We start from the raw sequence: 51614 nt of genomic DNA on the forward strand, positions 1-51614 counted from the left end.
AAGAACATAGAGGCACCCCCCCGCAGCTCAGCAGCCACCCACATACGGCGTCTTCCAAACTGGTGACGGTCCGGCGCTAAGAGGTCGTCTCAGTTGGTGCAGCAGCGATAGATCAAGGAGTCCAGACCCATTAGTCCAGCTGGTACCGCTGCAGTGCGGCAATCGCCCTGATGTATGGCCAAAGGCACTGAGTGTAGCTCTCCTGCAGGGAGGAGCGATCTGGAGCCGTCCAGATGTCACCCCAGTGTGGCGCGGGTTAGTGCCTGACCAACCTCGTCGGTTAATGCCGCATCTTCCTGACGAGCGGCGTCCGTCAGGGTCCGGTAGACCTCGGCGAGTTCGGCGATGCCATGTTCGTCACCCAGGTCGAGGAGCAGCTGACCGACATGGAAGCGGACCTCGAGCAGCAGGCGGTCGTCAGGTGACCGGGACCGCAGCTCGTCCGCGAGAGCCGAGAGGGCCTTGAGGGCCTCCTCCAGGTAACCGAGGTGCCTCTGGCACCGTGCGAGACCGAAGCGGCACCGTACCACGTCCTCAGAGTGCTCCGGACCGAGATCTGCCAGGTCTTGTGCGAGGCGGGCGTACGTCGGCATGGCTTGTGCAATGAGCCCCTGCTGGAAGAGCGCTTGCGCGCGTGTGATCCGCACGGCAGTGGAGAGCGACTCGAGCGTCGGACTGTCTGGGGCGGAGAGTGGAGGGAGCGAGCGGGAGAAGGCGGGCGGGCACGTGGCGAGGGGCTCGTGCGGCGACTCGAGTCGTCTCCGGAATTCGCCGGCGGTGGCCGGACGGTCGCTCGCCCGCTTCGCCAGTCCGGCCATGATGACGGCCTCCAGCGCCGGTGAGACACCGGGACGCAGCAGACTGACCGGTTCCGGCATCTTGTACCGATGATGATGCATGACCCGGGCGACATCCACGTCGGGGAAGGGCGGTATGCCAGTGAGCAGTTCGTAGAGCACGCAGGCAAGGGAGTACAGGTCGCTGCGCGGATGAACCTCGCGTCCCTCACACTGCTCGGGCGACATGTAGGCGACGGTGCCCAGGACCCTGTTGTTCTGGGTCAGCCGCGTCTGATCCGTCCTGAACACCTTGGCCACGCCGAAATCCAGCACCACGACTCGGTGACGGTCAGTCAGCATAATGTTGGCGGGCTTGAGGTCCCGGTGGATGACGGGGATCGCATGGGTGTGTTCGAGGACGTCGCAGATCTGGACGGCGAGGGACACGACCTCGTCCTCGGACAAGCGGTGTCCTTCCGCGACGACCTGGGTAAGGTCCCTCCCGAGGACATGCTCCATCACCAGGTAGGCGTCGCTTGCGACGGAATCCACGCGTGCGTCGAGGAAAGCCGGGATGCCCGGGTGCTCCCAGCCCGCCAGCAGATTGGCCTCGAGCGTGAAGCGCCGGATCAGTTCCTCGGGGTGATGGGGGTCGAGGAGTTCCCGATGGATGCCTTTGACGGCCACTGCTCGCCGTGATCGGCGGTCGTACGCCCGCCAGACCTCCCCCATGGCGCCACGGCCGAGTCGTCGGCGCAGCTCGTAGCGCTCGTCGAGGACCTGCCCTTCACTCCACACCAGGACCGTCGCCCGCCGCTTCCATGTCCGCCAGCAGCTCCCCGGCGAGATCGGCCAGTGTGCCTTCGCCAGGCAGGTACCACCGTCTCGTACCTTGCACTGCCGCGGGCTGTTCGGCCCACTCGGCCCTCTCCCAGATCCGCAGAACCAGCCCGGACGGCGAGTAGCATTGGCCGTCCAGCGCCCAGATCAGGGGTTTGCGCGCGTCGTTGACCCAGGTAGCCAGGTACCGCTCAGGGCCCCCGCTGAGCCACTCGCTCACGGCGTCCCGCTCCGTGACGGTGCCCGGACGGTAGATCAGCTGGGCACCGTCGTCGATGAGCCGGTGCTGGACGAGGAGGGGCACTGCGTTGGGACGTCGCCCACGGTTCGGACGCGGCGGGGCGACGAGTCTTCTTCCAGCTCCGTGTTGCAGGGTCTGCAAGACGTCCGAGACGAGGTGTCGGCAACTCTGCTCGTCGCGCAAGATCCGGGTGAGGAAGGCGTGCTGGCCATAGCGAGCGTCCAGGTTGTCGGTCAGAGCGACAAGGACCTCGACGGTGCGCTTCACGGCGCCCTGGCCCCGCGCTTCCCAGTCATCCCCCGGCTCATCGATTCCGTCGCCGCCGATCAGCTGGAAGACTGCGTGGGCGACCAGCAGCTCGGCTCGGTCGGCGACCACGCGCTCGCGTCCTTCCAGGCCGTCGGCCAGGACCGCCAGCTCGTCACGGACCTGGCGCAACATGTTGACGGACCGCCAGATCTGCAACGCGCCTGGCCGATTGTCGAACAGCCGGGAGTAGAAGCCGCCCGAGCCGCGGCGCCACAGGACATCGCCGTCCGCCTGGTACCGGGCGAGCAGAGCGGCATCGGGGTAGGCACAGGTGAGGGCGAGCGCCGCCTCCGCCATGGTGCACCCTGCGGCCGGTGACGGCTCCGGGCCGCCGCGTTTGAGGACGTACGACTTGCCCAGCGACAGGGCGAGGTCCTGACGGATGAGCTCCTGCTGGGGATCCAGCGCGGCGAAGTCCCGCGCTTCCACGTGGTTCTGCGTGTTGGTCGCTCGTGTGATCCGCTGTGCTAGGTCGTTCGGGGCCCCGTCCAGGCAGATGAGGCGGACCGCGACGAGCGCGTCGGCGACCGCCTGCGGTTCCTGCTCGTATGCCTGACGAGCAGCAGCTACCGTCTGCGCCCCGTTCACGACCCTTGCATTGCCCAATTCCAGTCGAACCGGTTGGCCTTGAGCGCGTCGGGCGACATACGTGGTCCGGACAGAGTCGCACAACACCGTGATGCCGTTGTTGAGATACCAGAACTCCTGCGGGGCGTTTAGCAGGCTGTCGACCATGGTCGCGTTGACGTCAGTCGCACCCAGCGGGAAGCGCACGTTCTGATCAAAGAGCCGCATGCCGAACTGTTCGTACCACCCTGCCAGTTCCTCGGCGCTCACCGTGCCAAGATACGTCTGGTAGGGGGTCGAGTTCATGTGCCAGCCGTCCGACAACGTGGCGGTGATCGTCGCAGGCTCGGGCAGAGACTCCCTCCGTACGATGGCGTGGAAGTCGGGCACGCCCAAGATCCGGAAGTCCAGCAGCTCCCCGAACCGGTTGAACTCCCTCACGCCTTCGTGCAACAAGTCGTCTGCCTCAAGCGAGATGCCTTCGTCGCCCAGGGCGGCGAAAACCAGGTGGACCCGAAGGGCTGCCTCGCTGAGCAACGCATCCATCTTGGGGACCAGTTGTTGGAACCTCGCGTTGAACTGGTCGTACCGGAAGTCGAGGAGTTGCTGGACACCGTGGAGCAACTGCTGGACGGCGACGCTGTCCAGCCGGGCGGTGCCCTGCTCGCTCCACTTCGCCTGGACCAGCCAGATCTCCGTGGTCGCGGGTGAGACGAACACGGCGTCGACACCCTGGTCGTCCGCTCCGTCGACGACCGCTGCAGCCGCCTCCGCCGCCGTACAGTCCGCGACCAGCTGCACCGCCTTCGCGGCCAGGGTCCGGGAAAGAAAGGCCCTCTCGCGCTGTGCCGGGGATCCGGTCGTGACGTCGGTCATGTCGAGCAGGCCGACGAACTCCCGTAGCAAGGCGGCACGGATCTGCCGGACCTCCAGGGGAGTACCGTGAAGGGCCTCAGTCCCGTGTTCCATGGCGTGCTCCTTCTGGAACGCTTCGGCTCCGCGCGGCGCGCTCCTCGGCTCCGCGCAGCCGGCACACTAGCTGACGTACTCCACGATCAAGGGGCTCGCAACCAGACAGCTTCCCTCGGTGGCCGTCGCGGGCAGCAGGGCACTCACCCGGGCATAGCCGATCATGAGTGCGGAGGTGCTGACCTCGGCGCTCTCGGCGTCGAGGGCTGTCAGGAGCTCGCGGATGCCGGCCCGGGACAGGGATGTGGCCGGTCCGAGCGGAGTGTCGCCGTCCCGTGCGTCGGGGCCGAGCGGACCCTGGGCTTGGGCCAGTGCGGCGAGGACGTGCCCGGCCTGCGTGACGAAGAGCGTACCGGCACTGTGGCCTCCGCCTTCTAGGTCCGTCAGCGCGGGTCCGTCGATCTGGACGGGGGGACGGCCGCTCAGGTGACGGGCCGACCCGTGAAGCAGCAGGCGACGGGTGACGCCAGCTTCGGGAGGGCTGGGGGCCGGGTCCACGAACAGCACGAGGTCCTGGTACCTGCCGCGGAGCGTGATCCAGCTCAGCGGGGCCTCGAACTGCACCCAGCGGCCGGGAGAAAGCTCGGGCTCCAGGTGTGAGGGCGCGTGCCGCTCCAGGTCCTTCTCCACCCGTTTGAGGTGGCGCAACAGGTCCCGGTCGAGGTCCGTCGCGGGGCTCTCCACGTTGATCCCGGCCATCGATACGCCAGCGTGCAGTTTGATGGTGGGAAGGGCCCGCCGGGGCTCCGGCAGGAACCCGCTCAGCTTGCCCTCGGACAAATAGACGACCTCACGCACTGGCGCTGCCCCCGGCTGTTCCGCTTCTCGGTCTATCAGTCACGCAACTACGCGCTCATCTTGCCATCTCGCACCGACAGCGGCCTCATCGATCGCCCGTGTCCCCGGGACGTCATCAAGCCAGTTGAGACGACCTCTAAAACGGTGGTCGCCAGCGCGGCGCCAGGACAATCCAGACGGCCGCCCGTGCCAGACGCGTGCCAGATCGTGCGGGGAACAACGGGGAATGGCGGAGACCAGGCCGCCGGTCAGTCAGGCCCCGCGCCCGCTCTGCCGCAGGTCAGCCCGACAACCAGCCACAGAGGACCCGAGCTTCCCAAGCTGAGAGCTCGGGACGTCGTCACGGGCTGGCCGTTGCCGCTTGCTCTGGTCGACGACAAACTCCGATAGCGCGGCTGAGGACGGTTGGCGTGTCGCGAGGCATACGCGTGCGTGGTCGGTTGGCGCACCCGCCGTCGGCTGAGGTTCGTGCCACTGCCGTGCCAGATGCAGGGGTCAGCCATGGTCAACGGGGGCGCCCCGTGGCCGAGTTGCCAGCAAGCCTGGTTAGGTATTGAAGCCCCAGCTCAGCGGCACGATCCGCCCGCCTCTCCGGACCAGATCCTGCCCCTGCTGTTTTGCCAGGACAAACTCAGCCAGGTGTGAACTCGTACTGAAGCTCGTACAGATGGCCCGCCTTGACCATGACGGTGGCTTCCACGGGGCATTCGTCGTCGCTGTAGACGACGCGCAGGGTGCGAAGCACAGGGAGATCGCTGGGCAGGTTCAGGGCCTGATACTGCTCCTGGGTGGGGACCCTGGCCGAGACCCGGTCCACGCTCAGGCGTGGCGGGAACCCGAGTTGGCTGAGGAGCGCCGGGGTGCCGCCCTTGATCTTCCGCTTGACGGCGAGGGCGGTCTCCCGGGCGATGGACAGAGGGTAGTAGGACTTGACCAGTTCGACCGGTTCCCCGTCGATCGACAGGATCTGATGACGTAGGACCGCGGTCTCGACGTCGTCGAGGCCCAGCGCGGACGCGACGTCGGCCGGCGGCCGGGTCTCGACCACGTCGAGCAGCGTGCTGTGTGCCGGGGCGCCGAGCTTCGCGGCCTCGGCCAGCCAGCGGTACGGCTTTCCCGGCTCCGCGGGAGCCATGTACGCGGCCGGGCGCATCGTTCGCTGCCGGTGTTCGCGAACGGTGACGGCGGACCCGGCGCGACCCACCACGAGCTGCTCGTCCTTGAGAAGCTGTAGGGCTTTCTGGATGGTCGCGTTCGAGGCGTCGAATCTCTCCTTGAGCTGCGCCGTGGAGGGCAGGTTGGCGCCCGGTGCCAGGTCGCCGCTCATGATTTCGTCGCGTAGGTCGGCGGCGATCCGCTCATGGAGCGACCGTCGGTCCGGCGAGTCGGTGTGGGTGGTGGGCACGGTCATCCGATCCGGATCTCGTAACGCAGGCGTTGCCGGTGTGCCGGCATGACCATCATGTCGACCTGGAAGGGCCGGTCGTCGCTGTCGAGCGTGACCCGGCTCAGTCGGAGGACCGGTTCGTCCGGGCTCAGACGCAGGACTTCACGCTCCTCCGCGTCAGGCATCCGCGCGGTCACGTCCTCGCGTACACGGGCGCCGATGTGCCCGCGCTCGGCGAGGAAGGTCACGGCGCCGCCCGGGATTTTCCTCGCCTCGGCGAGGCGGGTGCCCCGGGCGATGTGCGCGGGATAGTAGGTGTCCGTCAGCTCGCACGGCTCTCCATCGAGTTCGATCACCCGACGGCGCACGATCACCGTCGCTTCCGTGGGCAGCCCGAGAAGCGCGGCGACTTCCTCCGAGGCCGACGTCTCACCGGCGTACGTGATGCGCTGCGTGCCCTTGCCCCCACGGGACTCGGCTTCGGCCGCCCAGGCGTCCGGCCGCCCCTTCTCCCGTGCGGTCAGGTACGGCAGCGAGGTACTGACCCAGGTGCTGTCGCTCACTGTGTCCTCCATGGAGGGGCGGATGTTCGAGCTTGCCGCTTTACACATTAAGCGAGTCGCTCGAGATCACCACCCCCACTCCTCACCTATCTGCTTTTCGCGAATAGTGGTACGGTGTGCCGGACCGTACACCACTGGATCAAGGCGGTGGCTCACCGTGTCTCTGTCACGGCAACGTCGATTTCCGCGGGCGCGTCGCTCCGTGCCCGCCGCGCGCGCGTTCGCTCTCGAAACACTCATGGAGTGGGGCTACCGGGACCGGCAGGACGATGTGCGTCTCTGCGTGTCGGAGCTGGCGACGAACGCTCTGCTGCACGGCGTCCCACCGGGGCGTGAGTTTTCCCTGGCGCTGACCGGAGACGGTCCCCTCGTCCGCGTCGAGGTGCGTGACAGCGGCGGTGGGAACCCCCGGGTGAGAGATGTGGAGGCGGACGGCTGCGGAGGCAGAGGACTTCACCTCGTCATGGCCCTCGCCGACGACTTCGGCGTGACACCGCACCATCCTGGCAAAACCGTCTGGGCGGTGCTCAAGATGGACTCTGCGAAAGTAGAAACAGCTGAGTACACGTGACTCAACGCCCACTTCGGGCGTATCTCCTCCCAACTGGAATGCCGGGTTCAGCCGCATGCTCTCGGCTCTCACCCGCGAAGCCGCCCGTGCGAGGATCGCGACGTGAACGATCCGCGCCTCCGCCTCGCCGAGGAGGCCGACCTCACCGCTCTCGTCCGGCTGCGTGACGACGCCGCCCGCTGGATGCTCGCCCAGGGCGTCACCGGCCAGTGGCGGCCCGGTCAGCTCGGCGAGGACCACTTCCGTGGGGCCATGGCGAGTGGTGAGGTCTGGCTCGCCGAGGCTGACGGCCGTGTGGCCGGGGCGTGGGAGCTGTGGTGGGAGGACGAGGACGCCTGGGGGCCTCAGCCGCCGGTGGCCGGCTATGTGCACCGGCTGATGGTGGACCGCGGCAACGCCCGGCCGGGAACGGGGCGGTTCCTGCTGCGTGCCGCGGAGCGCCGCATCGCCGCGGCGGGACGGGCGTTCGTACGGCTGTACTGCCTGGCCGGCAACGCGCGCCTGAACGCCTACTACCTGGACGCCGGGTACCGGGTCGTCGGCCACAAGGCGGGCAAGCCGCAGCCGGGCGGGGCACCCAAGTCGTTCACCCTCCTGGAGAAGGCCTGCGGACCGGCCGTAGCGGCCGAGTGACTGTGGCCGAGGGGGCGACGCCCCGCTGAGGACCACGACGGCGGGAGAGCCGCTGACGGGATCGAGGACGAGGCCCTGCGCGGTGGCGCGGGGCCTGCTTCGGCTCGGTGGAGGTCGGCCGGGTGGCCCGAGGTGTCCCCGCGTGTGAACGGCCGCTAACCTGCGGAGCATGACCGTACATCTCGAAGTCGCCGAAGGCGTCGGCACGCTGCGGCTGGAGCGGCCGCCCATGAACGCGCTGGACGTCGCCACGCAGGACCGGTTGAAGGAGCTCGCCGAGGAGGCCGCGCGGCGCGAGGACGTGCGCGCCGTGGTGATCTACGGCGGGGAGAAGGTGTTCGCGGCGGGCGCGGACATCAAGGAGATGCAGGCCATGGACCATGCGGCCATGGTGCTGCGGGCCCGCGCCCTCCAGGACTCCTTCACGGCCGTGGCCCGTATCCCCAAGCCGGTCGTGGCCGCCGTCACCGGCTACGCGCTCGGCGGCGGGTGCGAGCTGGCGCTCTGCGCCGACTACCGGATCGCCGGGGAGAACGCCAAGCTGGGCCAGCCCGAGATCCTGCTCGGCCTGATCCCGGGCGCGGGCGGCACCCAGCGGCTGTCCCGGCTGATCGGCCCCTCCAAGGCCAAGGACCTCATCTTCACGGGACGCCAGGTGCGGGCCGACGAGGCGCTGGCGCTCGGCCTGGTGGACCGGGTGGTTCCCGCCGACGAGGTCTACGCGCAGGCGCACGCGTGGGCCGCGAAGCTGGCCCAGGGGCCGGCGATCGCGCTGCGCGCGGCCAAGGAGTCGGTCGACACCGGTCTCGAGACGGACATCGACACCGGCCTCGCCGTCGAACGCAACTGGTTCGCGGGCCTGTTCGCCACCGAGGACCGCGAGCGGGGGATGCGCAGCTTCGTGGAGGAGGGGCCGGGCAAGGCCAAATTCCTGTGAAATCTCGTACGTGACCTTGCAATTGACGCGATGTCTGATTCCGGGTCCCTCGATGGGGCGGTTTATGGGAGCCTTAGGACACCCTTAAGCCGTTCGTGTCGAGGGAGTCCGTCGATTGCCTGAGCGCGAGCCGTTTCCCCAGGTCGGACGGCATTTCGAAGGCTCCGAAATGCCTTCGGCATATGTCGATGGCTCCATGTCGGACAGGGGCGTACGGGGGGCGTATTCCCCCGGAACGGCCCCCGAGGGTCCCTCGGACGGCCATGATGGGGGCATGGCGGGGCTGGATGGCAGGGAACAGCCGCGGGGAGACGGACGTGCGACCGCGTCGCGCTGGTCGCCGACGGTCGAGGACGAACGCGCGCTGAAGGCGCTGGAGTTGTACGGCAACCCGACGGAGGCGGAAGTTCCGCTGCCGTCCCGTCCCGAGTCCGCCGCCATCGCCCGCCGGCTCGCCCAGGTGGTCATCCTGCGGGAGTGGGGCCTCACCGCCAAGACCGCCGAGGACGCCGTCCTGCTCGTCTCCGAACTGGTCGGCAACGCCGTACGGCACACCGGCGCCCGCGTCTTCGGCCTCCGCATGCGCCACCGGCGCGGCTGGATCCGGATCGAGGTCCGCGACCCGTCCCGCGGACTGCCCTGTCTCATGCCGGTCCAGGAGATGGACGTCAGCGGCCGGGGCCTCTTCCTCGTCGACAAGCTCGCCGACCGCTGGGGCGTGGACCTGCTGCCCCGCGGCAAGACCACCTGGTTCGAGATCCGCGTGATGGACCGCTGAGGGTCCCCGAGGATTCCCGAGGGGCGTCCTCACCCGCGTGGCTTGAGTCTCCAGCCACTGGAAGGCCCAGACTCCCGGACATGACCGACGACGGCACCGGACTTCTCACCATCGGCGAGCTCGCCCGCGCGACCGGGCTGTCCGTGCGCACCATCCGCTACTGGTCCGACGAGGGCGCCCTGCCCCCGGTGGCCCGTTCGGCGGGCGGGTACCGGCTCTACGACGCCGGCTCCGTCGCCCGCCTGGAACTGGTCCGCACCCTGCGCGAGCTGGGCCTCGGCCTCACCGACGTACGCCGGGTGCTGACCGGTGAGACGACGGTCGCGCAGGTCGCGGCGGCGCACGTGGCCGCGCTGGACGCGCAGATCCGGTCGCTGAAGGTGACCCGCGCGGTGCTGTCGACCGTGGCGCGACGCGGCTCGACCGCAGAGGAGACGACGCTCATGAACAAGCTGGCACGGCTGTCCACCGCCGAGCGAAGGCGGATCATCGAGGACTTCATGGCGGAGGTCTTCGACGGCATCGACACCGCGGACCCCGACATCCGCACCCGCCTGCGCTTCGCCGCGGCCGACCTGCCCGACGACCCCACCCCCGAGCAGGTGGACGCCTGGGTGGAGCTGGCCGAGCTGATCCAGGACCCGGAGTTCCGGACCACCATGCGCAGGATGATCGAGTTCAACGCGGCGGACCGGGGACCGGACGTCCCCTCCGGCAGCTCCCTGTGGTTCATGAGCCGGCTGGTGCGGCTCGCGGGCGGGGCGATCGGGGACGGCATCGCGCCGGACTCGCCGCGGGCCGCCGGCGTCCTGCGCGAGCTGATCGGGGACGCCGATTCGGCCGCCGTACTCGAACGCCTCGCGGCGGCGACGGACGTACGCCTCGCCCGCTACCGCGAGCTGTCCGCGATCGTGAACGGTCTGGAACCGCCCTCCGCCTACGAGGAGCAGTTCGGGTGGGTGGTCGCCGCACTGGAGTCTCAGGTGGCCCGATAATCTGACCCGCGTCAGCAAGACGGCAAAGTACGAGATGAGGGGCGGACCGGTGGCGGACATCGAGGAAGCGCGCAAGCAGTTCGAGCGGATCGACACGGACGGGGACGGGGCCATCACCGCTGCCGAGTTCAAGGCCGCCCTGGCGCAGGGCGGTGACTGGAACGTCACCGAGGCGGTCGCCGAGGCCGTGATCAAGTCCCAGGACCTGAACGGTGACAAGGTCCTGTCGTTCGACGAGTTCTGGGCGCACCTGAACAAGTAGGTCCGGTGAAGAAGTAGGTCCGGAATAGCCCGTCCGTTCCGGGGGTTGATGCCGATCATGGTGGTTCCCGGAGGGAACCGGAGCGGACATCGATCCCCGGAAGGGCGAGGCGAGCGGACATGAAGATCGGCATCATCGGGGCGGGCAACATCGGGGGCAACCTCACGCGGCGGCTCACCGCCCTCGGTCACGACGTCTCCGTCGCCAATTCCCGCGGCCCCCAGACGCTCACGGAGCTGGCCGAGGAGACCGGCGCGACGCCCGTACGGGCCGAGGACGCGGCACGCGGCGCCGAGATCGTCGTCGTCACCGTCCCGCTGAAGGCCGTACCGGACCTGCCGTCCGGCCTGTTCGACGGGGCCGCCGACGGCGTGGCCGTCATCGACACCGGCAACTACTACCCGCGGCAGCGCGACGGCAGGATCGCAGGCATCGAGGACGAGGGCGTCACCGAGAGCCGCTGGACGGAACGGCAGATCGGCCACCCCGTGATCAAGGCCTTCAACGGCACGTACGCCCAGGACATCCTGGACCGCCACCGCCCCGCCGGCGACCCCGGCCGGATGGCGCTGCCCGTCGCCGGCGACGACGAGGCGGCCAAGCGGAAGGTGCGGGCCCTGATCGACGAGCTCGGCTTCGACACCGTGGACGCGGGCGGCATCGACGACTCCTGGCGCCAGCAGCCCGACACCCCGGTCTACGGCCTGCGCGCGGGCGCCGACGACGTCACCAAGGCGCTGGCGGAGGCCTCCCCGGAGCGCAAGCCGGAGTTCCGCGGCTAGGCGTCCTCGGCCCACTTCTTCAACGCCGACCTGCTGGAGAAGTCCGCCACGTTCTTGTCCAGCGGGTCGTCGGTGTACTGGTGGAAGCGCCACTTCGCCTGGACGCGAGGTTTCCCGGCGGTGACGTAGTCGGCGATCCAGAGGCCGTCGCCCGCGTAGGAGGTGGTGTCGACGTCGAGCCAGAAGTGCCTATTGGCGTAGAGGATCACCCTGTGATGCGGCCTCAGCTTCTTCACCTTCCGGATGAAGCGGTCCTTCTCCGCGTTGCTCGCCCGTGTTCCCTCGCCCGTCGTCTCCCAGTCGACCGCGAGGATGTCGCCCCGCTTCTCCGGGGTCTCGCGCACGAAGTACTCCGCCTGGGCCGTGAGGTTGCCCGGCCAGAGGAAGTGGTAGAAGCCGACGACCAGGCCGGCGTCGCGGGCCCGCTTCGTCTGGGCCGAGAGCTTGGGGTTGGTGTACGAACGGCCCTCCGTCGCCTTGACGAAGACGAAGGACAGGCCGTCGGTGTCGTACGAGGACGGCTGGTACGCACTCACGTCGATGCCGCGCAGCATGGGGCTCCCTGATGAGGTGCTGGTGGGGGGAGGGGAGTCGAATGATTTCTTCCCTGCCCCGGCACGGGCGACCCGTCCGGCAGGCGGAAAGTTCGGTCCCGGCGGTCACTGACGCCCCTGGTGTCACTCCTGCGTCGTTTCCCCGTCATGTGCTGCTCACTTCGCACAGATGAACTAGCCGGAGAAGTGACGTGAGTTGACGACCGATGAGAGCGCGGAGAGACGACATGGCCGAACCGGCCGAGGTGGTGGCGTTACCCGCGCCGATCGACACGCTCCTCGCCGCCGCCGTCGCCCGGCGCTTCTACCTGGAGCACCGGTCGAAGGTGGAGATCGCCAAGGAGTTCGGCATCAGCCGGTTCAAGGTGGCCCGCCTCCTCGACGCGGCCGTGGCCCACGACATCGTGCGGATCGACATCACCGTCCCGGCCGAGATCGACGTCCCGCTCGGACGGGCGCTGACCGAGCGGTTCGGACTCCGGCACGGCATCGTTGTCAACCTGGGGCGCGGCGAGGGCGGTACGGCGGTGCCGGCGGACCAGCGGCAGAGCGGGCGCTGGCTCGGCACGGCGGCGGCCCGGCTGATCTCGGAGATCGCCGAGGAGGGTGACGTCCTCGGGCTGGACGGCAGCCACGCGGTGGACGCGCTCAGCGAGGCGGTCACCCGGCTGCCGCCGTGCGACGTGGTCCAGCTGACCGGGGTGCGCGGGCGGGACCTCGCCCATGACGCCGCGATCACCGCGGTCCGCCGTACGGCCGCGGCGGGCGGGGGCAGGGCGTTCCCGCTCCACACCCCGTTCCTGCTGCCCGACGCGGTGACGGCCGCCGTCCTGCGCAGCCAGCCCGCCACCGCCGAGACGCTGGACCGGTTCGGCCTGGTCACCAAGGCCGTCGTCGGCATCGCGGCGTGGGACGCCCCGCACTCCACGGTGTACGACGCCCTGTCCGAGCGGGAGCGGGAGACGCTCCGGGAGGCGGGAGCGTGCGCCGAGGTGGCCGGCCATGTCCTGGACGCCGCGGGGCGGATGATCCCCACCGAGCTGACCGCCCGCACGATCGCCGTCAGCGCCGCCGAACTCCGTGGCGTCACGGAGCTGATCGGCGTCACGGCCGGTGGACGCGGCACCGGGGCGGTCCGTGCCGTACTGAGCTCCGGACTGCTCACCGGGGTCGTCACGGACGCCACGACCGCGCGCCGCATCCTCTGGCACGACGACCCGGACGACCCGGACGGCCTGGACGAATGGGCACGGACCGCACCCGCACCGGCGTCCCGATCCACCGAATGAGGACAGCGATGAGCCAGCAGGACGAGGCGCTTCCGCCCGTTCCGGACGACATCCGCGAGGCGGGCCGCCTCGCCCCTGACCACTGGCTGGGGGTGGTCGACCCGATGTGGTCCGGGGAGGGGAAGCCCCCGGAGTGGGCGATGACCGGCCGGTGGCGGTCCGGCCTCGACGGCGAGATCGTCGAGTGGGAGGACAACCCCGAGTACCGGCCGTCCCCGCGTGCGCTCGGCTGGCCCGAACCGGAGGACGAGGTGGACCGCGCCGTCCAGCTCGCGTCGACCGGATACGGGCCCGGCGAGGCGGTTCCGGCCGCGCTGGCGGGACGCGAGGTGGCCGTGCTGACCGCGCCGGACGGCGGTCCGCTGAGCGCGGCGGCGCCGGACGGGACGCCGGTCGTGCCGGTGTTCACCTCGTCGGTGTTCCTGCACACGGCGGGGCGGTTCGCCTTCGAACTCGTCGGCGTCGACGACCTCGTGACACGCGTCCCCGAGGGGCACGCGCTGTATCTGAACCCCTCGGCCGCGGTGGGCATGCTGCTGGACCTCGGCGCCGTACGCGACGCCGTCCAAGGCGGTGCGGGGGAGCGGCCCCCCGCTGCCGCCGCGCCCGTGGGCCGTACCGCGCGGGTGCTGACCGAGGCCGTGCACCCGGTACGGGGGACGGACGCGTGAGCCGCTGGTCGTCCGTGGTGCGGGGCCGGGGGCGCAGGTCCGGATCCGATTCCGGTTCCGGCTCCGGTACGGGCCGCCGTGGTGCGGCGAGTCCGGCCGGCGGTACGAACGGCACCGGGAACCGGGGCGTCGGTGGGCCCCCGGTCGAGGACGTCGACGGCGTGCTGCTGGTGCGCTCGGTCGAGGACGACTCGTTCCCGCTGGACGTCGTGGCCGAGGTGGCGGGCGCCGTCGGGCGGGAGGAGGACGTCGTCACGGTGATCGTGGGCTCCGCCGCCGGGGGCGGGGCGCCCGACGCCGACCACTGGGCACGGCTGGGCGCGCTCCTCGACTCCCTCCGCGCGCGGGGCACCGACCGGGTCCGGCTCGTGATGTCCGGCGCCGGTGACGACCGGCCGGACCGGCCCAGCGTCGCCCGCAGGATCGCGGACGCCTGGGAACTGGAGGTGACGGCTCCGGACGGGGCCGTCCTGATCACGCCCGGGGGCGCGCTCTTCGTCCACGGCGACGGCCGAGCCTGGTGGCGGTTCGCGCCCGGTGCGGAGCCCCGGAAGGTGGGCCGGCGCGCACCGGCGCCCGCCTGGGAGGAGGCGCTGGACGGGGTGCCCGCGCGCACGTCCGGCGGCTGTGTCGTGGACCGTGTCCCGGCGGGCGTGGTGATCCGCCCGGCCGAGGCACCCGGGCCGGCCCCCGACGACCTGTGCTTCTCCGTGCCCGTCGACTTCGAGCGGCTGACGGTGCTGGTCGGTGCCCCGCGGGCGGAGGACGTCGGCGCCGACGAGGTCGCCGCCGTGCTCGCGGGGCTGCCGGAGGCGGAGCGGGCCCGCACCCGGCTCGCGCCCGGCGGCCGGCGTGACCTGCTGCGGCTCGGGCAGTCGGTCGCCGACCTGCTGGGCACCGAGGTGGAGGTGCTCACCGGCCTGCCGCTGCTCGACGACCACGCACCGCCCGGAACTCCTCCCCGGCCCACGCTGGTCGGGCTGGACGGGAGGCCGAGCTGGCGGCCGTTCGTGTCGTCCGTGGTCTGCGGGCCGGTCGACTCCGAGGGGCGGGCCCCCGTGCCCAGGCCGGTGGAGCTCCACCCGCCCGACTGGATCCTCGGTGGCGGCGAACGGGGGACGGTACGGCTGACGGACCACTGGCAGGCGACGGTGACCCGGGCCGGCCTCGCCCTGTGGGCACCGGACGGACCCCGTCCGGGGCCGCTCGGACCGGCCGTCGACCCGGAGGTGTGCGCCATCGAACTGGGCATGCCGGGGCAGCCGTTGGACGGCTCCCTGCTGCCCGCGCTGTCCCGCCTCGCGCGCGGCCTCGGCACCGACGTCCGCGCCCGCACCACCCTGCTGGTCCGCGGCAGACTCCTGGCGGGCGACGGCGCCCTGCGCCGCCTGGCCGCCGAACACGGCATACCCAACATCCGCTACCTCACCTCCGGCCGGCCTTCGCGCCCCGGCCCGGCGGCCGGTCGGCCGGCCACGGCGACCAGCCGACCGGGCACGGTCGCGGAGCCCGGCCGTGTCCCACCGCAGGGGCGGGCGGCCCATGGGCCCGGCCCGACCGCCGCGTCGCCGGCTGCCGAGCCCGGTACGGGCGCCGACGACCCGTCGGCTACCAAGCCCGGTCAGGCCGTGCCGGCCATGGCCCACGGGCCCGGTACAGCCACTGCCTCGCCTGTTGCCCGGCCTGCCGTCGGGGTGGGCCGTGGGCCCGGCGAGCCTGGTGAGGCTTCGGCGTTCGGTGAGGCGGCCCGTGGGTCCGTTACGACCCCTGCCCCGCCTGTTGCCGGGGCCGGCCGTGGGCCTGGCGGGGCTGTTGCCGGTCCGCGGGCCGGTGGGCCCGGTCGTGCTGTGCCGCCCGGTGCGTCGGGCCGGGGGTCTGACAGGGCTGTTGCCGGTCCGCGGGCCGGTGGGCCTGGTGAGGCTTCGGTGTCCGGTGGGGTGGTGGTCCGTGGGTCCGGTACGACCCCTGCCCTCCCGGCCGGCGGGCCCGGCGCCGGGGTGGCCCGTCGGTCCGGTACGGCTGTGAGTGGTCCGTCGGCCGCCGGGCCCGGAGGTGGGGCGGTCCGCCCCGACGGTGTGGCTGCCGCCGGTCCGCGGGCTGCCGGGCCCGGGGCACCGGTGCCCCCGTCTGCCGCGTTCCCGGACGCTCTCCGGGGCGGCGGGGACGCCGAAGCGATCGGTCCTTCGGTCGCCGGGCCTGCCACCTCCCCGGACGTCCAAGTGGACGCGGATGCTCCCGGCCGGCCGGCCGCCGGTGCCGGGGGAGCGGTGGGTGTGCCGCCGGGCTCTCCGTCGGAGAGCGCCGAACCCGAGGAGGCGGAGCGCGGGGCGTCCGTGCCCGCCGCGTCCTCGGAGTCCCGTCCGGAGGGGCGGCCCGCCGAGGGGTCCGCGACTGCCGCGTCGCCGGAGGCAGGGGCCGGCGCCGGGAGCGAGCCGGGGGCTTCCGGGCCCGGTGCGGCGCCGGACGGCGGGGCGGGTTCGGGGACCGCAGGGCCCCGGTCCGCCTCCTCGGCCGGGACGCGCCCCGGAGCCGACGGTGTCGTCGGCGGGGCGGGGCACACCTCCGGTGAGCGGGGCGGTCCGGGGCCGGCCGGCGGTCGGGCCGTACGTGCCGAGGTGCGGACGGGACCGCAGGGGCGGGCCGGGGGAGCGTCCGCGTCGAGCCCTGCCGCCCTTCCGTTCGTGCCCGGGCATGTCAGCGGGGCCGCCGAGCGTGCCGCGTTCCGGGATGCCGCGGCCGGTGCCTGGGAGGTGCACGCCGCCGCCGTGTCGCGGGTGCTCACCCGGATGCCCGCCCTGCGCGGCCACGAACTGGAGGCCGCCCGGACCGACCTCATCGCCGCGCACGCCTACCTCACCGCCGAGGAAGGGTCCCTGCACCACCGCGAGTTGATCCGGGACCTGCGCACCGGCGAGGGACGCCTGCTGCCCTACGCCGGGTGCCTCGCCTCCGCTCTGCGCCGGCTGCCCTCCTACCGGGGCGTGGCCCTGCGCGGCGGGGACGCCGACGGCCCCGGACCGGCGGTCGGCACGCTGCTGCACGACCCCGCCCCGGTCAGCGCCCTGGCCGGAGCCTCGGCGCTCCCCGCCGGGGCTCCCGTGCGCTACGCGATCTGGTCCGTCACCGGACGCAAGGTACGGCAACTGATCGACCGGCCGGGCGGACCCCCGGAGGCGTACGAGGAGATCGTCTTCGTGCCGGGGACCGGCTTCCGGGTGCTGGGGGTACGGACCGTGCCCGCGGGCCCCTCCGTCGTACTGCTGCGTGAGCTCCCCGGGAACGCGACCGCCTACATGGACGGGTCGGAGGAACTGAGCGGGCTGGACCTCAAGGCCCTCACGCACCTCGAGGAGGCGCTGGCCAAGGGCTTCCGCCTCGGCGACGACCCGCAGTGGCCGGAACGCTGCTCCGGGCCCGTGGGCCAGGACGGATAGCGAGCGGGGCCGCGCCGCACGACCACCCACCACCCCACAGTCCACACCGATCAGATCGAGGAGAACGATGGCACGTCAGAACAGGCCGCCCGCTCCCGACGGGCCCGACGGCACGGGCGGCTCGTCCGTCCGCAGGGCCGTCTCCCTCGGGTCGGCGGCGGCCGACCCCGGCCCGATGCTGGCACCGGCCGCACGGCGTACGTCCGTACCGGAACCCGGCGAGGGCGACACCGGGGGAACCGAGGAAGCGGCGGAGACGGCCCGACCGGCCCCGGAAACCCCCGACACCTCCGAGCAGCCCGACACCGCGGCCGCCACGACCGAGGAACCGGCCGCAACGGCCACCGCGTCCGCCTCGCAGGAGCGGCCGGAAGCGGAGAGCGAGAGCGCCGCCGAGCCGGCCGCCGCAGCCACCACAGCCGGCGAGGCCGCCGGGGTGGGCGGAACCGCCACCGCCGCTGCCGGTGCGGACGGGCCGCCGTCCGGGAACCCGAAGAAGCCCCTGCTCGCCGCCGCCGGCATCGCGGGCGTCGTCCTCCTGGCCGTGCCGCTGCTGATCTGGGCCACGGACGACTCGCGGCAGAAGAAGGAGAACGTGGCGGTGGCCGCCGGGTCCCACACGCTGCTGGAGGAGGACCCCCTGGAGGTGCCGAAGGGCGACTACGCCCCGGCGGAGCCCACACCGGAGCCCTCGACCGAGAAGCCGTCCGCCAAGCCGAGCCCCGTCGTCAAGAAGCCCGCCCCGGTGACGAGTTCGGCGTCCGCCCCGGTCAGCGAGTCGCCCAAGGCGACGAAGAAGGCGGAGGCCCGGACCGAGGAGCGCGAGGCCCCGAAGCTCCCGCCGAACACCGCCGCCTACGCCGTTCAGCGGCTGGCCGCCTCGGATCCCGGCCGGCACATCTGCTACCGGGTCCACAGGAAGGGCGCCGGCTGGACTACCCCGAGGTGCGACGGGGCCATGTCGGGCCAGGGGCTGCCGATCACGGCCATCAACATCGCGGTGGTCGGCGTCAAGAGGGTGTCCGCCAACGAGTTCGTCCAGAAGGACGGTTGGACGACCGCGTGGTCGGGTGCGGCCGACGGGACGGACCTGACGCTGGGCAGCGCGGCCTCGAACGCGCCGAACCTCAGCGGCTACGCCATCGGCGTCGAGGACGGCAACGTCTGCCACCACCACAAGCTCGGCGGGCACGACTGGGGCGCCTACATGTGCGAGTCGTCCGAGGGCTGGAGATTCGGCGGGTCGCTGGAGCCGGACCTGTGGCTGGAGTCCGTCAAGTTCAACGTCTGAGGGGCGCGACAGCGCGGTGGACGCCCGCCGGCACCGGCCGGCGGGCGTCCGTCTTCAGCACGTCACAGGGCGGCCTCCCGCCGCCGGGCCGGCGGCAGATCCTCCGGCAGCAGCGTCGTGAGGTCGGCGAGGCTGGGCGAAGCCAGCCCGCCCAGCCGGCGGGCCTGGCTCGTCATCATCGTCTCCAGCAGTTGCCGGGCGAGCCGCGCGTTGCCGAAGGACCGGTCGCGCGGGATGGCGTCCACATGGGCGCGCAGCGCCTCGACGGTGGCGTCGGCGCACTCGTACCCGGAGGCGGCGGCATGCCGGGACACGATGGTGACCAGCTCGTCCGTGCTGTAGTCCTCGAACGTCACGAACTTGGAGAACCGGGACGTCAGACCGGGGTTGGAGGCGAGGAAGCGCCCCATCTCCTCGGTGTACCCGGCGACGACGACCACGATCTCGTCGCGGTGGTCCTCCATCAGCTTCAGCAGGGTGTCGACGGCCTCGCGGCCGAAGTCGTTGGACGATCCCTCGGGGGTCAGGGTGTAGGCCTCGTCGATGAAGAGCACCCCGCCCAGCGCGCTGGTGAAGACGTCCTTGGTGCGCTGGGCGGTGTGGCCGACGTACTGGCCCACCAGGTCCGCCCGCGCCACCTCCACCAGGGAGTCGCGGGGGAGCACCCCCAGCGAGTGCAGGAGCCTCGCGTACAGCCGGGCCACGGTGGTCTTGCCGGTGCCGGGCGGCCCGCTGAAGACGAGGTGGTTGCTGATCCGGGGGGCGGGCAGCCCGGCGGCGATCCGCTGCCGGGCGTTGGTGAGGAGACTGACCAGGTCGGCGACCTCCCGCTTCACGGCGGCGAGCCCCACCATGGCGGTGAGTTCGGCCATCGGGTCGGAGGCGCCGGACGCGTCGCCCGCGTCCTGTGCCGTGCCGGCGCCGACGGCCGCCGCCTCCGCGTCGCCGACGTCCTGCGGCAGCAGCAGCGTCAGGTCGTTCTCCGCCGGGTCGGTCATGGCCGCGAGCCGGAACGCCTGCCGGTCCACCATGTCCTCGAACACCCCGCGCGCCGCACGGCCGTTGCCGAAGGTCGCGTCGCGCGTCATCTGCTCGAAGCGTACGGCGAGGGCCTCCCGGGTCAGCGGCCCGAGCTCGAACTGGTGCCGCCGGCAGAGGCTCTCGGTGATCGTCACCAGCTCCTCCACCGCGTAGTTGCCGAACTCGATGGTGCGGGTGAACCGGGAGGCGAGACCGGGGTTGGCGGTCAGGAACGACTCCATCTGCTCGGAGTAGCCGGCCGCCACCACGACCACGTCGTCGCGGTGGTCCTCCATCAGCTTCAGCAGGGTGTCGACGGCCTCGCGACCGAAGTCGTTGGACGTTCCCTCGACGGTGAGCGTGTAGGCCTCGTCGATGAACAGCACGCCGCCCAGCGCGCTGTTGAACGCCTCGGTGGTCTTGATGGCCGTACCGCCGATGACCTGCGCGACGAGATCGGCGCGGGCGACCTCGACCAGGTGTCCGCTCCTGAGCACGCCCAGGTCCGCGAGGATGCTGCCGTAGAGGCGGGCGACGGTGGTCTTGCCGGTGCCGGGCGGCCCCGCGAAGATCAGGTGCCGGCTCATCGACGGGACCGGCATGCCGAGCCGGCGCCGGCGCTCCGCGAGCTGGTTCAGGTTGACCAGCGTGTTCACCTGGTGCTTGACGTTCTCCAGGCCGGTGAGCGCCTCCAGTTCGGCCAGCGGGCCCTCGGGCTCCGGCTCCTTGCCGGGACCGCCCGGAGCGCCGTCCTCGCCGCCCGTGTCGGCCGACTCGCCCCAGCTGTCCGGCAGTCCGTTGTCCGTGCTGGTCAGCAGCTCGACCGTGAGCCGCTCGCTCGCGCGGCTCTGGCGCAGTCCCGCGCCCCGGTTGTCGCGTACGACGCACCGGGTGACGTCGACCGGTTCGGCGCTGTCGATCCGTACGCCGTCGCCCGTACTGCCGGTGATCTCGCAGGAGTCGAGGACGGCCCGGCCGCCGCGCGACACCTGGACGCCGTGGGCCTTCGAGCCGTGCACCCGGACCCGCTCCAGGGTGATCTCCGCGCCGTCCCGCACCCCGACCCCGGCGTCGGCGCTGTCACCGATCTCGCAGTCCCGCAGGGTGCCCCGGCCGCGTTCGCCGACGAGCAGGCCCGAGCGGGCGGCGGAGGTGAGGACGGTGTCGCTGATCTCGGGGTCGGAGTCGTCGTCGATGCTCAGCGCGCAGCCGCCGGCGGACTCGATCTCGCAGTGCTCGAGCCGGCCGCGGCCGTCGTCGGTGAACTCGATGCCGTGGCCGCCGGAGCCGGTGACCCGGGCGCGGCGCAGCAGGGGGTTGGCGGCTGAGCGCACCGAGATGCCGACGCCGGCCGCGTCCAGGACCTCCAGGTGCTCGAACTCGGCCGTGGAGTCGTCCCAGAGCTGCACCGCCCCGGCGGTGTCGGCGCAGTCGCTCACCACGGTCTCCCGCAGCAGCGGGGCACCGCCCTCGACGACCCGTACGGCGGCCTCGGTGGAGCCGTGGAACGAGCAGCCCTCCAGGGTTCCGCGCGAGCGGTCCAGGACGAGCAGCCCGCTGGTCTTGGTGCGCCGGGTGACACACCCGCGCAGCACCGGGTCGGCCCCGCCGGAGATGACGATGCCGCTCTGCGCGATCGACTCGAAGGAGGTCTCCTCGATCTCCGGGCGGGACATGCTGGTCACCAGCAGGCCCACCGAGGTGTGGTGCACGGCGCACCGCAGCACGCGCGTCGAGCTGTGGCCCTCCAGGGCGATGGCCGGCTTGTCGGTGCCGGAGATGTCGCAGCCCTCCACGGTGCCGCGGGCCTCGCCGCTCGCCAGGACGCCGTTGGCCCGCGCGCCCCGGATGCGGCAGTCGCGGACGAGGGGTCCGGCACTCTCGCCGATCACCACCGCGGAGGTGCCGAAGTTCTCGAACACACAGTCCTCGACGATGCTCTCGGACTCCGAGGAGTCGACGAGGCCGGCGCCGCCGGGGTTGCCGATCCGGCAGCCGCGGGCGGCCAGCGAGCCCTTGCCGCGGACCAGCAGCGCCGTCCACCCGGAACCGGTCACGGTGCAGTCGTCGAGGGCCGCCTGACCGGCCGGTACGTCCACGACCGCGGCCTCCTTGTCGCGGCCCCGGAGGGTCAGGGCGCTGAGCATCACGGCGTCGGCCATGAGGGTGACGGCGGTGCCGTCCCGCGGGCAGAGCTCGACGGTGCCCGGCTCGCCCTCGCCGACGATCGTCACCCGGTGCCGGATGACGAGGTTCTCGGCGTAGCGGCCGGGACGGACCCGGATCACCGCCCCGGTGCGGGCCTGGGCCAGTGCCTCACCGATCGTCTGGAAGCCGTCCGACCGTTCCGGGCCGACCGTGAGTATTTGCCGTGCCACGCCTCGAACCTCCTTGTGCTGTTGCCTGGTTGGCGTTGTGCGCCGTACATTTCGTGTGCATATCATGCGGCTCATGCGGAATGTCATGAAACATCGGGGTGCGGGTCTCGTGCTGGCGGTCGCCGTGGTCCTGCCGGTCACGGGCGGGCCGGCCCTCGCCGCCCCCACCGCGCCGTCGGCGAGCCCCGGTGCCGACGATCCGGGGGCCACGCTGCTGCCCCCGCTGCCCGTCCGGCTCGGCGAGGGCAACCCGTGCACCGGGGCCTCGGAGCAGACGGCCACCGGAGCGGCGTGGTCGCAGACGGCGCTCGGACTGTCCCGGGCCCAGCGGATCTCCCGCGGCGGCGGGGTGACCGTCGCGGTGGTCGACACCGGGGTCGCCACCGGCGTCCCCAGCCTGTCCGGCAGGGTGGAGGCCGTCGACGGGGCGGCCGAGGACTGCGTGGGCCACGGCACGTTCGCCGCCGGCCTGATCGCCGCCGCACCGGAGAAGGGCAGCGGCATCACCGGGGTCGCCCCGCAGGCGGAGATCCTCGCCCTGTCCGGCACCGACGACCGGGGGGTGCCCTCCGTGGAACGCGTGGCCGCCGGCATACGGACGGCGGCGGACCGCGGCGCACAGGTCATCTACGTCGGCCAGGTCCTGCGCACCGGCAAGGCCGAACTCACCGCCGCCGTCGCCCACGCCACCCGGCGCGACGCGCTGGTCGTCGCCCCGGCCGCGCCCGACGCCGTGGCCCGCGAGGAGCAGGGGCCCGACGGTGAGATGCCCGAGGGTCCGTACTGGCCGGCCGCCGCACCCGGCGCGCTCGCCGTCGTGGACTTCGGCCCCGGCGGCGTACGGCAGAAGAACGCGCCGCCCGCCCACGAGCCCGACCTGTCCGCGCCCGGCAGCGAGATGGTCAGCGTCGGCCCGGGAGGTTCCGGCCACTACATCGGTTCCGGTGCCTCGCTGGCCGCGGCGGGCGTCGCCGGCGCCGCCGCCCTCGTCCGCGCCTACCACCCCGACCTCAAGGCGGCCGAGGTCACCCGCCGCCTCCTCGGCACCGCCTACCCCTCGGACACCCCCCGCCTCGACCCGTACGCGGCCCTGTCCCTGATCCAGGACCACACGGAGCCCTCCGAGCAGCCCCCCGCCCCCGCCCAGATGCCACCCCCCACCGACCCCACCCCCCACAACCGCTCCCTGACGATCGCAGCGGCAGCCCTGGCCACGGTCCTCCTCCTGGCAGCCCTGGCAGCGGTGATCCCCCGAGGCCGTACCCGCGACTGGCGCCCTCCGAGCACCTCCTGAGGAAGTCGTCACCGCACCCGTCCGTGCCGGCCCCCACTCGCCCGGCCCGGGGTGTGCGGGGTGTGCCGCGTCGGGGCGGGCCGGGGGGTGGTTGCGCAGCCCGGCGCCCTCGGGATGCCGTCGCGCCCGCCCTCCCCCACTCTCGGCTCCGCTCGAGCGGGGGGACCCCCATCGCCCTGGGGGCACCTCCCAGGCCCTTGAGGCACTGGGGGAGGCACGACTGCCCGCGGATCGTGGCGGCGGTGCGGGAACCCTCTCCGGACCCGGACGCCTCACGACGCGCCCCCCACAAGCCCCGTCTGCACCTGCAAGGTCTTCCGCCGAGCGATCCGGACCGCCCGCCCCGGAATCAGCTCCCGCCCCTTCACACTCCCGAACAGGTACCCCTCACTCGGCGGACACGACATCAACAACCCCGGCGTATTGACCTCCTGCAACCGCCGCAGCAACGACTCGTTCAGCCCCCGCCCGGCCCCCGCCGAAGACCGCGCCACCACCAGGTGCAACCCCACCTCGTGCCCCAGCGCCAGATGGTCGAGGAGCGGAGCGAACGGCTGCGTCATCGGCCCGCCGCCCACCATGTCGTAGTCGTCGACCAGGATGAACAGCCGAGGCCCCTGCCACCAGTCGCACAACCGCATCCGCGACGGCGCGATGTCCTCCCCCGGAACCCGCTGCTTGACCGCCCGCGCCGCCCCGTCCACCAGGTCCCGCAGCATGTCCAGGGAGACGGCGTGCCCGAGCCGGTACGCCTCGGGAACGCTCTCCACCAGCTCCCGCCGGTAGTCCACCGTCATGATCCGCGCCTCGGCCGGCGTATACCGCTCGGTGATGCCGCGCGCGACCAGCTTCAGCAGGTTCGTCTTGCCGCTCTCCGCGTCGCCCACCACGATCAGATGCGGGTTCTCGGTGAAGTCGTGCCACACCGGCGCCAGTTCGTTCTCGTCCAGGCCGATGGCGATCCGCAGTCCGTTCTCGCCCTCCGGCTCCGGCAGCTCCTCCACCGGCAGCGTCGAAGGCAGCATCCGCACCCGTGGTGCGGCGGGCCCCGTCCAGTTCTCGCCGATCGCGGCGACCAGTCCCGCGACCCCGTCCGCGAGGTCGTCGGCGTCCTCGACCCCGTCGACGCGCGGCAGCGCCGACAGGTAGTGCAGCTTGTCGGAGGTCAGCCCCCGTCCCGCGCTGCGCGGGATCGTCGCCGCCTTCCGGGAGTCGATCTGGGAGTCCATCGGATCACCCATCCGCAGCTCCAGCCGGGTCCCGGTCTGGTCGCGCACCGACGACGACAGCTCCACCCAGCGGGCGGTGGTGACGATCAGATGGACCCCGTAGTTGAGCCCGCGGGCGGCCAGCGCGTTGAACGTGGGGATGTGCCGGTCGAAGTCCTGGCGCACGGTGGCCCAGCCGTCGATGACCAGGAAGACGTCCCCGTGCGGCTCGTCGGGGAACTCGCCCGCCGCACGCCGCTTGCGGTACGTCGCCATGGAGTCGATGCCGTGCTCCAGGAAGAACCGCTCCCGCCGGGCGAGCAGCGTGGTGACCTCCGCGATCGTACGACCCACCCGCTCGGTGTCGACGCGCGCCGCGACCCCGCTCATATGGGGCAGCTCGTCCAGCGCGGCCAGTGTGCCGCCGCCGAAGTCGAGGCAGTAGAACTGCACTTCGCGCGGGGTGTGGGTGAGGGCCAGCGCGGTGATGAGGGTCCGCAGCAGCGTGCTCTTGCCGCTCTGCGGCCCTCCGGCGATGGCCACATGGCCCCCGGCCGCCGACAGGTCCACGGTCAGCAGATCGCGCAACTGGTCGAAGGGCCGGTCGACCACGCCCACCGGCACGGTGAGCCGCCCCCGCAGCGGCCAGTCGGCCGTGGTCAGGCCGTACCGCGGGTCGGGTGACAGCGGGGGCAGGATCTGGTCCAGGGTGGCCGGCCGGCCCAGCGGCGGCAGCCACACCTGGTGGGCGGGCGGCCCCGCCCCGCGCAGCCGGTCGAGCGCCACCGACAGCAGCGTCTCCCCGCCGCCGTCCCCCTCACCCTCCGGCTCCGGCCCGGTCTCGTCGGGCCCGCCCGCCGTGTCCGGGTCCGCGGGGGCGCGCGGCACCACCCACTCCGCCGTCCACGGCACCACCTGCCGCGCCACCTGCGCCTGTACGACGGCCCGCCGCCGCTGGTACGGCCCCGAGACGTACGCGGCCCGGAACCGGGTCAGCGCGTCGACACCGCTCTTGAGGAACCCGGCACCCGGCTGCGCCGGCAGCTCGTAGGCGTCCGGCACACCCAGCACGCCCCGGCTCTCCATCGCGGAGAACGTCCGCAGACCGATCCGGTACGACAGATGGCTCTCCAGCTGGTGCATACGGCCCTCGTCGAGGCGCTGCGAGGCCAGCAGCAGATGGACCCCGAGACTGCGCCCGAGCCGGCCGATCATCACGAACAGCTCCATGAAGTCGCGGTGCGATGCGAGCAGTTCGCTGAACTCGTCGACCACCACGAACAGACTGGGCAGCGGCTGCAACGGCGTCCCGGACTGCCGCGCCTTCTCGTACTCCAGCGCGGAGGTGTAGTTACCGGCGGCACGCAGCAGCTCCTGCCGCCGGATCAGCTCCCCGTGCAGGGCGTCCTGCATCCGGGAGACCAGCGCCACCTCGTCGGCGAGGTTGGTGATGACCGCCGAGGTGTGCGGCAGTTCGTCGAGGCCGAGGAAGGTGGCGCCGCCCTTGAAGTCGACGAGGACGAAGTTCAGCGTCTCGGAGGAGTTGGTCAGCGCCAGCCCCAGCACCAGCGTGCGCAGCAGCTCGCTCTTGCCGGAACCGGTCGCGCCGATCAGCATGCCGTGCGGTCCCGTACCGCCCTGCGCCGACTCCTTGATGTCCAGCTCCACGGGCCTGCCCTCACCGCTCACCGCGATCGGCACCCGCAGCCGGGCACTGCCGGTCGCCTTCTCCCACAGCGTGGCCGGGTCGTGCCGGTGCAGATCGGGGATGTTCAGCAGCGAGGTCAGCTCGACATCGTTGGCGAGCGGCTTGGAGTCGTCGCCGCCCACACTCATCCGGTACGGCGCCAGCAGCCGGGCCAGCGCCAGCGCGCCCACCGTGCCCAGCCGGTCGGGCCGGCCGAGCACCGTCGACTGCTCCTTGCGGTCGCGGTCGGTGCGCACCAGCGCGACACCGCTGTCGTCCACCTCCAGGCGCAGCGTGGTCCGCCCCGGCTTCCACGCGAGCGCACCGGTGAGGTCGAGCACCACCGCGTTGCGGAACCCGTGCCCGTCGAAGCGGTGCCCCGCCGGCACCGTGCAGCCGTCGATCACGACGACCGTGTACGGCTCCTCACGCCCCGGTACCGCGTCGGGGTCGGCGCCCGGCCGCTCCAGGAACTCCGCGCCGAGCAGGTTCTCCAGCTCGGTGAAGGCCGAGGCGATCAGGCGGGCCGGTCCGGCGCCGTCCTCGTCGTGGCGGTGCAGGCTGTGCGGCAGCCACTTCGCCCACTCCCACTCCGCGCGCCGCTCGTCCGAGACGCACAGCGCGATCCACAGGTCGTCGGGGGAGTGGAACACCGCCAACTGTGCGAGCAGGGACCGCGCCTGGGCCCGTATCCGCTCCTCGTCCCCGCGGAACAGCACCTTCGACCAGGCCCGCAGATAGATCGCGATGGGCTGGTCGCGGACGGTGGAGTAGGCGCGGGTGAAGCTGCGCAGCGCGTGCGCGCTCAGCGGCTCCAGGTCCTCGACGGGCTTGGTCGACAGCGGTGTCAGCTTCATCGCCAGCCGCTGGTCGCCCACGCCCATCCGCACCTCGGCGAAGTCCTCGTCCGACGTCCGCCGTTCCCACAACCGGGTGCTGCGCACCAGCGACGACAGCGCGTCGGGCTCGGGATGGCGCCAGGCGAGGGCGCGCTGCTGCTCGACGATGGACGCCCGCACCATGCGCCGGGTCTGCCGCAGATACCGCAGGTAGTCGCGGCGTTCGCCCTTCATCCGCTGCTTGCGCTCGCCGTTGCGCCGCATGACCTGACCGAGCATCATGCCCGCCGACGCGATCACCATCACACCGAGCGCGATGTAGATGAATCCGCCGCTGCTCTGGCTCATCCCCGGCCGCATGAACATCAGCATCATGGAGACCGACATCAGCGCCATCGGCAGATACGTCCACACCGCGGAACTGTCCGGCACGACTTCCGGAAGCGTGGGCGGCTCCTGGAGACTCAGTTCCCCCGACGGCATTTCCGGCCCTTTGCGGCGGGCCGGGCGGCGGAACAGGATCACGCTCAACGAACGTCCTCCTCAATGATTTCGGAAGGAATTCCGGGGGGAACTCCGCGAGAACGTCGCGGGTTTTACCGTAAAGAGTCAGAGTCCCGCGCGACGGCGTCGGGAAAATGGCCGTAAGGTGCCGTGACGCTGAACTCCCGGAGTGGTGTTGCGAAAAGCCCGGCGTACGGTCAAACTCGTCGGCGCATGCCCCGTCCGACTTTTCCGTCGCGTTCGGCGACCGACCGGTGTGCCGCTGCCACCTTCCAGCCACCGCGTATCCCGTGGTCCGCCAGAAAGTGTGAACCCCGAAGCCATGACCGACATTCAGACGGCAAGCCTGTGCCGCGTCACCGTACGTGCTCCGGCCAGGACCGTCGACCTGGCCGTGCCCTCCGACGTCCCCGTCGCCGATCTGCTGCCCACAGTGATCGGCTACGGAGGGGACGACCTGGAGGAAACCGGTCTGGAGCACGGAGGTTGGGTGCTCCAACGGCTCGGCGGTCCACCGCTCGACCCCGAGAGTACCTTGGACTCCCTCGGTCTGCGGGACGGAGAGGAGCTTTATCTGCGGCCGCGCACCGAGGCGCTGCCCGAGGTGCACATCGACGACCTGGTCGACGGCATCGCCGACGGCATGGGCCGCAGACCGCACGGCTGGAGTCCGGAGGCCGGCCGGCGCCTGCTGCGCGGACTGGCCGCGGCCACCCTCGCGCTGGGCATCGTGCTGCTGGCCATGCCCGGCACGGCGGGCTGGATACGGGCGGTCGCCGCCTCGGCCGCCGGACTGCTGTTGATCGCCGGGGCGGGCTCCGCCTCCCGCGCCGTCGGGGACGCCGGAGCCGGCTCGGTGCTCGGCCTGATGGCGGCCCCCTACTTCGCCCTGGCGGGCTGGCTGCTGCCCGGCGGAGACCTCGGCGGCGCCGACGGCGAGGCCGTCCTCGGCGCACGGCTGCTGGCGGCGTCCGCGGCCGGCGGCGCGGGCACGGTACTCGCCCTGGCGGCGGTCGGCGTCTACCCGGCGCTGTTCATCGGCGCGGCCTGTGTCGCGGCGGCGGGCGCGCTCGGCGCCGCCCTGATCACCCTGGACCTGGCGCCGCAGCAGGCGGCCGGTGTGGTGGCCGTCGTGGTGGTGCTCTTCGGCGGGTTCGTCCCGTCGCTGTCGTTCCGGCTGGCCGGCATGCGGATGCCGCCCCTGCCGACCAACGTCCAGCAGCTCCAGCAGGGCATCGACCCGTACTCCTCCTCGGACGTCGACGCGCGCTCCGCGCTGGCGGACGGCTGGATGACCGCCCTCTACGGCGCCATCGGCCTGGTGTGCCTGCCCTGCCTGGCGGCGCTCATGGCCGCGCCGGGCCTCGCCGAGATCCTCACCGTCGTGGCCTTCTCCCTGCTCCTGCTGCTGCACAGCCGGGGGCTGGGCAACGTCTGGCAGCGGCTGGCGCTGACCTGCGCCGGGGCCTGGGGCGTGGTCCTGCTGCTGTTCGTGTCCGCGCGCTCCCTCGCCCCGGCGGACCGGCTGACCCTGACGGCCGGGCTGATGGGGCTGGCCGCCGCGATCACCATCGCCTCGTGGACGGTGCCCGGACGGCGGCTCGTCCCGTACTGGGGGCGCGCGGCCGAGCTGCTGCACTCACTCGCCGCCCTCAGCATCCTGCCGCTGACGCTCTGGTCGATGGGCGTCTACGGCTGGCTCCGCGGCATCAACGGCTGACCCGGGAGACACGGCGACATGCACAGCAAGCGAGACCAGGTACAGGCGCATCTCTTCATCATGGGGCGGCTGGCCTCGGCCATGCTGCGCGCCGAGCCGGACTCCCCGGAGAGCCCGCTGGGCCGGACCAACCGCGGCGCCGCGATCGGCGTGATCATCGCCGTGCTGGTGTGCGCCGGCGCCTTCGTCTTCGGACTCATCCGGCCCGGCGGCAACGACTCGTGGCGCTCGGGGGAGAACCTGATCGTCGACAAGGACACCGGCGCCCGCTACCTGTACCTGGACGGGCGGCTGCGCCCGGTGCGCAACTACGCGTCGGCCCGGCTGGTCACCGGCGGCGAGGTCGGCGTCACGACGGTGGGCACGTCCTCGCTGGCCGGCACCCCGCACGGAACGCCCATCGGCATCCCCGACGGGCCCGAGGCACTGCCGGGCACGGGCGACCTGGACCGCACCCCGTGGCTGGTGTGTTCCGGCATCCTGCCGCGGACGACGGGCGTCGTCACGACGACCACGACACTCGCCCTCGGCACCGACGCCCCGCAGGACGTGCCCGGCGGCCGGCGGCTGGGCGAGAACGAGGGCCTGCTGGTCACCGGCCCGGACGACGCCGCGTACCTGCTGTGGCAGGGCAGCCGGCTGCGCCTGGACGAGCGGGCGAAGGCGGCCGAGGCCCTCGGGTACGGCGACGTCACCCCGCGTCCCGTCTCCGCGGCGTTCCTCGACGCCTTCCCGCTGGGACCCGACCTGGCCCCCGCCGACGTACCCGGCCGGGGTGAGAAGGGCCCCGAACTGGGCGGGCGGAGCACCAGGATCGGGCAGCTCTTCAAGGTCGACGTCCCAGGCTCCGCCGCCCGCTACCACCTGCTCACGCGGGAGGGCCTCGTCCCCCTCACCGACACCGGCGCCACCCTCCTGCTGGGCGACCCGCGAACACGTGAGAAGGCGTACGACGGTGAGGCCGCGGCCGTGGTGACGCTCGGCGCGGACACCCTGGCCGGGCATCTCGCCCCGGACGCGCGGAGCTCGGGGACGGAGAGGCTGCCCGCGAAGCCGCCGAAGGCGGTCACCGTCGCCACCGGTTCCGTGTCCTGCGCGGAGGTCGACTCCGCGGACTCCGGTGTGCGGGTGGGCACTTCGGTGCTGCCCCGGAACGCCCTGCCCCCGGCGGTGCAGGCACCGGCGCCCGAGGTCGAACCGGGCTGCCTGAAGGTCGACTCCATCGCCGTACGGGCGGGGAAGGGCGCGCTGGTCAGGGCGTTGAGCGCGAGCGGCAGCGCACTGGGCGACACCACGTACCTGGTGACGGACGAGGGCGTGAAGTACCGGCTGCTGTCCCAGGAGGCGGTGAAGGCGCTGGGCTACGAGGGCGTCGAGGCGCGGACGATGCCGTCCCCGATGCTGGCCATGCTGCCCAGCGGCCCGGACCTGACCCCCGAGGCGGCGGCCGAGGGAGAGGCGAGGGTGACGCTGCGGTGCCCCCGGACATAGGGGGTGACGGCCCTCGAGGGGAAGCAGCCGACAGGGAAATTCTTGGCGTCCCGCGGTCACCTCACGTTCAGCCGGGCGCTCGTCGGCACCCCGGTGAGCGGCGCGGATGCCCGATCTGTCCGGCCGGATCCACCGCGCCGCTCACTTGAGCGGCGTGAATTCCGGGTCATTGCTCAATTGAGCCTCAGAATAGGGGACTTCGCGGTTCCGCGGGCAATTGCCAAACAAGTTGCGGCCTGCATAGCATCTGGCCACCCCATGGCCCCGGCGAGTCATTCGTGATCGTAGGGGCGCCCTGTCTGCCCGCAGGGTGAAGTGGGGGCCGCAGCCCGGTGAGTTTCACCGAAAAGGGAGTTCTCTCATGGCCATGCAGCAGTCCGAGGAACGCGCGACCCGCAATGGGATCATGGCGCTGGAACAGGCTTTCACCGGTGTTCAGCGCTGCCAGCAGGACGTGCAGTCCACGTCGCACACACTCGCCTCGAATTACGGGGGCGCGGACGGTGGAAAGTACAAGAAGCTGCTGGAGCAGTGGGACGAGCACGTCGACACGATCCTGATCAACCTGGACCGGATGGTCGACGAGCTCAACGGCACCCTCACGGAGCACGGGCTGGTGCAGGGATCCACCAGCGACGCGATCGACGCGGAGTACTCGCGCTCCACGCAGGTCTTCGACGAGCTCAACGGCACCAACACGTCGTCGAACTGACCTTCGGCGCATCCGCCAGGCGCCGTCCCTTCCCGCTCGTCATTCTCCCGGTGAATCGAGGACTTCGATGGACTTCTCCGACGGCTACATCTACGTCGACTACAACCACGCCGAAGGCGCGGCGGACGACATGGTCGGCCAGTCCCAGGCGATCATGAGCATTCTGGCCAACCTGGAGATGGAACTGGCCGAACTCCGCAACAGCTGGATCGGTGACGACCGGGACGTCTACAGCGAGGTCCAGGCGAAATGGGACAACGCCGTCCAGAACATCAAGAACCTGCTCGCCAACCACTCCGGGCTGCTCACCGAGATCTCCTCCAACTACCGGTACACCGAGCAGAACCTTTCGCAGCGGTGGGGCGACATCAGGATCGGCAGCCGCTGACGCCGGCCGGTGACGGAAGGGTGATCACATGGCCGTCACGGTCCTCGACAGCACGTTCCTGAAGAATTTCATCAACAACCAGATCGACGGCTTCCGGACGACCCTGGAGAACATCCTCAAGGACAGCCCGACCGCCGGCCCGGCGATCTCGTTCATCGCGGACAGTATCTCGACCACGACGATCCTGTCCTCGAAGCCGCTCGTCATCGGCCCCATGGCCGAGGAGAACAGCGTGGTCGGCGGGGGAGCCCTGAACAAGGTCATCCAGCAGGGCGCGGGCGAGGTCGAGCGCATCCTGGAGGATCAGACGGTTCTCTTCGAGGACCTCGAACAGGCGTTGTGGGACACGATCAACGAGCTGGCCAAGGCTCAGGGCAAGAATCTCGAGAACATCACCGCGGACGAGTTCATGGACATCTTCGAGGATGTCGACAGTGATCTCGACAATCCGGGTGGCAACGAAGAGGAAGAGTAGCGGAGTTCGGCGATGGCCAACCCCGAGGACAACAACGACGACTACTGGAAGAAAGCAGTCGACCTGCTCACCGGCTACGTTCTGCCGGAGCGGAAGACGTTGTTCGACACCCTCAAGGGCAACGACGGCATCCCGATGATCCATGTCCGGGTGGAGGACGAGGGCGGTCCGGGCTATTCGTCGGGTTTCCTGTCCTCGGGCGGTTGGGGCACCCACAACACCAACTACACCATTCCGTACTACCAGCCGGCCGGAAACGGCACGGACGTCTCCGAAGGCAGCTACCTCTACCAGTACCGCGTGTACATCACCTTCCTCGCCACGCCCTCGACCGCGCCGCCGAGCGGCGAGGACGTGATCGCGAAATTCGAGAAGACCAGCAAGGTCCTGATGGACAAGGGCGGCTCGAACAGCGAGGGCGAGAAGCTCGACTGGGACACCAGCGCCCTGGTCCAGTACATCTACGGTTCCAAGGCCGCCCTCGACCAGTTGACGATGTGGCCCTACTCCACCCACGGATTCGAGAACCGCGGCATCAAGGTGGGCGACGGCGCCTACGTCGATCTGCTCACCTTCACGAAGACGGCCCAGGCGTTCGACCGGGTCGTCAAGTTCTTCGAGGACAGCGCGGTCACCATCGGCAAGTGGGACACCGAGAACATCGGAGAGGGCAGCGACTCCTGGGACGGCACGTCGGCCGCCATCTTCAAGGAGCTCATCCACAAGCTGGCCCGGAACTACGAGGGGTACGCCGACCAGCTCGACGGCAAGGGCAGCGAGGGCCTCGGGACCACCATCGACATGGTGATGGTGAGGTCCGAGCCGGCCCGGGCACTGGCCGCGGCCCAGGGCGTCGTCCGCGCCCAGGCGCAGAAACTGCGGGACGCCTGGGTGGCGTGGAGGGCCGAGAGCAATCCGCAGCGCTGGCTCTACGACATGCTGCAGGACGCCCGGCTGAAGCTCTTCGACACCCAGTTCGACAAGACGGACATCGACACGGTGTCCAGTGGCTCCGGGCCGTACACGACCTGGCACAACTACGTGGTGTCGACCGCCGGCTTCCGGAACGAGATCGTCATCGGGGAGAAGTCGTACGGCAAGCCGAGCGACATGACCACGTGGAAGGCGATCGCCGACGAGGCGGTGCGCCGGTGGGAGCAGTCCGTGCAGGACTGGCTCAGCACGAAGGGCGCCGAGGCCATCGTGGCCATCAACAAGGCGTTCAAGGAAGCCGAGAAGGCGTTCGACACCAGCATCACCGACAGGGACGACCGTCCTCTCTCCGAGATCTCCGCCAAGGAGGAGGCCGACGCCGAGAAGAAGAAGGCGGAGGCCGAAGCGGCGGCCGCCAAGGCCGAAGCGGAGCGGGAGAAGGCCGAGGCGAAGGCGGAGGCCGAGAAGGAGAAGGCGGAGGCGAAGGCCGAGCGGGACCGCGAGAAGGCCGAGGCCGAGCGGGAGAAGGCCGAGGCGAAGGCGGAGGCCGAGAAGGAGAAGGCGGAGGCGAAGGCCGAGCGGGACCGCGAGAAGGCGGAGGCCAAGGCCGAGCAGGAGGCCGCCAAGGCGGAGGCCGAGAAGGAGAAGGCCGAGGCGAAGGCCGAGCGGGACCGCGAGAAGGCGGAGGCCAAGGCCGAGCAGGAGGCCGCCAAGGCGGAGGCCGAGAAGGAGAAGGCCGAGGCCAAGGCCGAGCAGGAGCGCGAGAAGGCGGAGGCCAAGGCCGAGCAGGAGGCCGCCAAGGCGGAGGCCGAGAAGGAGAAGGCCGAGGCCAAGGCCGAGCAGGAGCGCGAGAAGGCGGAGGCCAAGGCCGAACAGGAGGCCGCCAAGGCGGAGGCCCAGCAACAGCAGGCGTTCGTCCTCGCGCAGAACCAGAAGGCTCAGGACGAGGCGAAGAAGGAACGGGAGCGGGCCGCGGCCCAGGCCGAAGCCGACCGCGCCGAGGCCAAGGCCGAGCAGGAGGCCGCCAAGGAAGAGGCGGCGAAGGAGAAGGCGGAGGCCAAGGCGGAGCAGGAGGCCGCCAAGGAAGAGGCCAAGCGCGAGCAGGAGGCGGCCAAGGCGGAGGCCGAGAAGGAGAAGGCGGAGGCGAAGGCCGAGCAGGAGGCCGCCAAGGAAGAGGCCAAGCGCGAGCAGGAGGCGGCCAAGGCGGAGGCCGAGAAGGAGAAGGCGGAGGCCAAGGCCGAGCAGGAGGCCGCGCAGGCCGAGGCGAAGCAGGAACAGGCGGCCGCCAGGGCCGAGGCGGAGCGCGAGCAGGAAGCCGCCAGGGCCGAGGCGGACGCCGAGCGGGAAGCCGTCAAGCAGGACCAGGCCGACGCGCAGGCCAGGGCGGAGGCCCAGCAGGAGGAGGCCCGCCGCGAGGCCCTCCAGGAGAGGCAGCAGGCCAGGCTGGACGCCGAGAACGCCAAGGCCGACGCGCAGGCCGACTACGAACAGGAGAAGGCCGAGGCCCGCGCCGAGCGCGACGCCGCCCTCCAGGACGCCGACCGCCAGGAGGCGGCGGCGCGACAGGAGTACGAGCAGGAGAAGGCCGAGGCCCAGGAACAGCGGGACCAGGCACGGGCGGACGCCGAGCAGGAACGCGCGGAGGCACGCCAGGAGTACGAGCGTGAGATCGCCGCCGGCACCGACGAGAACGAGGCCCGCGAGGAGTACGACCGGCGGATCGCGGAGATCGACGCCGCCGAACGGGAGGCCCTCGAACGGGCGGACGCCGCCGAGGCCGACGCCAGGAACGAGTACGACCAGGCGAAGGCCGACGCCCAGGCGGAACGCGAAGAGGCGCGCACCGAGGCCGAACAGGCGCGCAAGGACGCCAAGGCCGAGTACGACCAGCGCATGGCCGACATCCAGGCCGAGTACGACCGGATCACCGCCGACGAGAAGGACATCGACGAGCTGATCCGGCAGCGCATCGCCGACCTCCCGGAGCCCCCCGACCTCTCCGCCTACAACGCGGGCGGCTCCACGGGCTCGGCCGGCTCCGCGTACTCCTCCGTGTTCAACGACAACCTCTACAACCAGGACGACCTCGCCTCGGCGCTCGGACGGCCGCAGAGCAGCGACGCCCTGGCGGGCGCCTCCGCCGACGGCACCGGCACGGGAGCGGGCTCGCCGGGGATGTACCCGCCGATGATGCGCGGCGCGGGCGGCGGCGAGGCCGGCGGCAACTCCGGCGAGCGCACCAGGACCGTCATCGAGCCCACGGTCGGCCGCTCCGGCCGTACGGCCGCCGCCGCACAGGCCGTCGACGAGGAGCACCGCGTCGTCCCCAGGTCCACGCAGACCAGCAGCAGCACGCCCTTCATGCCGCCCATGGGAGGCATGGGCGGGGCGGGGGACAGGCCGCAGACGGAGAGCGGGGACAGGGAACGGACCACGTGGCTGGCCGAGGACGAGGACGTCTGGGGCACCGACGAGGGCGGCGCGCCGCAGGCCCTGGGGCGCTGAGGGGAAGGGGACCTGGATGAGTCAGCCGATGGAGGACCGAGTGGCCCGGGCGATGGCCCACCTCAAGGCGGCGGAGGAGGCCGCGGCCTCGGCACGGGCCGAGCTGGACACGGCGTCGGCCACCGCGCGTTCGGCGGACCGGTCGGTGCGGGTCTCCGTCGGCGCGAAGGGCGAGCTGACCAGCCTGGAGTTCCTCGACGGCAAGTACCGGACCATGGCCGCCGCCCAGCTCTCCGCGGCGGTGCTGGAGGCCGCGAACACGGCGCGGGCCGAGATGGCCCGCCGGGTCGTCGACCTGCTCGACCCGATCACCAGGATGACCGCGCGCGGTGCCGCCCCGGACCGGATGGGCGTCGACTGGGGGGCCGTCTTCGGCTCGCTGATCGACGAGACCTCCGTGACGAAGGGGCCCACGGCGATGAGCAGGCTCCGCGACGAGATCGTCGAGGACGACGAGGAACCCGCGGCCCCGCCCAGGGCGGCCCGCGCCGCGGGCGACGGACGACGGGAACGACAGGGGGGAGCGTGACCATGGCCGGCAACTATTCCGCCGACATCCAGGCGATCCTGCAGGGTTCCAGGCACCTCGCCGACGCCGTCCGCTACGGCGACGAGATGCTGCCCCGGTTCGAGACCGGCTGCGCGCAGTACTCGGGCTGGTGGGGCGAGGAGGGCGGCGACGACGAGTTCGCCAACGCGGTCGGCGAGCAGGTCCGGCGCGAGCAGCAGCAGGTGGCGGACACGGTCCTGTCCATCACCAGCGGGTTCATGGCGCTGGTCGACGCGGTCGCCGCGGAGGCCGACCACGTGCAGCGGCCGCAGACCCAGGCGGTGGAGGACATCGAGGCGCACGGCTCGGAGAGCGAGAACAGGCGCTGAATGGCCATCATGTTCCCGCCCGGCCTGCGGGAGTTCATCGAGGTCTACGTGGGCGCGAACGTCGCCACCGGCAACGAGGACCGGGGCTTCGACAGCCGTAACCCCTACAAACGGCTGGCCGACGACGTCAGGGACCTGTCCGACGCGATGAAGGGGGCGATCTCCACCGCCGGGAACTCGCTCCCGCCGCGGATCGCCGACGAGTTCGTCGCGGCGATGAAGCTCTTCGTCGACGACAACGGCCAGAACCACCTGCAGAAGTTCTCCGACGAACTCCGGGACCTGGGCGCCCAGCAGGTGAACCGTTCCATCAAGCTGTCCGAGGCGAAGTACCAGATCCTCATCGAGTTCATCCTGATGAACATCGAGCTGGCCCTGATCGCCGCGCTGGCGGTCTTCACCGGTGGTACGTCGCTCACCGAGATCGCCATCCAGAAGGCACGCACCGCGCTCACCATCCTGTTGATCCTCCAGCGGCTGGGACGGGCCATCCCCACGCCGCTCTCGGTGCTGCTGGAGGCGATCCAGGAGGCGTTCGTCGCGTTCGCCTCGCAGCTCATCTCCATGACCGCGCCGGACGACCCGGAGCGCCGGCGCGACAAGTTCGACTGGACGGACATCGGCCAGTCGGCGGTCGCCGGCGCGTTCGCGGGGCTCTTCGGAGGCATCTTCGGAGAAATCGGCGGAAAGTTCATCAACAAGTACTTCAGGAACAACAACTTCTGGAAGGAATTCTCCGAGCTCCCGTTCAGCTTCATCAACGAGGGGCAGGCGGAAACCTTCGCCGAGGCCTTCACCGGCCTCATCTTCCTGGGCACGTTCACCCTCAACCCCGGCACGTTCCTGAGCGCCGGCCTCAGCGGCCTGATCTTCGAAGCGGCCTCCACCGGAGCGGAGTTCGGCGGGAAGTTCGTCTACAAGAACTACTTCCAGAACATCGACTTCGGCTCCGACGACGTCAACGACCTGCCGGGCGGCGGCAATCGGTACGGTGACGGGAGCGGAAGCCAGAACCGGTACGAGTACGAGAACCGGTACGACAACCCGTACGACGGCGGGAGCACGTACCAGGACCTCCACGACGGCACGGCCGGTGACACGTACAACGACCCGTACACGAGCAGCGGTACGTACCGGAACACCTACGACGACACGTACGACGACGACTCCGTCTCCTCCGTCGGCGACACCAGCGACACCGCGTCGGTCTTCAGCGACACCAGCGACACCGCGTCGGTCTTCAGCGACACCAGCGACGTCTCGTCGGTCTCCTCCGTGTCCTCCTTCTCGTCCCTCCCGGACTACGGCGTCGGCGACAACGTCAACGCGTACGGACTCCCGGGGGCGACGGGCGCGGTCAAGCCGTCGTACTACACCCCCCCGTCGAACGCGTACGACGACGCCTACCGGGACTCCCTCGTGGACGACCCGGACACCGACACCGTCTTCTCCACCCTCAACCCGTCGGTGACCAGGACCCCGGGGACCGGCTGGACCGCCGACACGGACAACACCCTGCCGGTCAACAGGCCCACCACCGTCGGCTCCTCCGTCCCGCAGCCGCTCCCGGCCCGGACCGGTGGCAGCGACTTCACACCGGAGGGGACCGAACGACAGCGGTCGACGGACGACGACACGACCCGGTTCACCTCCGACGGGCAGCGACAGCCGAACCCGCAGGCGCCCCTCGCGACCCCCACCGCGCCCACCCCGTCGACCACCACGTCCCCGGGCCACGCCTCGCCGAACACCGCCCCGCAGACACGGCCCCAGACCACACCGTCCGGCGAACCGGTGGTCACCGCCGAGCCGTCGGCCCCGGACACGGTCGCCCCGGACGACGTCCGCACCCCCGCGTCCGAGGAGTCCGAGCGGTCCCGCTCGTCCTCCGCGGTGCCGAAGGCCGAGACCCGGACCACGTCCGACGCCCCGCAGCCCTACCGGCCGGTGCGGACCGAGTCCGAGGAGCTGCCGGCCACCACCGGCTCCACGGCGGAGCCCACCCCGGTCGTCTCCCGCGAGATGCCGCACACCCAGCCCGTCACCGTCGACGAGACACCGCTCAGCTCCCGGGCACCGGACGGGGTCCCGACCGGGGAGTCCTCCGCGCCCGGTTCCCCGGACTCGGTCGACATGATCATGGACTGGGAGGACGACCAGGACGCGTCCGAAATCGACTTCGATTCCGGACCCGAGTCGGACCCGGCCACCGAGGCGCTGTACGACCGGCTGCTGACGGACGTGTTCGGTCCCGCGATCGCGACGAACCCCCTCCACCCCGCCCTCCGCGACACCCTCGCACACCTCGACCAGCTCCGGCAGGCCGTTCCCGCGCTCCGTGACGGCCCGCTCGACCTGGACGCCGTGACCCGCCAGGTGCTGCTCCTGGACCCCGCCCATCCGGTGACCGACGCGCAGCGCGGCGAGCTGTTCCGGGTGGCGATGGCCCCGGAGGTGGAGTCGGCGGGCAGTCTGGCCGCCCTGGCCGCCTTCCACCTGGAACTCCGCGGCGTGCTGTCCTCCACCCAGGCGCTGACCGCCGACGACGGCGGCGTGTGGGGCCGCAACTGGACGAACGCCACGATCCCCGACCTCGACCTCACCGAGGTGGGGAAGGTGGTCCGGCAGCCCGACGGCGCCCTGGGGCGCGGCGACGTACAGTCCGCGCCCTGGCACCGGCCCGGTGAGCCGAAGCCGTACGTCGTCATGGCGGAGGGCGACCACCAGCGGATCGTCGTACGCGGCTACGACGGCGCCCCGCGCCAGGTGCCTCTCGACGTGTTCGCCGAACTGCTGGCCCGCGACCCCCGGCTCGCCGCGCTGCCCCCGGACACCCCCGTGGTGCTGCTCGTCCCCGACGCCGGCGCCCGCGGACTGGAGCTGCCGCGCCAGGCCGCGGACCGGATCGGCCGGGACGTCTGGTCGGCCAACGGCACCGTGAAGGTCTCCCCGCAGCGCGACCCGTCGCAGCCGTACGTCGTCTCCCTGCTGTACGGGGAGGGGCTGCCGCGCGCCGACTGGATCCGCAGCACCCCCGGCCAGGTGCTCGACCCGGCGGAGCGCGAGAACGCGCCGGAGTGGGAGCGCGAGGTGCTGTCGCACAGCGTCGTCGGCGACGGGGGCGTGACCATCGGCAGAGGCGTGTTCGAGGATTCCGAGGCCCCGCGCCGGATCGCGGCGCTGAAGCTCGCGACGGAGTCGTCGGAGCTGTGGCACTACAACCCGGTCACCAAGGACGCGGTCAAGGACGACGAGCCGGTCCCGTTCGCCGGCAAGCCGGTGTACGTCTTCAGCGCCCACGCCCGGCCCGGCGCGACCCGGGTGCCGACCACGGCGGACCCGAGGCACCACACCCGGCAGCGGGAGACCGGCGGGATGCTCAAGCGGCGTCCGAGCCTGGCACAGCTCCCCAAGGACCACGCCGTACTGATGGAGGCGTGCTCCAGTGCCGGGCCGCCGGGTGTGGTCCGTACCCGCAGGGGCATCGACGACACCTTCGTCCCCGACCCGCTGGCGGTCGTCAGCGAGAGCCAGCACGTCGCCAACGAGACCGGGCGCACGGCGTACGGCGGCACCCACATGGTCAGCTTCGCGACGCTGCCGGACGGGAAGTTCGTCCACCGCCTCTACACGGACTCGCGGGGGCGGCGCGGCAAGTGGGTGGAGCACCGGCCGGAGCCCGCCGGTGACCTGCTCGACGACCGCGCCCGCGCGGCGGGCCTGCACGCGGACCCCGGGCAGCCGGTCACGGACGCCACCCGCGAACGGACCCTGCGGCTGGTCCGCGCGCTGCGGCTGACCTTCGGCGCGGCGATCGAGGACGACAGCCGGTACGGCGATCTCCTCGCCGGGATCGGCGCGCTGGAGACCATGCGGGCGGCCGACCCGGCGCTGGGTGACCTCGGCCCGTTCTCCATGGACCTGTTCGAACGAGCGGCCCACGCCCGCCGGCCGGGTGACACCGGCCCCGACGCCTACCGGGACCTGCTCACCGATGCCGCCGACGCCGTACGCCGCCGGCCGGGCACCGTGCTCTCCGACTTCGTCGCCCTGCCCCACGTCACCGCCGCCGCACAGCGTCTCGGCGGTCTCCCGGACCAGGACCTGGACACCGAGGCCGCCCGCGTCCTGCGGCTCCCCGACGGCCCGACGGGCGTCGGGGACGCCGAGCGGGCCCGGCTGTTCTGGGCGACGGTCAAGGCCCTGGAGTGGGAGAGCAGGACCCCCGACCCGGACGCCCTCACCGGCAGGATCCTGCACCTGGACCGGCCCGATCCGGCCCGGCGGCCCGAGCTGCTCGACCTGGTCGCCCAGGCGGCGGCCGTCGGCGTCGACGTGGACAACCCGACCGAACTGGGCGCGTTCCACCTGGAGACCCTGGGCGCTCTCGCGCCGCAGACCCAGCTGCTCGACCCGGGCGGCGTGCCGACCGGGCGGCGCTGGTCCCCGTCCCCGCCGAACGCGGCCACGACCACGCTCACCGACCGTGTCGTCGTCGCCGCCCCGCAGCAGGGCGGCGGCTACCGGGCCGTGGGCCAGGAACGCCCGCCGTGGAGCGCCCCCGGCGGATCACCGGCCTACCTGGTGTGGGCGGGCGGCGGCCGGGACCACCTCCTCATGACTCTGCCCGGCGGCTTCCGCGCCCGGGTGCCCTACGACGAGGTCGCCGAACTGCTGGCCCGCGACCCGGTGCTCAACACCCGCCCGCAGGACACCACGGACGTCGTCCTGGCAGTCCCGAAGGCGGCCCCGGCGGCCGCCACCGGGCCGGCCGGCGGCGGCACCCCGGACACCGATCCGCGGGCCGTCGTCAGCGCCGGGACCGGCCGTACCGTATGGGCCTCGCAGGGCAGCGTGAGCCTGGCCCCGACCGGGCCGTCCCGGCCGTACGTCCCCTCCCTCCTGCCCAGCGCGCCGGGGCGTCCCGCGGCGGCCGACTGGGCGGCCGTCCGGCCCGGCGACCTCGCCGCGCCCGGCACCGGCGACACCGGAGTGGACGACGTCACCTTCGCGGACCGCCACGGGACCGAGGCCCCGCCCGAGCCGCCCGCCGCGCTCGCCGACCTTCTCGATCCCGGACCGGTCGGGGGCCTCGACACGCCGTTGCCGAACCTGGACGGCGTGCTGGACGGCTTCGACACCCCGTTGCCGGACCGCCAGGACGACGGCGTGGACGGGGACCGGACGGAGGAGCCGGCCCCGGAGGAAGCCGGGTACCGGGAACTGCTGGCGGACATCTACGGTCCCGCCGTCACGTCGAACCCCCTGTACCCGGACTTCCTCGAAGGGCTCGCGCGCCTCGACCGGCTCCGCCGGAACGACCCCCTGCTGGAGTCCGGCCCGCTCGACCTGGACGCCGTGGCCCGCCGGGTCCTGCTCCTGGACCACGCCGATCCGGTGACCGACGTGCAGCGCAGCCGGCTGCTGGGGCTGGCCACGGCACAGACGGCGGAACCGGCGGGCAGCCTGGCCGCCCTCGCCGCACTCCACCTCCACCGCCAGGGCGTGCTGTCACCCACCCACGCCATGACCACCGGTCTCGACGGACGCCCCCGCGGCCGCGACTGGACCCGGGGCAAGGGCGGGACCGACGACCTGGACCTCACCCGTACGGGAAGGACCGGACCCCGGACCGACGGCACCCTGTCACGCGACGAGGTGGAGCCCGCGCCCTGGCACCGGCCCGGCGGCCCGGAACCCTACGTCGTGCGTGCGGACGGCAACCGTGACCATGTCGTCGTGCGCGGCCACGACGGCGCCCCGCGCGAGGTACCCCTCGACGTGTTCGCCGAACTGCTCGCCCTCGACACCGAGCTGAGCGGGCTCCCGGCGGACGTGCCGGTACTGCTGCTCGTCTCCGACGCCGGCGGAGGAGGCCTGGAACTGCCGCGGCGGGCGGCGGACCGGACCGGCAGGGACGTCTGGGCGGCCAACGGGGACGTGGACGTCGCCGAAGGCCCGGACCAGAACGCCTCCCACCCGTACGTCGTGCCGCTGCGGAGCGGCCGGGGCAGTGACCGCACCGACTGGATCCGCAGCTCTCCCGGCCTGCTGCCCGACCCCGCGGAGTCCGCCCACGCCCCCTTCTGGGAACAGGACCTGCAGTCCCACACCATCGTCACCGACCAGGGGCCGATCGGCAGGGCCGTGTTCGAGGACGGCGAACGCGTGCGACTGCTGCCGGGGATCCGGCACTCGGCGACGGCGACCGAGCTCTACCACGTCAACCGGCAGGACGGGACGTGGACCAAGGACGACGAGCCGGTTCCGTTCGCCGGCAAGCCGGTGTACGTCTTCGCCGCGCACGGTATGCCCGGTGAGACGGCGCTGCCGACCCGGTCGAACCCCCGCCACCGGAAACGGGAGCGGGCGGTGGGCGGCATGCTCCGGCGCCGTCCGAGCCTGGCGCGGCTCCCCAAGGACCACGCCGTCGTGATGCAGGAGTGCTTCGCCGCGACACCGCCGAGCCTCACCCGCGAGCGCAAACTGGTCACGGACACGTTCGTCCCCGACCCGTTGGCCGACATCGGCCAGAGCCAGCACGTGGCCAACGAGACCGGCCGGACCGTCTACGGCGCCACCCAGGAGGTCGGCTTCAGGCAGTGGGACGACGGCCGGGTCTCCCACTTCATCCTCACGGATTCACGGGGGCGGCGCGGCAAGTGGGTGGAGCACCGGCCGGAACCCGACGATGCCGCGCTCGACGACCGTGCGCGCGGCGCCGGCCTGCACACCGATCCGGTGGGGCCGGCTTCGGAGGAGGTCCGTGAGCGGACGCTGCGGCTGGTGCGCGCGCTGCGGCTGACGTTCGGGCCGGCGATCGAGGACGACAGCCGCTACGGCGAACTCCTCGCGGGCATCGGCGCGCTGGAGTCCATGCGTGCCGCCGACCCGGTGCTGCGCGACGCCGTGCCGTTCGGCCTGGACCTGTTCGAGCGCGCGGCCCGCGAGATCCGCGCGACGGAACACGGCGACCCGGACGGCGAGCCGGGACCCGACGCCTACCGGGACCTGCTGGCCAGGGCCGCCGACGCCGTGCGCCTGGACCCCGGTGCCGTGCTCACCGACTTCGTGACCCTGCCGCACGTGACCACCGTGGCCGAAGGGCTGGACGGTCTCACGGACGAGGAGGTGAACGACGAGGCCGCCCGGTTCCTGGGGCTGGACCCGGACCGGACGGTCATCGGGGCGCCCGAGCGGGCCCGGTTCTTCTGGGCGACCGTGAAGACCCTGGAGTGGGAGAGCAGGACCCCCGACCCGGTCGCCCTCACCGGCAGGGTGCTGCACCTGGACCGGCCGGACCCGTCCCGGCTGTCCGACCTCCTGGACCTGGTGGCGCGCGCGGCGGCCGTCGGCGTCGACGTGGACGACCCGGTCGCGCTGGGCGCGTTCCACCTGGAGACCCTGGGCGCCCTCGCGCCGGACACCCTGCTGTCCGACGACTCGGGCGCCCCGGCCGGCCGGAACTGGGCGCCGGGTCCGCCGGGTGCGGCGGTGGACGTCAACACCGCCCTCGTCATGGCGGCCACCCCGGACGGCGGCCACCGTCCGCTGCGCCGGGCGAAGATGCCGTGGACCACCGACACCACCAAGCCCGCCCCGTTCCTGGTGCGGGGCGAGGCCGGTCCTGACCACTTCACCATGGAGCTGCCCGGTGGATTCCGCGCCGAGATCCCCTACGAGGAGATCGCCGAACTGCTCGCGGTGGACCCGACGCTGAACGGCTTCCCGCCCAAGGCCGGCATCGTCCTCGCCTCCACGACCCCGACCCCGACCCCGACGGACCCGCAGGCCACCGACCGGCGAGCCCTCGTCGGCGCCGGGACCGCCCGCGGTGTGTGGACCTCACCGGGACCCACGGGGCTGTTCGCACCGAGCGACCCGTCGAGGCCGCACGTCCTCTCCCTGCTTCCCCTGGCGGACGGCCGGCGTCAGCGGACCGACGACTGGTCGGCCGTCCTTCCGGCCTCCGCGTCCCCGGCGAACACCCCCCTACCGCCCACCACGGTCACGGCCGGGGGCGAGACCGGCGCCCCTCCCGGCCCCCCTTCCCCCGAGGAGTCGGATCCGCCGTCTTCGAACGCCCCGCGCCTCGACCCCGCCATGGGGCCCCCGCCGGCACGCCGCACCCCGGCCCGGTTCGAGGACGGCAGGCGGATGCCCGCGTACGTCGACGACCTCCGGTCGCTGCTGCCGCCCGACCTGTCTCCCGCCGAGCTCGAACAACTCCTCGCCAATCCGAGCACCTTCGGCCAGAGCACGGTCGTCCTGCGGGGCTACGAACAGGCCCTGGACGCCATCGACCGCGAACTGGGGATCCGGCCGGAGGCCCGGCCCAAGGACGGCGTACGGCTGCTGGACGACGTGCGGCAGACGCTCCGGGACAAGCCGAAGACGCTGGCGGACGGCAAGGGACGCCCCTTCCCGTACGTCAACGCGGACGGAAAGAAGCGCGTCCTGTGGGTCAGAGCGCGTCACCACGGCAACTGGGCCCCGTTCGATGACGGCGTCGGCGACTCGACGAAGATCGACAGCATGCACCGGGCGGCCGCGGCCTTCGGGCTGACCAAGAACATGCAGGCCAACTCCCAGTACGGTCTCGGCGGACCGATCGGCCCGGCGGGCAGCGCGGCGTTCGGCGGCTTCGGCCGGCTCGCCGTGCGGTTCGGCTTCATCGACAAGGTCGGCTACACCCTGACCGACCAGCGCATGAACCAGATGGAGACCCGGACGCTGGACAAGTCGCGGGCGTACCTGGACGACATCCACTACGAGATGCGCGTCACGGACGCCGCCGGACGGGACATCACGGGCACCGGCACCCGTACGAACGACAAGACCAGGGGCAGGACCAGGACCAGGACCGAGACCGAGACCGGTACCGATGTCGCACCGGTCCCGCCCGCCCGGTTCGCCTTCGGCATCCGCAACGGCCTGCGCGTGCGTCTGCCCGACAGCGTGACCAAGATCCCGAAGCCGGGCCGGATCCCCCGGACGATGACCCTGGACCGCGACTCCCAGTACCGCCTCGTCCGTATCGAGGGCTTCGGCCCCGTCGCGGCGATCCGTGACTGGGCGGCCGCCCGGATCGGAGCCCTGCCCGGCAGTTCGGCCTACACCGAGCTGGACAGCTTCTTCTCCGGCGACAGCTTCCAGCGGCACGGCGGCACGATGGCGCGCGGCCGCATCTTCACCCCGCAGCTGTTCGCCGACGACAAGAAGAAGTCACCGCTGGGCACCTTCGTGGTGGAGGAACTGATTCCGATTTCGGCGGTACTCGTCGGGGAGACCGACCAGGCCGAGATGCGGGACATCAACACCTCGACGGTCCGCAGCGAACGGAGCCGGGCCCACGGCAGAAGCCTGCTGCTGCAGGCCGTCGCCGGACCCGCCTTCAACTTCCACGACCCCGGCACGGCCCCCTTCGACCTGCGGCTCCAGTTCGGACCGACCCTCCATGCCTCGTTCGCGAAGACCTGGTCGGTCGGGCTCGGCGCGGCCGGCACCCTGAAGTCGGCCGGACAGGTGAAGGGCCCCAGGACCGCCCTCTACCTGGTCATGAAGTCGGTGCGGGTGCGGCAGTCCGGTGACAACACACCGCCGACGCGCTTCCTCACGTGGAGCCTGGACCGGATGACCAGCTCCGAGGCGCGGCGGCTGGCCGGATGGGACGACGGGACCACACTCGCCCTGCGCAACGGTGTCGCCCCGCCGTTCGTGCCCGCCTATCTGACCGTGGACCGGCCGCGCACCCTGGGCATGCACCGGGTGAAGGAGTTCGCCTTCGACGACGGCCGGCGCACCCGTGTCACACCGGACGCGGCGGACGGCATCGGCCGCACCCTGCTGGACGCGTTCGCCGACGGCGTGGTCGACGCCATCTCGAACCTGCGCCAAGGGCTGGTGGTGCCCCTCGACCAGCTGCTGCCGCCGAACCTGCCGAAGGGCTGGCGCGCCCGCCTGGGCGAACTGCTCGAACGCGATCCCGACCGGGTGCTCCGGGCGGCCCAGAGCCTGCCCATGCCGCCCCGGTGGACCGACCCCGTCAAGTACCGGATCGCGCTCCAGAACACCCTGCAGGTCCTCGGCGTGCTGTCCCAGCAGAACGTCACCGCGAACCTGGAGGGGCTGACCACGGTCGGCCTGCCGATCAGACTCACCGATCCCGACACCGTCGGACAGACCTACTACACCGTCCGGGTGCACGGAACGCTGACCGGACGGCGGTACGAGGGCAGGGACGACAGCGAGGGCATGCGCTTCAGCGCCCAGGGCGTCGACCGGATCGACGGCCAGACAAGCGCGAAGCGAGGCCTGGAGCTGGGCTTCGAGGGCACGTTCTCGGGCCGTGACAACAGCGTCGACGACCTCGCGGGCCTGCCCCGGAACACGCTCGGGCTGACCCTGGGCGCACGCGGGGGCTGGCAATGGGAGACGGAGACCGGCTTCGGCTCGACCGTCACCAACGAGCCGATGTCGGTGAGCAACCAGCCCACCCACCTGTACCGCTACGACCTGTCCCTCACCGCGTCCATGAGCGGCTACTGGCGGCCCCGCGGCCTGATCCGCGGTCTAGGCCTCGGGCTGCCGGGTCTGCTGGTCCTGGACGAGCCGGTCAACGTGCTCTTCGGCCGGACGCCGCTGGGCCACCTGCGGGGCGGCGGCCCGAGGACCGGGCAGGTGCTCATCGGCGTCCCCGTCCAGCACACCCCCGACGCGGACCCGCACGCGGACGGGGCGCTCAACCCCTACCTGTCCGAGGAGTCCGACCCCACGCACATGACCACCGAGGTCGCCCTCGCCCTGGCCAAGGGCGACCTCGTGCTGCCCACGGGCCCCGACGCGAGCCAGCCCGCCGGACGGCTCGCCGACCGCGGGACGAAGCAGTTCGAGGACTTCCGGCAGCACCCGTTCGTCATAGTGAACATGGTGGTGTCACCCGTCCTCCTCGCGGAGGTGGACCGGGTCCTGGGGGAGGCGTCGGGCGACGCCTGGCACCTGACGAAGGAGGGCGCCGCCACCCGGGACGCGATCGTCCGCTCCTTCACCCCCCAGTCCCTGGCCTCGGGCTTCGACCAGAGTTCGGGGCCGCTGGGCCTGGTGGGCAGCGGCCTGCTGGGCAAGGGGCCGTACGGCGAGCTGTGGGGGACCTTCCGGTACGCCACGACGGTCGGGAACCTGCGGGCCCTCACCCCGTCGATGTCCATGGACACCGAGATGACGCTCGGCGCCACCCGCCAGGCGGGCGGCAAGACCAGCAACAGCACCAGCTTCGTCTTCGGCGGCCAGCTCGTCTATTCCGTCGCCCAGAACCCGGGCCACGGCCTCATGGGCGCGTACGGTCTCGTCGCCAACCCCGTGTCGACGTCCCACACGCAGAGCCGCAGCGTCGTGCGCACGGTCGTCGCGGACATGAACCGCAAGGGCTTCACCCACCAGGTGCTGGTGACCGGCGACGTGCAGCACTGGTTCGCGCTGTTCACCAGCCGGCTGGGCACCGGCCGGATCGGAACGGCCGCGGCGGCCAGGGCCTTCGTGCCGAACCTCTTCGCCGGAGCGGCGGGGACCGCGCTGACCGGCCGGGGCGGACTGCTGGGGCACCTGCCGGAGAAGAGCGCCCACCGGATGAAGCTGATCGAGGACGGCATGGGCGACGTCCCCCGTTACACGGATCAGCTCTGGGCACCGCAGCCCTGGATGCGCGGCACCGCCTTCGGCACGTACGCGGTGAACCCGCTGGACCCCACCGACGCACTGCTCGCGTTCGACAGGCGGATCGGGAGACTGGGGCTCGACGAAGAGAGCCGGGAACGGGTCCGGCAGCTGGTGACGGCCCGCGCCACCCGGGCGCTGAAGGGGGAGATGACGACCACCGCCCCGTCGACGCCGGTCAAGGCCGGAGGCTGGGGCTGGGACAGCATCCGGATCGGCAGCCGGCAGGTGCGGGTGCGCGTCGAGCTGATCCCGGGGACACCCGTGTTCGAGGGACTCGACCACAGCGCGGAACTGGAGGAGAACCGGCGGGCCATCGAGATCGCCCAGCAGAACTCGGAGTCCTCCTCCGGAGCGGACATGGGCCTGCTGACCAGCCAGATGGTGTACACCGGCAACACCCAGGTCCCGGCCGCCGGACCCACGTACACCGAGGGCGGCTCGAACCGGAAGACGGTCTCGTCCAGCCACACGGTCACCACCGTCACGATCTACCGGGCGGCGTCCACCGAACCGCACGCGGAGATCGTCACCCCGTACCGGATGCGCATCACCCTGGAGGCCGACGACACCCCGAACACCGGCGCGCCGGCCGACACGGAGCCGGCGGAGGGGAAGTCCACGGCCCTCGACCGCTTCCGGGGCCGGCTGCGCATCGTCGAGGAGGGCGACGTCGGCGAGCTGCGCGAGCACGTGCCGCTCAGCCTGATGGAGCCGGTGCGGTCGGGGGAGGACGAGGGGACCGGCCGGCTGCTGCCCGCGCCCGACCCGGCGGCCGACCCCGCCCTGGCCGGTCCGCCCCGGCCGGTGTCCCCCGCCGAGGCGGTGAAGGAACTGACGGTCCGGGACGGGGACGGTGTCGTACGGCCGTTCACCTTCCCCGAGAACGGCATGCACCCCCGCGGGATCATCGGCATCGAGAACATCCGCACGGCCGGCGAGCTCCTCCTCACCAAGGCGTACGACGTCGGCTTCCCCCTCCATACCCTGGAGGCCGAGAACGGTCCCGACGACGCCGCCCTCACCGAACTCCTCCGCAGGACCAGGGAGACCGGGCTGACCCGCCTCGGCACCGGCTCGGCGCAGGCGCTGGAGGACGGCACCAGCTCCACGGCGGTCACGGCGTTCTTCCCGCGCACCACCGAACCGGGCGGCTACCAGGTGGCGGGGCTGACCGAGAAGTCCCTCCTGGGCACCGACACCGGACAGCTGTCACTGCGCTCGGCACCCGACTTCAGCCGCGCGCGGCTGCTGACGGTCGCCGACGGCAAGAAGCTGGAGGTGCTCAGACGGTACGGGGACAACGCCGGCACGTCGTCGTCCGTCGAGCACAGCCAGTCCTCGAGCCTCGGCGGCGGCTTCCTGTACGACTCTCCCCACAACGCGGGTCTCAACCAGATCGGAGCCTCCGGCCCCGGCCCCAACGACCTCGACGGCGACGGCATGCCGGTCGGGGACGACCACCTGACCTCGCGCAACCTCAAGCCCACGACGGGCCGGTCCTTCCTCTTCGCCGTACCGGCCACCTGGATCGGCGTCGGCGACGTGCACCGCGGCATCCTGGACTCGAAGCCCGCGAACCGGATCCGGGGCGGGACCTTCGCCAAGGCCCGATCGGGTCCGCAGGCGATGAGGTCCGAGGCGTACGTCGTCACCTGGATCCGGGAGGACGTCGCCCGCGAACTGCGGATCGTCACCGACACGAACTTCCCCGAACGCGTCTCGAAGGCGTGGGACGCGGTCGGGAGCGCGAGCAAGGCGTGGGTCGACGCCGACAAGGCCTACTGGAAGAAGCGGCGTGCCTCCGGCGGGCTGCGCGCGGACCTCGACACCGCGCAGGCCGCCCTCGACCGAGCGGTCCGGGTCACCCGCGCGGCCATGCGCCCGGTCGATCTGGCCCGGGACGACGTCGACACCGCGGACACCGCCCTGCGCCGGGCCGAGACCGACGCGCGCCGCGACCACGACCACGCGGACAGGTCCGTGGCCGCCGCGCAGGCCGAAGTCGACGCGTTCGCCGAGAACGCGTACGGCTCCGCACCCGAGCACGACGGCTGGGCGGAGGTCCTGCGGGAGGAGGAGGACGCCGCTCTGGCCCGCCTGGCCGACGCACGGGAGACCGCCGGGAAACTGCGGAGGGCGGCCGATCTGCGGCTGGAGACCGCGCGCACCGAGAAGGCGGCGGCCGACGCGCGGCTCGACGCGGCCCTGCTGTCCGCGCGAGCGCCCGGCCGGGACCTCGACGACGCCACCACCCGCCGGGACGCGGCACGCGACGCCTTCGAGGCCCGGCGTGCCGAGCTGGACGCCCTCAGGGACACTGCGGAGAAGGCCGCGGCGGAGTACCACCGGGTACGGTCCGGGGCGGACCAGCTCACCCGTTGGCACCGGCTCGCGGCCACCGCGGAGGGCCGGGAGGAACTGGACGGTCTCGCCGAGCCGCCCGCGGTGACCTACCAGGCCCCGCCCAAGGCACCCGTGGTCAAACCCCCGGCCCCGCCCCGCTACACCAGGACCGTCCAGGGACCGGTCACCGTCCTCACGTCCCCCACGGACGAGACGTACACGCTCCAGGACGTACCGGAGGACGGCGACGCCTTCTTCCGCGCGCTCGCCCTCGGCCTCGAACGCGCCGCCCCGGGGTTGCTGGCCACGCAAGGGATCGACCTCGCCGATCCGCGGGCCATGGCCGACCTGCGCCGGAGGATGGCCTCCTGGCTCACCGACCACGCCGACGAGGAGCTGCTGGCCGCCGTCGCACCCGACCACACCGACACCTTCAGCGCGGAGGAGATCGCCGCGGCGGGCCTGGACCTCGGGACGGACACCCCCGCACGCCGCGAGTTCGACGGCCTCGGCGGTCTGATCCCGCACGTCGCCGATCTGGCCCCCGAGGTACGGGCCGAACTGGCCGTCATCCAACTCCTCCGGCGGGGCGACGCCCCGTCGGAGACCGGCTGGAACCACGGCGCGGCGGACCTGCTCCCGCTGCTCGCCGCCCGCGCCTTCGGCGTGCGCGTCACGGTGGTCGACGGCACCGGCGGCTTCCAGGACTTCGCCCCCGAGGACCCGTCGGACACCGGCAACCTCCGGACACTCGTCGGCCCACCCACCCACTCCGGCGCACACGTGGTCCTGAACCTCGACAACCGCCACTACCAACTGGCCCTACCGACCGACCCGACCCCGAAGCCGACCCCGAAGCCGGACCCGAAGCCG

The 51614-nt window shown here is 72.0% G+C and carries 29 protein-coding genes; 21 read left to right on the top strand and 8 right to left on the bottom strand.

Features of this window, described 5'->3' with window-relative positions:
* Positions 1-236: 236 nt before the first annotated feature.
* The 5 genes from AMK33_RS31050 to AMK33_RS31070 form a co-directional block, all read right to left on the bottom strand.
* A complete protein-coding gene (locus AMK33_RS31050) occupies positions 237-1577 on the bottom strand; it encodes a serine/threonine-protein kinase (RefSeq protein WP_073936335.1) in 1341 nt (446 codons plus the stop codon).
* Positions 1567-3705, bottom strand: coding sequence for an AIPR family protein (locus AMK33_RS31055; protein WP_073936336.1), 2139 nt, complete (start codon positions 3703-3705; stop codon positions 1567-1569). Before AMK33_RS31055 ends, AMK33_RS31050 begins: the two co-directional genes overlap by 11 nt.
* Before the next feature lie 66 nt (positions 3706-3771).
* Positions 3772-4503 carry an SAVMC3_10250 family protein gene (locus AMK33_RS31060; RefSeq protein ID WP_073936337.1) on the bottom strand — a complete coding sequence of 244 codons (732 nt, stop codon included), beginning with the start codon at positions 4501-4503 and terminating at the stop codon, positions 3772-3774.
* 631 nt (positions 4504-5134) lie between these two features.
* Positions 5135-5914 carry a GntR family transcriptional regulator gene (locus tag AMK33_RS31065; RefSeq protein ID WP_073936338.1) on the bottom strand — a complete coding sequence of 260 codons (780 nt, stop codon included), beginning with the start codon at positions 5912-5914 and terminating at the stop codon, positions 5135-5137.
* A complete protein-coding gene (locus AMK33_RS31070) occupies positions 5911-6453 on the bottom strand; it encodes a GntR family transcriptional regulator (protein ID WP_073936339.1) in 543 nt (180 codons plus the stop codon). The genes AMK33_RS31065 and AMK33_RS31070 overlap by 4 nt, the downstream gene beginning before the upstream one ends.
* Before the next feature lie 157 nt (positions 6454-6610).
* Here AMK33_RS31070 and AMK33_RS31075 point away from each other — a divergent pair, with 157 nt between their 5' ends.
* From AMK33_RS31075 to AMK33_RS31105, 7 genes are all read left to right on the top strand, one after another.
* Positions 6611-7024 carry an ATP-binding protein gene (locus tag AMK33_RS31075; protein ID WP_073936340.1) on the top strand — a complete coding sequence of 138 codons (414 nt, stop codon included), beginning with the start codon at positions 6611-6613 and terminating at the stop codon, positions 7022-7024.
* Between the two features lie 102 nt (positions 7025-7126).
* The gene (locus AMK33_RS31080) at positions 7127-7657 is read left to right on the top strand and encodes a GNAT family N-acetyltransferase (protein ID WP_073936341.1); all 531 of its coding nucleotides are present in this window, start codon (positions 7127-7129) and stop codon (positions 7655-7657) included.
* 169 nt (positions 7658-7826) lie between these two features.
* A complete protein-coding gene (locus AMK33_RS31085) occupies positions 7827-8594 on the top strand; it encodes an enoyl-CoA hydratase/isomerase family protein (protein WP_073936342.1) in 768 nt (255 codons plus the stop codon).
* Between the two features lie 169 nt (positions 8595-8763).
* Positions 8764-9372, top strand: coding sequence for an ATP-binding protein (locus tag AMK33_RS31090; protein ID WP_073936343.1), 609 nt, complete (start codon positions 8764-8766; stop codon positions 9370-9372).
* Between the two features lie 80 nt (positions 9373-9452).
* Complete coding sequence (locus AMK33_RS31095; protein WP_073936344.1) at positions 9453-10367, top strand: helix-turn-helix domain-containing protein; 915 nt, start codon at positions 9453-9455, stop codon at positions 10365-10367.
* Between the two features lie 49 nt (positions 10368-10416).
* Positions 10417-10629, top strand: coding sequence for an EF-hand domain-containing protein (locus AMK33_RS31100; protein ID WP_073936345.1), 213 nt, complete (start codon positions 10417-10419; stop codon positions 10627-10629).
* 92 nt (positions 10630-10721) lie between these two features.
* Positions 10722-11411: an NADPH-dependent F420 reductase gene (locus AMK33_RS31105; RefSeq protein ID WP_327380165.1), complete on the top strand. Its 690-nt coding sequence runs from the start codon at positions 10722-10724 to the stop codon at positions 11409-11411.
* Here AMK33_RS31105 and AMK33_RS31110 read toward each other — a convergent pair.
* Positions 11408-11965: a glycoside hydrolase family 25 protein gene (locus tag AMK33_RS31110; RefSeq protein WP_073936347.1), complete on the bottom strand. Its 558-nt coding sequence runs from the start codon at positions 11963-11965 to the stop codon at positions 11408-11410. The genes AMK33_RS31105 and AMK33_RS31110 overlap by 4 nt on opposite strands.
* A gap of 227 nt (positions 11966-12192) precedes the next feature.
* Between AMK33_RS31110 and AMK33_RS31115 the strand changes: the two genes are divergently transcribed.
* The 4 genes from AMK33_RS31115 (at position 12193) to AMK33_RS31130 (ending at position 18650) form a co-directional block, all read left to right on the top strand.
* Positions 12193-13254 carry a sugar-binding transcriptional regulator gene (locus AMK33_RS31115; RefSeq protein WP_073936348.1) on the top strand — a complete coding sequence of 354 codons (1062 nt, stop codon included), beginning with the start codon at positions 12193-12195 and terminating at the stop codon, positions 13252-13254.
* 8 nt (positions 13255-13262) lie between these two features.
* On the top strand, positions 13263-13925 hold the full coding sequence (locus tag AMK33_RS31120) for a type VII secretion system-associated protein (RefSeq protein WP_073936349.1): 663 nt from the start codon (positions 13263-13265) through the stop codon (positions 13923-13925).
* A complete protein-coding gene (locus AMK33_RS42555) occupies positions 13922-17359 on the top strand; it encodes a hypothetical protein (protein ID WP_073936350.1) in 3438 nt (1145 codons plus the stop codon). Before AMK33_RS31120 ends, AMK33_RS42555 begins: the two co-directional genes overlap by 4 nt.
* A gap of 67 nt (positions 17360-17426) precedes the next feature.
* Positions 17427-18650 carry a hypothetical protein gene (locus tag AMK33_RS31130; protein ID WP_073936351.1) on the top strand — a complete coding sequence of 408 codons (1224 nt, stop codon included), beginning with the start codon at positions 17427-17429 and terminating at the stop codon, positions 18648-18650.
* Positions 18651-18712: 62 nt separating this feature from the next.
* Here the strand turns inward: AMK33_RS31130 and AMK33_RS31135 are convergent, their stop codons facing one another.
* Entirely contained in the window at positions 18713-22048 is a 3336-nt protein-coding gene (locus tag AMK33_RS31135) for a right-handed parallel beta-helix repeat-containing protein (RefSeq protein WP_073936352.1), read from the bottom strand.
* Positions 22049-22121: 73 nt separating this feature from the next.
* Between AMK33_RS31135 and AMK33_RS31140 the strand changes: the two genes are divergently transcribed.
* Positions 22122-23342, top strand: coding sequence for a S8 family serine peptidase (locus AMK33_RS31140; protein ID WP_235618258.1), 1221 nt, complete (start codon positions 22122-22124; stop codon positions 23340-23342).
* A gap of 272 nt (positions 23343-23614) precedes the next feature.
* Here the strand turns inward: AMK33_RS31140 and eccCa are convergent, their stop codons facing one another.
* The gene (eccCa, locus tag AMK33_RS31150; RefSeq protein WP_079195047.1) at positions 23615-27559 is read right to left on the bottom strand and encodes a type VII secretion protein EccCa; all 3945 of its coding nucleotides are present in this window, start codon (positions 27557-27559) and stop codon (positions 23615-23617) included.
* 343 nt (positions 27560-27902) lie between these two features.
* Between eccCa and eccD the strand changes: the two genes are divergently transcribed.
* From eccD to AMK33_RS31195, 9 genes are all read left to right on the top strand, one after another.
* Entirely contained in the window at positions 27903-29300 is a 1398-nt protein-coding gene (gene eccD / locus AMK33_RS31155; protein WP_073936356.1) for a type VII secretion integral membrane protein EccD, read from the top strand.
* A gap of 18 nt (positions 29301-29318) precedes the next feature.
* Positions 29319-30791, top strand: coding sequence for a type VII secretion protein EccB (eccB, locus tag AMK33_RS31160; protein ID WP_073936357.1), 1473 nt, complete (start codon positions 29319-29321; stop codon positions 30789-30791).
* Positions 30792-31152: 361 nt separating this feature from the next.
* Positions 31153-31503 (top strand): hypothetical protein, encoded by a 351-nt coding sequence (locus tag AMK33_RS31165; protein WP_073936358.1) that lies wholly within the window; start codon positions 31153-31155, stop codon positions 31501-31503.
* 67 nt (positions 31504-31570) lie between these two features.
* Positions 31571-31891, top strand: coding sequence for a WXG100 family type VII secretion target (locus tag AMK33_RS31170; protein WP_073936359.1), 321 nt, complete (start codon positions 31571-31573; stop codon positions 31889-31891).
* 28 nt (positions 31892-31919) lie between these two features.
* Positions 31920-32366, top strand: a complete 447-nt coding sequence (locus AMK33_RS31175; RefSeq protein WP_073936360.1) for a type VII secretion system-associated protein — start codon at positions 31920-31922, stop codon at positions 32364-32366.
* A gap of 12 nt (positions 32367-32378) precedes the next feature.
* Positions 32379-35804 (top strand): AAWKG family protein, encoded by a 3426-nt coding sequence (locus tag AMK33_RS42560; protein WP_073936361.1) that lies wholly within the window; start codon positions 32379-32381, stop codon positions 35802-35804.
* 16 nt (positions 35805-35820) lie between these two features.
* The gene (locus AMK33_RS31185) at positions 35821-36333 is read left to right on the top strand and encodes a YbaB/EbfC family nucleoid-associated protein (RefSeq protein WP_073936362.1); all 513 of its coding nucleotides are present in this window, start codon (positions 35821-35823) and stop codon (positions 36331-36333) included.
* A gap of 2 nt (positions 36334-36335) precedes the next feature.
* Positions 36336-36683, top strand: a complete 348-nt coding sequence (locus tag AMK33_RS31190) for a hypothetical protein (protein ID WP_073936363.1) — start codon at positions 36336-36338, stop codon at positions 36681-36683.
* Positions 36684-51614, top strand: a 14931-nt coding sequence (locus AMK33_RS31195) for a lonely Cys domain-containing protein (protein WP_143203880.1), incomplete at its 3' end; no start/stop codon positions are given.

The organism is Streptomyces sp. CB02400 (assembly GCF_001905725.1).
Lineage (GTDB): Bacteria > Actinomycetota > Actinomycetes > Streptomycetales > Streptomycetaceae > Streptomyces > Streptomyces atrovirens.

What these genes read in the sequence shown, in the direction of transcription:
- AMK33_RS31055 (WP_073936336.1), bottom strand. Translation starts at nt 3,705, where the DNA reads ATGGAACACGGGACTGAGGCCCTTCACGGTACTCCCCTGGAGGTCCGG.
- AMK33_RS31065 (WP_073936338.1), bottom strand. Translation starts at nt 5,914, where the DNA reads ATGACCGTGCCCACCACCCACACCGACTCGCCGGACCGACGGTCGCTC.
- AMK33_RS31085 (WP_073936342.1), top strand. Translation starts at nt 7,827, where the DNA reads ATGACCGTACATCTCGAAGTCGCCGAAGGCGTCGGCACGCTGCGGCTG.
- AMK33_RS31090 (WP_073936343.1), top strand. Translation starts at nt 8,764, where the DNA reads ATGCCTTCGGCATATGTCGATGGCTCCATGTCGGACAGGGGCGTACGG.
- AMK33_RS31095 (WP_073936344.1), top strand. Translation starts at nt 9,453, where the DNA reads ATGACCGACGACGGCACCGGACTTCTCACCATCGGCGAGCTCGCCCGC.
- AMK33_RS31110 (WP_073936347.1), bottom strand. Translation starts at nt 11,965, where the DNA reads ATGCTGCGCGGCATCGACGTGAGTGCGTACCAGCCGTCCTCGTACGAC.
- AMK33_RS31115 (WP_073936348.1), top strand. Translation starts at nt 12,193, where the DNA reads ATGGCCGAACCGGCCGAGGTGGTGGCGTTACCCGCGCCGATCGACACG.
- AMK33_RS31120 (WP_073936349.1), top strand. Translation starts at nt 13,263, where the DNA reads ATGAGCCAGCAGGACGAGGCGCTTCCGCCCGTTCCGGACGACATCCGC.
- AMK33_RS31130 (WP_073936351.1), top strand. Translation starts at nt 17,427, where the DNA reads ATGGCACGTCAGAACAGGCCGCCCGCTCCCGACGGGCCCGACGGCACG.
- AMK33_RS31140 (WP_235618258.1), top strand. Translation starts at nt 22,122, where the DNA reads ATGCGGAATGTCATGAAACATCGGGGTGCGGGTCTCGTGCTGGCGGTC.
- eccCa (WP_079195047.1), bottom strand. Translation starts at nt 27,559, where the DNA reads ATGCCGTCGGGGGAACTGAGTCTCCAGGAGCCGCCCACGCTTCCGGAA.
- eccD (WP_073936356.1), top strand. Translation starts at nt 27,903, where the DNA reads ATGACCGACATTCAGACGGCAAGCCTGTGCCGCGTCACCGTACGTGCT.
- eccB (WP_073936357.1), top strand. Translation starts at nt 29,319, where the DNA reads ATGCACAGCAAGCGAGACCAGGTACAGGCGCATCTCTTCATCATGGGG.
- AMK33_RS31165 (WP_073936358.1), top strand. Translation starts at nt 31,153, where the DNA reads ATGGCCATGCAGCAGTCCGAGGAACGCGCGACCCGCAATGGGATCATG.
- AMK33_RS31170 (WP_073936359.1), top strand. Translation starts at nt 31,571, where the DNA reads ATGGACTTCTCCGACGGCTACATCTACGTCGACTACAACCACGCCGAA.
- AMK33_RS31175 (WP_073936360.1), top strand. Translation starts at nt 31,920, where the DNA reads ATGGCCGTCACGGTCCTCGACAGCACGTTCCTGAAGAATTTCATCAAC.
- AMK33_RS42560 (WP_073936361.1), top strand. Translation starts at nt 32,379, where the DNA reads ATGGCCAACCCCGAGGACAACAACGACGACTACTGGAAGAAAGCAGTC.
- AMK33_RS31185 (WP_073936362.1), top strand. Translation starts at nt 35,821, where the DNA reads ATGAGTCAGCCGATGGAGGACCGAGTGGCCCGGGCGATGGCCCACCTC.
- AMK33_RS31190 (WP_073936363.1), top strand. Translation starts at nt 36,336, where the DNA reads ATGGCCGGCAACTATTCCGCCGACATCCAGGCGATCCTGCAGGGTTCC.